Origin of the sequence: Thermanaerothrix daxensis, from assembly GCF_001306145.1 — a bacterium.
Lineage (GTDB): Bacteria > Chloroflexota > Anaerolineae > Anaerolineales > Anaerolineaceae > Thermanaerothrix > Thermanaerothrix daxensis.
Map to the genome: position 1 here is coordinate 746,199 of NZ_LGKO01000005.1, position 57,671 is coordinate 803,869.

53 protein-coding genes (2 of these 53 cut by a window edge) are annotated in these 57,671 nt (G+C 53.9%); 28 read left to right on the forward strand and 25 right to left on the reverse strand.

The window, feature by feature from the left end; translation table 11 throughout:
• The 3 genes in view from SE15_RS12020 to SE15_RS12030 are tightly spaced (at most 5 nt apart) and all read left to right on the forward strand, a layout consistent with a single transcriptional unit that may run on beyond the window.
• On the forward strand, nt 1-207 hold the 3' portion of the coding sequence (locus SE15_RS12020; protein ID WP_054522339.1) for a sigma-70 family RNA polymerase sigma factor. 360 nt of this gene lie to the left of the window's left edge; 207 of the gene's 567 nt are visible here — the last part of the coding sequence; its start codon lies beyond the left edge, outside the window; its stop codon occupies nt 205-207.
• A gap of 5 nt (nt 208-212) precedes the next feature.
• The gene (locus SE15_RS12025) at nt 213-1,067 is read left to right on the forward strand and encodes a DegV family protein (RefSeq protein ID WP_054522340.1); all 855 of its coding nucleotides are present in this window, start codon (nt 213-215) and stop codon (nt 1,065-1,067) included.
• Between the two features lie 4 nt (nt 1,068-1,071).
• Nucleotides 1,072-1,320: a hypothetical protein gene (locus SE15_RS12030; protein WP_054522341.1), complete on the forward strand. Its 249-nt coding sequence runs from the start codon at nt 1,072-1,074 to the stop codon at nt 1,318-1,320.
• A 10-nt stretch (nt 1,321-1,330) separates the two neighbouring features.
• Here SE15_RS12030 and SE15_RS12035 read toward each other — a convergent pair whose 3' ends face one another.
• Nucleotides 1,331-1,612: a glutaredoxin family protein gene (locus SE15_RS12035; RefSeq protein ID WP_054522342.1), complete on the reverse strand. Its 282-nt coding sequence runs from the start codon at nt 1,610-1,612 to the stop codon at nt 1,331-1,333.
• Nucleotides 1,593-1,961 (reverse strand): hypothetical protein, encoded by a 369-nt coding sequence (locus tag SE15_RS12040; RefSeq protein ID WP_054522343.1) that lies wholly within the window; start codon nt 1,959-1,961, stop codon nt 1,593-1,595. The genes SE15_RS12035 and SE15_RS12040 overlap by 20 nt, the downstream gene beginning before the upstream one ends.
• A gap of 97 nt (nt 1,962-2,058) precedes the next feature.
• Here SE15_RS12040 and SE15_RS12045 point away from each other — a divergent pair, with 97 nt between their 5' ends.
• From SE15_RS12045 to SE15_RS12055, 3 genes are read left to right on the forward strand one after another with little or no spacing between them, the layout of a single operon-like run.
• Entirely contained in the window at nt 2,059-2,523 is a 465-nt protein-coding gene (locus SE15_RS12045; protein WP_054522344.1) for a MarR family winged helix-turn-helix transcriptional regulator, read from the forward strand.
• A gap of 6 nt (nt 2,524-2,529) precedes the next feature.
• Nucleotides 2,530-4,512, forward strand: coding sequence for an ABC transporter ATP-binding protein (locus tag SE15_RS12050; RefSeq protein ID WP_083461913.1), 1,983 nt, complete (start codon nt 2,530-2,532; stop codon nt 4,510-4,512).
• A gap of 31 nt (nt 4,513-4,543) precedes the next feature.
• Entirely contained in the window at nt 4,544-6,604 is a 2,061-nt protein-coding gene (locus SE15_RS12055) for an ABC transporter ATP-binding protein (RefSeq protein WP_054522345.1), read from the forward strand.
• A gap of 69 nt (nt 6,605-6,673) precedes the next feature.
• On the opposite strand, the gene SE15_RS12060 is transcribed toward SE15_RS12055, so the two are convergent.
• The 4 genes from SE15_RS12060 to nuoF form a co-directional block, all read right to left on the reverse strand.
• The gene (locus tag SE15_RS12060) at nt 6,674-7,018 is read right to left on the reverse strand and encodes a DUF4870 domain-containing protein (RefSeq protein WP_054522346.1); all 345 of its coding nucleotides are present in this window, start codon (nt 7,016-7,018) and stop codon (nt 6,674-6,676) included.
• A 98-nt stretch (nt 7,019-7,116) separates the two neighbouring features.
• Nucleotides 7,117-9,282 carry a formate dehydrogenase subunit alpha gene (gene fdhF / locus SE15_RS12065; RefSeq protein ID WP_054522347.1) on the reverse strand — a complete coding sequence of 722 codons (2,166 nt, stop codon included), beginning with the start codon at nt 9,280-9,282 and terminating at the stop codon, nt 7,117-7,119.
• 14 nt (nt 9,283-9,296) lie between these two features.
• The gene (locus SE15_RS12070) at nt 9,297-10,016 is read right to left on the reverse strand and encodes a 2Fe-2S iron-sulfur cluster-binding protein (protein ID WP_054522348.1); all 720 of its coding nucleotides are present in this window, start codon (nt 10,014-10,016) and stop codon (nt 9,297-9,299) included.
• A 21-nt stretch (nt 10,017-10,037) separates the two neighbouring features.
• A complete protein-coding gene (nuoF, locus tag SE15_RS12075) occupies nt 10,038-11,765 on the reverse strand; it encodes an NADH-quinone oxidoreductase subunit NuoF (protein ID WP_054522349.1) in 1,728 nt (575 codons plus the stop codon).
• A gap of 87 nt (nt 11,766-11,852) precedes the next feature.
• Between nuoF and mobA the strand changes: the two genes are divergently transcribed.
• Nucleotides 11,853-12,458, forward strand: a complete 606-nt coding sequence (mobA, locus tag SE15_RS12080) for a molybdenum cofactor guanylyltransferase (RefSeq protein WP_054522350.1) — start codon at nt 11,853-11,855, stop codon at nt 12,456-12,458.
• Here mobA and fdhD read toward each other — a convergent pair.
• The 3 genes from fdhD to SE15_RS12095 form a co-directional block, all read right to left on the reverse strand.
• Entirely contained in the window at nt 12,446-13,270 is an 825-nt protein-coding gene (gene fdhD, locus SE15_RS12085) for a formate dehydrogenase accessory sulfurtransferase FdhD (protein ID WP_054522351.1), read from the reverse strand. The genes mobA and fdhD overlap by 13 nt on opposite strands.
• A 141-nt stretch (nt 13,271-13,411) precedes the next feature.
• Nucleotides 13,412-14,938: a YifB family Mg chelatase-like AAA ATPase gene (locus SE15_RS12090; RefSeq protein ID WP_054522352.1), complete on the reverse strand. Its 1,527-nt coding sequence runs from the start codon at nt 14,936-14,938 to the stop codon at nt 13,412-13,414.
• 64 nt (nt 14,939-15,002) lie between these two features.
• Nucleotides 15,003-16,160, reverse strand: coding sequence for a thiolase domain-containing protein (locus tag SE15_RS12095; RefSeq protein ID WP_054522353.1), 1,158 nt, complete (start codon nt 16,158-16,160; stop codon nt 15,003-15,005).
• Between the two features lie 365 nt (nt 16,161-16,525).
• On the opposite strand from SE15_RS12095, the gene SE15_RS12100 reads away from it, so the two are divergent.
• From SE15_RS12100 to SE15_RS12110, 3 genes are read left to right on the forward strand one after another with little or no spacing between them, the layout of a single operon-like run.
• The gene (locus SE15_RS12100; protein ID WP_054522354.1) at nt 16,526-17,995 is read left to right on the forward strand and encodes a CapA family protein; all 1,470 of its coding nucleotides are present in this window, start codon (nt 16,526-16,528) and stop codon (nt 17,993-17,995) included.
• Nucleotides 17,996-18,018: 23 nt separating this feature from the next.
• Complete coding sequence (locus tag SE15_RS12105; protein WP_054522355.1) at nt 18,019-19,701, forward strand: CapA family protein; 1,683 nt, start codon at nt 18,019-18,021, stop codon at nt 19,699-19,701.
• A 30-nt stretch (nt 19,702-19,731) separates the two neighbouring features.
• Complete coding sequence (locus SE15_RS12110) at nt 19,732-20,382, forward strand: cyclase family protein (protein ID WP_054522356.1); 651 nt, start codon at nt 19,732-19,734, stop codon at nt 20,380-20,382.
• On the opposite strand, the gene SE15_RS12115 is transcribed toward SE15_RS12110, so the two are convergent.
• Nucleotides 20,379-21,203, reverse strand: a complete 825-nt coding sequence (locus SE15_RS12115) for a LabA-like NYN domain-containing protein (RefSeq protein ID WP_054522357.1) — start codon at nt 21,201-21,203, stop codon at nt 20,379-20,381. The two genes, SE15_RS12110 and SE15_RS12115, sit on opposite strands and share 4 nt — an antisense overlap.
• Before the next feature lie 221 nt (nt 21,204-21,424).
• On the opposite strand from SE15_RS12115, the gene SE15_RS12120 reads away from it, so the two are divergent.
• Together SE15_RS12120 and SE15_RS12125 are read left to right on the forward strand one after the other, a co-directional pair.
• Nucleotides 21,425-22,348 carry an NBR1-Ig-like domain-containing protein gene (locus SE15_RS12120; RefSeq protein WP_054522358.1) on the forward strand — a complete coding sequence of 308 codons (924 nt, stop codon included), beginning with the start codon at nt 21,425-21,427 and terminating at the stop codon, nt 22,346-22,348.
• Between the two features lie 38 nt (nt 22,349-22,386).
• The gene (locus tag SE15_RS12125) at nt 22,387-23,442 is read left to right on the forward strand and encodes a bifunctional phosphoglucose/phosphomannose isomerase (RefSeq protein ID WP_054522359.1); all 1,056 of its coding nucleotides are present in this window, start codon (nt 22,387-22,389) and stop codon (nt 23,440-23,442) included.
• Between the two features lie 68 nt (nt 23,443-23,510).
• Here SE15_RS12125 and SE15_RS12130 read toward each other — a convergent pair whose 3' ends face one another.
• A complete protein-coding gene (locus SE15_RS12130) occupies nt 23,511-24,089 on the reverse strand; it encodes a biotin transporter BioY (protein WP_054522360.1) in 579 nt (192 codons plus the stop codon).
• A 103-nt stretch (nt 24,090-24,192) separates the two neighbouring features.
• Between SE15_RS12130 and cydD the strand changes: the two genes are divergently transcribed.
• Together cydD and cydC are read left to right on the forward strand one after the other, a co-directional pair.
• A complete protein-coding gene (cydD, locus tag SE15_RS12135) occupies nt 24,193-25,950 on the forward strand; it encodes a thiol reductant ABC exporter subunit CydD (RefSeq protein WP_054522361.1) in 1,758 nt (585 codons plus the stop codon).
• On the forward strand, nt 25,947-27,695 hold the full coding sequence (cydC, locus tag SE15_RS12140) for a thiol reductant ABC exporter subunit CydC (RefSeq protein WP_054522362.1): 1,749 nt from the start codon (nt 25,947-25,949) through the stop codon (nt 27,693-27,695). The genes cydD and cydC overlap by 4 nt, the downstream gene beginning before the upstream one ends.
• A 23-nt stretch (nt 27,696-27,718) precedes the next feature.
• Here cydC and SE15_RS12145 read toward each other — a convergent pair whose 3' ends face one another.
• From SE15_RS12145 to SE15_RS12155, 3 genes are all read right to left on the reverse strand, one after another.
• Nucleotides 27,719-29,074, reverse strand: coding sequence for a CpXC domain-containing protein (locus SE15_RS12145; protein ID WP_054522363.1), 1,356 nt, complete (start codon nt 29,072-29,074; stop codon nt 27,719-27,721).
• A gap of 79 nt (nt 29,075-29,153) precedes the next feature.
• On the reverse strand, nt 29,154-30,719 hold the full coding sequence (locus SE15_RS12150; protein WP_054522364.1) for a sensor histidine kinase: 1,566 nt from the start codon (nt 30,717-30,719) through the stop codon (nt 29,154-29,156).
• Nucleotides 30,716-32,074, reverse strand: coding sequence for an acetyl ornithine aminotransferase family protein (locus SE15_RS12155; RefSeq protein ID WP_054522365.1), 1,359 nt, complete (start codon nt 32,072-32,074; stop codon nt 30,716-30,718). The genes SE15_RS12150 and SE15_RS12155 overlap by 4 nt, the downstream gene beginning before the upstream one ends.
• Before the next feature lie 360 nt (nt 32,075-32,434).
• Here SE15_RS12155 and SE15_RS12160 point away from each other — a divergent pair, with 360 nt between their 5' ends.
• From SE15_RS12160 to nadD, 8 genes are all read left to right on the forward strand, one after another.
• On the forward strand, nt 32,435-33,826 hold the full coding sequence (locus tag SE15_RS12160) for a gluconeogenesis factor YvcK family protein (RefSeq protein ID WP_054522366.1): 1,392 nt from the start codon (nt 32,435-32,437) through the stop codon (nt 33,824-33,826).
• Between the two features lie 36 nt (nt 33,827-33,862).
• On the forward strand, nt 33,863-34,915 hold the full coding sequence (gene gap, locus SE15_RS12165; protein ID WP_054522367.1) for a type I glyceraldehyde-3-phosphate dehydrogenase: 1,053 nt from the start codon (nt 33,863-33,865) through the stop codon (nt 34,913-34,915).
• 91 nt (nt 34,916-35,006) lie between these two features.
• The gene (locus tag SE15_RS12170) at nt 35,007-36,182 is read left to right on the forward strand and encodes a phosphoglycerate kinase (protein WP_054522368.1); all 1,176 of its coding nucleotides are present in this window, start codon (nt 35,007-35,009) and stop codon (nt 36,180-36,182) included.
• A 166-nt stretch (nt 36,183-36,348) separates the two neighbouring features.
• Nucleotides 36,349-36,624 carry a 30S ribosomal protein S20 gene (gene rpsT, locus SE15_RS12175; RefSeq protein ID WP_054522369.1) on the forward strand — a complete coding sequence of 92 codons (276 nt, stop codon included), beginning with the start codon at nt 36,349-36,351 and terminating at the stop codon, nt 36,622-36,624.
• Nucleotides 36,625-36,806: 182 nt separating this feature from the next.
• Nucleotides 36,807-38,564, forward strand: coding sequence for an arginine--tRNA ligase (gene argS / locus SE15_RS12180; RefSeq protein ID WP_054522370.1), 1,758 nt, complete (start codon nt 36,807-36,809; stop codon nt 38,562-38,564).
• A 42-nt stretch (nt 38,565-38,606) separates the two neighbouring features.
• The gene (locus SE15_RS12185; RefSeq protein ID WP_054522371.1) at nt 38,607-39,923 is read left to right on the forward strand and encodes a cyclic 2,3-diphosphoglycerate synthase; all 1,317 of its coding nucleotides are present in this window, start codon (nt 38,607-38,609) and stop codon (nt 39,921-39,923) included.
• Nucleotides 39,924-39,990: 67 nt separating this feature from the next.
• Entirely contained in the window at nt 39,991-41,256 is a 1,266-nt protein-coding gene (gene obgE, locus SE15_RS12190) for a GTPase ObgE (protein ID WP_054522372.1), read from the forward strand.
• On the forward strand, nt 41,253-41,864 hold the full coding sequence (gene nadD / locus SE15_RS12195; RefSeq protein ID WP_054522373.1) for a nicotinate-nucleotide adenylyltransferase: 612 nt from the start codon (nt 41,253-41,255) through the stop codon (nt 41,862-41,864). The genes obgE and nadD overlap by 4 nt, the downstream gene beginning before the upstream one ends.
• Here the strand turns inward: nadD and SE15_RS12200 are convergent.
• The 6 genes from SE15_RS12200 to SE15_RS12225 all read right to left on the reverse strand — a co-directional run bounded on the left by SE15_RS12200 (nt 41,851) and on the right by SE15_RS12225 (nt 46,198).
• Nucleotides 41,851-42,735: a toast rack family protein gene (locus tag SE15_RS12200; protein ID WP_054522374.1), complete on the reverse strand. Its 885-nt coding sequence runs from the start codon at nt 42,733-42,735 to the stop codon at nt 41,851-41,853. The two genes, nadD and SE15_RS12200, sit on opposite strands and share 14 nt — an antisense overlap.
• On the reverse strand, nt 42,735-43,793 hold the full coding sequence (locus SE15_RS12205) for a hypothetical protein (RefSeq protein WP_054522375.1): 1,059 nt from the start codon (nt 43,791-43,793) through the stop codon (nt 42,735-42,737). Before SE15_RS12205 ends, SE15_RS12200 begins: the two co-directional genes overlap by 1 nt.
• On the reverse strand, nt 43,790-44,329 hold the full coding sequence (locus SE15_RS12210; RefSeq protein ID WP_054522376.1) for a hypothetical protein: 540 nt from the start codon (nt 44,327-44,329) through the stop codon (nt 43,790-43,792). Before SE15_RS12210 ends, SE15_RS12205 begins: the two co-directional genes overlap by 4 nt.
• The gene (locus SE15_RS12215) at nt 44,310-44,900 is read right to left on the reverse strand and encodes an RNA polymerase sigma factor (RefSeq protein WP_054522377.1); all 591 of its coding nucleotides are present in this window, start codon (nt 44,898-44,900) and stop codon (nt 44,310-44,312) included. Before SE15_RS12215 ends, SE15_RS12210 begins: the two co-directional genes overlap by 20 nt.
• Before the next feature lie 79 nt (nt 44,901-44,979).
• Nucleotides 44,980-45,900 (reverse strand): DMT family transporter, encoded by a 921-nt coding sequence (locus SE15_RS12220; RefSeq protein ID WP_054522378.1) that lies wholly within the window; start codon nt 45,898-45,900, stop codon nt 44,980-44,982.
• A 91-nt stretch (nt 45,901-45,991) separates the two neighbouring features.
• Nucleotides 45,992-46,198, reverse strand: a complete 207-nt coding sequence (locus SE15_RS12225; protein WP_054522379.1) for a dodecin — start codon at nt 46,196-46,198, stop codon at nt 45,992-45,994.
• 444 nt (nt 46,199-46,642) lie between these two features.
• Between SE15_RS12225 and SE15_RS12230 the strand changes: the two genes are divergently transcribed.
• The 5 genes from SE15_RS12230 (at nt 46,643) to SE15_RS12250 (ending at nt 51,697) form a co-directional block, all read left to right on the forward strand.
• Complete coding sequence (locus SE15_RS12230) at nt 46,643-47,176, forward strand: SET domain-containing protein (protein WP_054522380.1); 534 nt, start codon at nt 46,643-46,645, stop codon at nt 47,174-47,176.
• 115 nt (nt 47,177-47,291) lie between these two features.
• Entirely contained in the window at nt 47,292-48,086 is a 795-nt protein-coding gene (locus SE15_RS12235; RefSeq protein WP_083461920.1) for an SAM hydrolase/SAM-dependent halogenase family protein, read from the forward strand.
• A 25-nt stretch (nt 48,087-48,111) separates the two neighbouring features.
• Nucleotides 48,112-49,050 (forward strand): AAA family ATPase, encoded by a 939-nt coding sequence (locus SE15_RS12240; protein ID WP_054522382.1) that lies wholly within the window; start codon nt 48,112-48,114, stop codon nt 49,048-49,050.
• Nucleotides 49,047-50,252 (forward strand): DUF58 domain-containing protein, encoded by a 1,206-nt coding sequence (locus SE15_RS12245; RefSeq protein ID WP_054522383.1) that lies wholly within the window; start codon nt 49,047-49,049, stop codon nt 50,250-50,252. The genes SE15_RS12240 and SE15_RS12245 overlap by 4 nt, the downstream gene beginning before the upstream one ends.
• Complete coding sequence (locus SE15_RS12250) at nt 50,249-51,697, forward strand: DUF4129 domain-containing protein (RefSeq protein ID WP_054522384.1); 1,449 nt, start codon at nt 50,249-50,251, stop codon at nt 51,695-51,697. The genes SE15_RS12245 and SE15_RS12250 overlap by 4 nt, the downstream gene beginning before the upstream one ends.
• A gap of 18 nt (nt 51,698-51,715) precedes the next feature.
• Here the strand turns inward: SE15_RS12250 and SE15_RS12255 are convergent, their stop codons facing one another.
• From SE15_RS12255 to SE15_RS12275, 5 genes are read right to left on the reverse strand one after another with little or no spacing between them, the layout of a single operon-like run.
• A complete protein-coding gene (locus SE15_RS12255; protein WP_054522385.1) occupies nt 51,716-52,258 on the reverse strand; it encodes a VTT domain-containing protein in 543 nt (180 codons plus the stop codon).
• Complete coding sequence (udk, locus tag SE15_RS12260; RefSeq protein WP_054522506.1) at nt 52,255-52,920, reverse strand: uridine kinase; 666 nt, start codon at nt 52,918-52,920, stop codon at nt 52,255-52,257. Before udk ends, SE15_RS12255 begins: the two co-directional genes overlap by 4 nt.
• 43 nt (nt 52,921-52,963) lie before the next feature.
• On the reverse strand, nt 52,964-53,782 hold the full coding sequence (uppP, locus tag SE15_RS12265; RefSeq protein WP_054522386.1) for an undecaprenyl-diphosphatase UppP: 819 nt from the start codon (nt 53,780-53,782) through the stop codon (nt 52,964-52,966).
• Nucleotides 53,783-53,792: 10 nt separating this feature from the next.
• The gene (gene tgt / locus SE15_RS12270) at nt 53,793-54,911 is read right to left on the reverse strand and encodes a tRNA guanosine(34) transglycosylase Tgt (RefSeq protein WP_054522387.1); all 1,119 of its coding nucleotides are present in this window, start codon (nt 54,909-54,911) and stop codon (nt 53,793-53,795) included.
• 7 nt (nt 54,912-54,918) lie between these two features.
• Complete coding sequence (locus SE15_RS12275) at nt 54,919-56,715, reverse strand: SLC13 family permease (protein ID WP_054522388.1); 1,797 nt, start codon at nt 56,713-56,715, stop codon at nt 54,919-54,921.
• Nucleotides 56,716-56,902: 187 nt separating this feature from the next.
• Between SE15_RS12275 and hrcA the strand changes: the two genes are divergently transcribed.
• Nucleotides 56,903-57,671 carry the 5' portion of a heat-inducible transcriptional repressor HrcA gene (gene hrcA / locus SE15_RS12280; protein WP_054522389.1) on the forward strand. The gene runs 305 nt beyond the window's last position, so 769 of the gene's 1,074 nt are visible here — the first part of the coding sequence; its start codon is at nt 56,903-56,905; the stop codon falls past the right edge of the window.

The following is a 57,671-nucleotide window of genomic DNA, read 5'->3' on the forward strand; positions in this document are numbered from 1 at the left end:
GATCAGGAGATTGAGCGTTTGATTCGGGCAATTCAGAAACTTCCTCCTGAACGCCAGCATCTGATTGTGTTGAAATTTGTGGAGCAACTTTCCAATGAGGAAATTGCCAAGATCATGGGGCGGAGTGAGGGCGCAATTAAGAGTCTGTATCATCGCACCCTGATCAGTTTGAGAAATGAGTTGGGCTTGAACCTGGAAGAGGAGTAAGTGGAATGGCTCTAAAAATTGTTACGGATGGATCTGCAGATATTCCGCAGGCGTGGCAGGAGGAATACCAAATCCATGTCATCCCTTTAAGCGTGCGCTTTGGTGAGGAATCGTTCTTGCAGCGCGATTTGACATTTAATGACTTTTACGAGATGGTGCGCCAGAAACGCCTTTTACCAAAGACCTCACTGCCATCCCCTCAACAGATTGTGGAGTTTTATCGCCGCATTGCCAGCCGGGGTGATTCAATCCTCTCCGTTCACCTTTCCAGCAAATTGTCTGGCACTTTTGCTGCGGTTCAGATGGCGGCTCGGGAACTGGCGGGTGAATTAAACGTTTATCCCTTTGATTCCGGAGCGGGTTCGGCGGCGTTGGGCTTTATGTGCCGTGAGGCGCGCTTGCTTTCCTGGCGGGGCTGGGATATTGAACGCATTTTGCAGCGCCTGGCGCAAATTCGAGAGCAACTAATGGTGGTGTTCACTCTGGAGAATCTGGAATTTGCCCAGATGAGCGGTCGTATCAATGCATTACAAGGTGCCCTTTCCTCCCTTTTGAAGATCAATCCTATTATCAAGTTGCGAGAGGGATTGCTTTACGCGGCGGACAAGGTGCGCGGTCGTCAACGAGCTCTGGAACGGATTGTGGACGACCTCAAGCAGCAGATGAAAGGGCGTAAAATCAACCTGGCGGTAGTTCATGCGGCTGCCCCGGAATTGGCTCAAGATCTGGTGGCCAGGATCAAGAGCCTCTTGAGTTGCCAGGAGGTTATCATCACAGATCTTTCCATCCCGGTGGCAGCGCACCTTGGTCCCGGTACCATTGGGATTGTGGCCTATCCTGTTCTGGATGAGGAGGGATAGCACTTTGGCCGCTGAACAGGTAAACGATGAGGTTCTGCAACGCATTGAAGAGCGGTTGCGTTCCCAACTACATCCGGTAGATCCTGACCCTGAGTTTGTGCTGCGCCTTCAGCGACGGCTAGCTTCCACACCGCGAATTACCCTTGAGCGATCCGTTGGACTGATGCGGGCACTACTGAGCGTTGGGGTGGGGGTATTTGTGGGCGCGTTATTGCTTTGGTTTTTGCGTCGCCCGGTCCAGCAGGCTGAGTAGGGAGCGGGACTTACCTCAGGGTTTTGAAGCGCTCCAGGTGGGCGGTCAGGGTCTCAGAATCGGGCTCTACCAGAACGCTTCCGTCTGGGAATACGAGGGTCGGAACACTGCGAAATCCCTCGTTGATTGTTTCGACCACGCTACGTGCTTCCCGGTCCTGGTCAATGTCTATCCAACGGTAGGGGATGCCGTTCTGGTCGAGCAGGTCGCGCGCCTGACGCGAACCATAACACCAGGTTGTTCCATAAAGCGTGATGATCGTGGGGGGATTCTCAACCCGTTTGATTTTCATCGGTGGACTCCTTTTGTAAACGTTCAAGCTCGGTAATCAACCAGCGAGCCTCAGCCAAAAGATCTGCCTCTATGGGGAGGCGAAAATCTGGCGTGACTCGGATCAAGAAGTGATTGGCGGTGTGACGGAGTGTCTCGGGTAGGGTTGGGTCCTCGCACAAGCGTTCCAAAAGGGGAATGACGGAGGAGGACTGGGGCAAATCATCTTTGTCCCAGAAAGCACGCAATGCCAGGCCCACAGCCCTGCGGGCGCATACCCGTGCCCGGCCCTCATTGCCGGCTTGGCGTGCTTTTTCGGCCTGGGCAAGTTCTCGCTCAATCGCGGCTCGGGTGGAGGGGGTGAAAGCCATAACAAAATTTTAACCCAAATGCCCATTACGCGGGGTTGACAAAACTTTCACCTGGCGATATTGTTAAGTCCACTAAATAAATAAGAGTGCTAAAGTGATGGATGAGCGAGAGGAACTAATTCTGCGTTTGCGTGAGTGGATGGACGTATTTATGGTCCATAGCATGCATGAATTGTTCCGTTATGTTCGCGGAACGGGACTCTCCATGCCACAATTTAACGTCCTCATGGCGCTTTACTACAAGGAAAATTGCGCGGTTTCAGATTTGAGTGAACGCATGGAGATTACATTGGCGGCGGCCAGCCAGTTGGTGGATCGGTTGGTTCAAAGCGGGCTTCTCGAGCGAGTCGAAGATCCTCAGGATCGGCGCTCCAAGCGCCTGAGCCTTACCCCCAAAGGACGAGCCATGGTCGAAACAGGTATCAACCTGCGTTTTCGCTGGATGGATAATGTGGTGAAACATTTGGAGATAGAGGAAATTCAACAGATCAGTCAGGCCATCGAGCGGTTGTCGCAGGTGGCCCGTGCCATTGAACTACCGGAAGCCCATTTTAGAAGGTGATGACTTATGATCAATGCGGATTTGCGTCAAAATCGTGTTGCCCTACGTCCCTCATTGAACACTGCGCCTGCTCGTGGAGTTATGCAACGGGCGTTTCGTTACCTGAGCCGTTACCGGGCACAGGCTCTCTTGCCTTACGTGTTTCTGCTTATTGCCACCCTGGCTCAATTAGCCGTACCCCGTATGGTGCGAAACATGATTGATGCCGTTACACGGGGAGCGGTGGCTGACCAGGTGCTGAAGGCGCTCGATAAAATACCTTCTGCTTTTATCAATCAGGCGCTCCCTCGCATCTTGGAATTATTGAATTACCCCACTACCTGGGATTTGCAACAATTGCGTGATCGCCTGAGCCTGGATGTAAGTAATGCGCCTGGGGCTCTCATGCGTGCGGCTTTCTCTATCGTGATCTTTGCTGCCGTGCGGGGCCTGTTCGCCTTCTTGCAGTCCTATTGGGCAGAACGTAATTCTCAGGCAGTGGCTTTCGACCTGCGTAACGATCTCTATGCCAAGATCCAGCGGTTGTCTTTCTCTTATCATGACCGCCAGCAGACGGGTCAGTTGATGGTGCGCGCCACAGATGATGTGGAGAAATTACGCTTATTCCTGGGACAAGGTCTGTTGCAACTGGTGGGCGCCATCATTCTCCTCAGCGGAACGCTTATCCTACTTTTTACCACAAATGCGGGATTGGCTCTGACAACGTTGTGGATTCTGCCGGTTGCACTAGTGCTCTTCGTGGTTTTCAGTCGCATCAGTCGCCCCATGTTCACTCGTGTGCAGCAGCGCCTTTCGGAACTTAATACCATTTTGCAGGAGAATCTGGCCGGGATAAAGGTTATTAAGGCCTTTGTGCGTGAGCGCGAAGAGCAGGTCAAATTCCGCGCAGCGGCAGATCGGTTGATGAACCAACAAATTGCCATTGCGCGGTTATTTACTTTCCTTTTCCCATTTGCTTTTTTGATCGCCAATCTGGGTCAGGCGACCATTTTATATGCGGGCGGTCAGCGCATTATTCAGGGGATGCTCACACTGGGAGAGTGGCAGGAATTTAGCCTGTATTTGATCTTTCTGTTTCTCCCCATTGCGCAATTTGGTTTTATTATCAACCAATTCAGCCAGGCTTCGGCTTCAGCCGTGCGCATCTTTGAAATCCTGGATGCCCAATCGGATGTGATTGAAAAACCGGATGCCATCACGCTTCCTCCAATCCAAGGCCACGTAAAGTTTGAAAATGTGTCGTTCCGATATTTTGGCAGCGGGGAACCCGTCTTGAAAAATGTGTCATTTGAGGTTCAGCCGGGGCAAACCGTGGCATTGCTGGGCGCTACTGGATCGGGGAAAACGACCATTATCAATCTGATACCTCGTTTCTACGATCCGACAGAGGAACGGGTTTTGATTGATGGCTACGACATTCGAGATGTGACGCTCCAGTCATTGCGTTCGCAAATCGGCATTGTCCTTCAGGAAACTACCCTCTTTTCGGGCACGATTCGCGAAAACATTGCGTTCGGTAAACCGGAAGCAACCATGGATGAGATTATTGCTGCTGCTAAGGCCGCTGCGGCTCACGATTTTATCATGTCATTCCCCCAGGGTTATGACACGCCAGTAGGTGAGCGAGGGGCAACTCTGTCTGGCGGTCAAAAGCAGCGAATTGCACTGGCGCGGGCTTTGCTGCTCAATCCAGGCATTCTCATCCTGGACGAGGCCACCTCAAATGTCGATGTGGCAACAGAGGCCCAGATTCAGGCTGCGTTGCAACATTTGATGAAGGGACGTACATCCTTTGTGATTGCCCAGCGCATCAGCACCGTGATGAACGCGGATCTGATCCTGGTGCTGGATAAAGGGCAGATTGTGGCGCAGGGTCGGCATGAGGAGTTGTTGGAAGAAAGTGAGATTTATGCTGAGATTTACTCCTCGCAGTTACAGGGAGACGAATCCCAATTTGTTCCAGATGCTGTTATCCTGCCAGGCGATTGAACTTTCGATTTAGATAGGAGAGTGCGCAACAATGTTTCACGGTGGTCCACGCAATGTGTTGAATCGCGAAACTTCAAAACCCCAGAACGTCGCTCGAACCCTGGGACGGCTGGCGAGATACTTTGGGGCCTACTGGTTTGTGTTGCTTGGGGCTGCAGTCATGGTAATAATCTCCACCTGGACACAGGTTACTACTCCTGAGTTAACGGGCCAGTTGGTAGATTGTTATCTGGCTCCGGCGGCTTCAGGATCGTTTGGGTCGTCCTTTCCGGGGCTCTCTGAAATGGGTGGGGCGGCTCAGTCGAATTGCTGGCTGAGCGTTGCCAATGAGCCACACGGCTTTACTCAAACCCTGATACGTCGAGCGTTTCAGGTGGGTGGTTTTCCCCTTCCCCCGGCAGATCTCTCGCAGTTAAGCACAGGGGATCGTCTGGCAGGGTTGGGACGCTTTGTGGTGATCATTGTGATGCTATTTCTGTTGGGTGCTCTGCTAACCGGGCTGACATTTTTCGCCGTCTCTTGGGTGGGACAGCATGTCTTACGCGCTCTGCGTGTTAGCGTCTTTGAGCATCTGCACCGTTTGCCGCTTTCTTTCTATTCTGAAAACGAAGCCGGTGACCTGATGAGCCGGATCACTAACGATACCGAGGCTCTTCAGCAAGCCCTCTCGTTTGCGCTGGTCAACGTAGTCAGCGGGGTGCTGTTGCTGGGGTGGATCATTTACAACATGTTCACGAAAAACGTGGTGTTTGCCCTGCTGAGCGTCTCGGTAGCCCCCGTTATGTTATTGGCAACTTTGTGGTTTTCCTCGCAAGCGCGCAAGGCGTTTCGGCGGGCTCGTCAGGAATTGGGCTCTATCAACGCGGAATTGCAAGAGACCATTGCCGCTGTGCGTGAGGTACAGGCCTTCAACCGGGTGGAAGCCAATATTGAACAGTTTCGCCAGATCAATGCCGCGAATCGAGATGCCAACGTGCGGGCCGTGTCGTTTACAGCGGCGCTATCCCCCACTCTGGAGGCGCTGGGCTACCTGGCGCTGGCAATCGTGACGGTTGTGGGAGGTACCGCGCTTTTGAGTGGGGCCAGATTAGGGGGTGAGGTTGTCTCGCTGGGACTGGTGATCACTTTCCTGGGTTATGTTCAGCGCTTTAATCAGCCCATTCAGCAGATCGCAGTGTTGTGGACTAATATTCAGAATGGGATTGCCGGGGCCGAGCGCATTTTCAATCTGTTAGATGTGGAGCCGGCTATTCAGGATGCGCCTGATGCGATCGAGATGCCGCCTATACGAGGTGAAGTGGAATTCCGCAACGTCTCTGCGGAATATATCAAGGGCCAGCCGGTGCTTAAGAACGTTTCGTTTGTGGCGAAACCAGGTCAGACCATTGCCATTGTGGGGCCGACCGGGGCAGGGAAAACTACGATGATCAACCTGATTCCGCGCTTTTATGACGTGACCGAAGGCGCCGTGCTGATTGATGGTATTGATGTTCGGCGGGTGAAGGCCGAGTCACTGCGGCGGCAAATTGGCATTGTATTGCAGGACACGTTCCTCTTCAGTACTACCGTCATGGAAAACATCCGCATCGGGAATCCGAACGCAAGCGATGAAGAGGTCATTGAAGCCGCGCGGCTGGCTCATGCGGATACCTTTATTGAGCGCCTGCCCGCAAAGTATCAAACGGTGCTAGGCGAACGAGGGGCTGGCTTGAGCCAGGGCCAGCGCCAGTTGTTGGCCATTGCGCGGGCAATTCTGGCGAATCCGCGCATTTTGATCCTGGATGAGGCCACTTCAAGTGTAGATACGCGCACTGAGCGCTTGATCCAGAGCGCGTTGGAGCGTTTATTAGAGGGGCGGACTGCCTTTGTCATAGCCCATCGCTTGAGTACAATCCGCAATGCGGATCTGGTGCTGGTCGTTCACGAAGGTGAGATCATTGAGCGAGGACGGCATGAGGAATTGCTGGCTCAGCAGGGCTTTTATTATCGTTTCTACATGAGCCAATTCCGACGCGATCTGGTCAAAGCCGCGGCCGAAAACGGGCCCAAACAGACAATCCCCTCTCCCCTTTCAGTCTCCGGAGGAGCCTAGTTGGGTCGTCTGTACCTGGTTAAAAAGCCTCTGTCTCACAAGTTGAGGCAGAGGCTTTTTCTTAGAGTTCTAAGCCCAGCCCTGGTTTTTGACGAAGTTGGTAATTACCGGGATTTCGAAAACCTCGCCCCGGTTTGCCTTGATGCCGTAGAAGATGACCAGGATAATGGTGACAATTGGCCCAATACACCAGCCGACTACGGGGATGAAGCCCATCAGGATATTGAAAACAATCAAGACGACTCCCAAAATGAGGGCTTGCATTGTGTGGGCCTTGAGGAAGGGGCGGTTTTTCTTGTCCTCAAGCAGGAGGATGATTATAGGGACCAGTGGGGTCAATAAATAAGCCAGGAGGCCCCACAGGCGGTCATCACTGGTCACCTCTTCAGGGGAAATTGGGGTTTGTGCGCTCATCGCGACCTCCAAAAGCGGAATATAGAGAGGGTATCTCTCCAAAGTTTATTGTACAACAGATATCTGAATTGGTAATCCCCTATGGATCTTTTATGCCCTCAATACCTGCCTCTTGGCTGAGGTTCGGCGCGGGTTCCTAGCTCTTCAGGGCGGGCTTTGCTCACACGCACCACGGCGGCCTTATATTCCGGGATTTTGGCTTGAGGATCAATGATGTCGTGAGTGAGCAAGTTGGCGGCGGCCTCGTGGAAATGGAAGGGAATAAACACCACTCCCGGATTGGTTTTCGGCGTCACCCGAGCGCGCAGGACGATGGAAGCGCGCCGTGAGGTGACACGCACTGCATCGCCATTCTGTATGCCCAGTCGAGCGGCATCATCCGGATGAATATCTACGAGAGGCTCCGGGAAGAGGTCGTCGAGCCAGGAGTGGCGGGTGAGTGTACCCCCGTGCCAGTGTTCCAGGACACGCCCGGTACTCAAGACAAATGGATAATCATCATCGGGCATTTCGGCGTTTGGCGTGTAATCCAAAGGATGGAATTTCCCTCGTCCACGGGGGAAGGTTTCGGCGAAGAGAAAAGGTGTGCCGGGGTGTTGCTTATCCCATACCGGGGTTTGGAGCCCCCCTTCGCGTTCAAGGCGCTCGTAGGTCACCCCAGCGTATTCAGGGACGTAGCGCCCCATTTCTTCCAAGATTTCCGACGGATGGCGATAATCCCAGTAAGCCGTGGTGGGACGGCCTAAGCGCTTTTCAATGCGCTTGGCCAGATCACAGATGATTTCCCAATCTGGGCGGGATTGGCCGCGGGGTGGAATCACTTGACGCACACGCTGGACGCGGCGGTCGGTATTGGTAAACGTCCCTTCTTTTTCTGCCCAGGAAGCAGCGGGTAGGAACACGTCAGCGAAAGCACCGGACTCGTTGATAAAGAGGTCCTGCGCTACCAGGAATTCCAATTCCTGCATCTTTTGGCGAGTATGGTTGAGGTTGGGCTCTGACATCATGGGGTTTTCCCCCATGATGTAAAGGGCCCGCACGCCTCCTGGTCCTACGCTGCTGAGGATCTCGGTTGTGGTCAAGCCCAACTGCCGGCTGAGGCCACCCGGTTCAATATTCCAAGCCTGCTCCCAGCGGCGGGCGTTTTCTTCGATATCTACCCGTTGGTAGCCGGGGTAGTGCCACGGCATGGCTCCTGCATCAGAGGCACCCTGCACGTTGTTTTGACCGCGCAGGGGGTTCAGACCGGTGCCGCGCCGCCCGATATGACCGGTTAACAGGGCCAGGTTGATTAAACTGAGTGCGTTGGCCACACCATGACTGGATTCGGGAATGCCCAACGCCCAGTAAATGGCTGCGTTTTTTGCGGTGGCATAAAGCCGGGCGGCCTGAATGATCAGGTTACGATCAACCCCCGAGATGCTCTCGGCGTATTCGGGAGTGAATTTTTCCATCGAGGTCGCAAAGGCCTCAAAATTTTCGGTGCGCTCTTCAACGAATTGGCGATTGTAGAGCCCTTCCTTGAGAATGACGTGGGCCATGGCAGAAAAGACGGGCACATCGGTGCCGGGTTTGATCGGCAGGTAAAGTGTGGCGTAGTCTACCATCTCGATCCTTCGCGGATCCACCACGATTAGTTTGGCGCCATGTTTACGCACAGCCGCCTTCATTTGCAGGGCGATAATGGGGTGGTTCTCGGTAGGGTTGCTACCGGTCAGGATGAAGACGTCATTTTCAATCACTTCGGCCGCGGTGTTGCTCATTGCCGCAGAACCGATAGCCATTTGCAAGGCGACCACACTGGCGGCGTGACACAGACGAGTGCAGTGATCAACGTTGTTGGTGCGGAACAGGGCACGGTACATCTTTTGCAAGAGGTAGTTATCCTCGTTAGTGGCCTTGGCACAGCAGTAAACAGCCATGGCGTGGGGACCTTCGCGCTGATAGATATCTACCAGGCGATCTGCTACATAGTCTAACGCCTCGTCCCAAGAAATCTCGCGCCACTCAGAAAGATCAAAGGCCTGGGTGCGATCGCCAGGGCGTTGAGGTTTCTTGCGGATCAGAGGAACGGTAACGCGCTGAGGATGGTAAATAAAGTCGTGCCCAAAGCGCCCTTTAACACATAGGTTGCCATGATTAACAACCGAATTAAAGGATGAAGTAGCCTTGTAGATGAAGCCATCGCGCACGTGAAGTTCAAGATTGCAGCCCACCCCACAGAAGGGACACACGGTCGAAACAACACGTTCCGGTTGTATCATATCTGTAACTCCTTCTAATGCGATAAGCCTTCCCGGCGCTTCTTGCCGCGCCGTTCATTGCGGGTCAGCCCCATGATTGCCTCAGGGGTATAGCCTTTTTCCAGCAACCATTCGCGTTTCGGTTTTAGTGCTCCAGTCGGGCAGACCCCTACGCACTGTCCACAAAACACGCATGTTGTTTCCGGCATTGGGTGGTGGTAGAAGGTACTGATTTGGGTCTCGAATCCCCGGCCGCTGAAGTTGAGCGCATAGGTATATTGGGCGTCCTCGGCACATACCTGGACGCAACGCCAGCACAAGATGCATTTTGCGTAGTCGCGAATGTACATGGGGTTGTCGTCTATCAGGGGTGGCTCGCGGCGTTGAGCCCCAGGAAAACGCTGGCTATCAGCACCATAGACTAGCGCCAAAGTTTCAATCTCGGGTGCCTCCGAGAGATCTACACTGGAGTAGAGCATTTCTAGGATGGTACGTCGGGAACGCCGAACGCGTTCACTTTGGGTATGGATGATCATGCCATCCTGCACAGTGGCCACGCATGCCGGTACCAGCGTTCGCGCGCCGCTGACCTCGACTACACAAATGCGGCACAGGCCGTTAGCTGTGCAGTGATCGTGATAGCAAATGGTGGGAATCTCAATCCCTGCCTGTTGAGCCGCCTTGAGGATTGTGGAACCAGGTGCTGCTTGAACGGCAATGCCATCAATGGTTAGAGAAACAAGGGGGTGATTCATGGGGGTCTCTCACACAAGAATTTATGAAGATACGGGTTGGAACAGGTGAGGCCAATATTTTAAGGCGCTCAAGATGGCTGAGGCGGCGGTTTGACCCAGCCCACATAGAGAGGCATCGGTCATGGTCCAGCCAACATCTTGAAGTCGCTCTGCGTCTCCAGGGCGGGTTTGACCATTGAGAATGCGTTCCATTATTTCGTATTGGCGTTGGGTACCAATTTGACAGGGATAGCACTTGCCGCATGATTCGTCGGCAAAGAAGCGCGCCAGGCGGTATAACACATCTCGTAAATCTCGCTGGGCATCAAAGACGGTAATGACCCCTGATCCCAGGGTCAAACCTGCAGCCCGTAAGCCCTCAAAACTCAGCGGTGTATCCAGATGCTCGGGGGTGGCAAAGGTGCCCGCGGCACCTCCCACAAGGGCTGCCTGGAAGGGCGACTCACCACGCATTCCGCCTCCTAATTCGAAGATAAGGTGGCGCAGGGACACACCAAAAGGCACTTCATACAACCCTGGTCGTTGCACATCCCCAGAAAGGCAGAATAATTTGGGACCGGGGGACTTTTCGGTGCCTAATTTGCGGTACTCCTTTGCGCCCCACTGGATAATGAGAGGCACGTTGGCCAGCGTCTCCACATTGTTGATTACAGTGGGTTTACCGAAGAGCCCATGAGTAGTGGGAAAAGGCGGTTTGATGCGCGGAAAACCACGTTTGCCTTCGATGGATTCAAACAATGCCGTTTCCTCGCCGCATACGTAAGCCCCGGCACCGCGTCGGATTTCTATATCGAACGAAAAATTACTGCCCAGGATTTGAGAGCCCAGCAAGCCGGCTGTGCGCGCTTCTTCAAGGGCGTGAGAAATTGTGTGGTAGGCGTGCAGGTATTCACCGCGGATGTAAAAATAGCCCTTATTCGCCCCGATAGCATAAGCCGCAATGATCATTCCTTCCAGCACTTGGTGAGGGTCGTCCTCCATGAGGACACGATCTTTGAAGGTACCGGGTTCGGCTTCGTCTGCGTTGCACACAACATATTTTGGGGTTCCCTCAGCACGGGCAGCACTTTCCCATTTCAAACCGGTTGGAAAGGCGGCACCTCCGCGTCCGACCAATCCGGAGGCTTTGATTTCCTCAATCAGGGCTTCGGGCGTCATCGTCAGGGCTTTTCTGAGCGCCGAATAGCCGCCACTTGCCTGGTAGGCTTTCAGGGTGGTGGTATGGCCCTTTCCACATCGTGCAGTGAGCAAACGCAAGTCGCCGTCCACGTGCGTTTGCGGACGGCGACCCGTTTTAGTGGTCAGTTCCTGCCAGGTAATCTCAGGGGCAGAGGTGGCCGGGAAGTTTTGGACCAGCAGGGCCGGTGCATGGTCGCATAAGCCCAGGCAGGGGGACTGTTCCACGGTAACGCTTATGGGTTCACCAGTTTCCAGGGCGTATTCTGCGCGGCGGCTGAGTTGCTTGAAAACGGTATCTGCTCCTGCGAGTGCACATGCCGGATCGTTGCAAACGTGAATGATGACTTTTCCCACTGGATGTGTGTGAAACATGGCATAAAATTCAATGACTCCAAACACATCCGCTGCTGGAATTTGCAATGCCTGTGCAATTTCCAGGGCAACTGGCTCAGGGATGTAGCCGTAGAAATCCTGGGCGGCGTGCAGAGCGGGTAAAAGCGCTGATCGCCCCTGAGGGGCTATTTCTGAGAGAAAAGACCGAATTGGACTGAGGTCAAGGGAAGGTTCCATTTTCACTCACCTGGGAAAAGTGGCGTAAAATCGGGAAAGTGTTACCGCAGAATTCTTACTAATTCGCTTATAATTATACACAATCTTATGCTGAGTTTGTTTGTGCAAGCCGGTGGAAAATCGCAGCGCATGGGCTTCAATAAGGCGCTAGCGTCCTTCTTGGGTGAGCCCATGATTCGGCGGGTGATTCGGCGGGTTGAGGGATTAGCGGATGAAGTGATCATTGTCGCTAATGATCCCCAGCCTTATCTGGAATTGGGCTACCCGATAATCGCTGATCGCATTCCCGGAATGGGGGCTTTGGGCGGGCTTTATACGGCGCTGAGTTATGCTCGCTATCCCTATGTAGGTGTTGTGGCCTGTGATATGCCCTTTGTTAGCGCTGCTCTGCTAAGAGAAGCCCAAAATCGTCTACTTCAGGACGATCTGGATGCTGTAATTCCTCAATCCCCGGAAGGTTTGGAGCCCTTTCATGCGGTCTACCGTCGCGAGACTTGTCTGCCGGCCGTAGAACGAGCTCTGGCGAGGGGGGAGCGGCGTATGATTTCCTGGCTTTCTGAGGTACGATGGCAGCCCTTACGGTGGGACGAAGTTTGCCGTTTGGATCAGCGGGGGCTGGCGTTTTTAAACGTCAACACCCCTGACGAACTTGCCCTGGCAGAACGCCTGGCCCAAGAAACCTATTCAGAATGAGCGAAAGGCGTGGAGGCCGTGACAAGGCCTTCAGCCTGCCAGCCGATGATCCGTTCGGGATGGGTATAAATATTGAATTGGGAGCGCCGAGCATAACCGATCAAGGTGATTCCATATTGCTCAGCCAGGCGGATGGAAAGGGCAGTTGGAGAAGTGCGTGAAGCCAGCACCTGGGCTCCTAAACGGGCGGCTTTTTGAAGCATTTCGGAAGAAATGCGCCCGGTGGTGAAGAGGATACGGCGTTCGGGATGAATGCCGCGCAGGAGCATCTCGCCGGCAATTTTGTCCAGTGTATTGTGTCGCCCAATGTCCTCAACCTGGATCAGCAAACGCTCACCATCTCCTAATGCGCTCCCATGCACCCCCCGGGCAGACTGGTATAAATCCTGAGCCTGGTAAAGCAGACTCAACCCGTGTAATATCTGATGAGCCTCAAGAGTGATGAGGGGACCGCTCTCTTGAGCGATCTTCAAGGGGGGGGTCTCCTGGCTGGTAATACCACCGGTGCAGCCGGAGGTTCTGCGCCAGTGGCTGGGCTTTTGCACGGATTTGTTCAACCACACATCAATATTGCAACCATTTTCACACACACGCACAATGGCAACTTCATCTGCGGATTCCACGATGCCTTCATTGAACAAAAAGCCAACGGCCAGGGCTTCAAGGTGGGTGGGCGTACACATCAAGGTAACCCAGCGCTCGCCATTAACGCTTAAATCCACCGGTGTCTCTACAATGATTTCCCCCTGTTGATATGTCCATCGGCCATTCTCGAAATGCCAGTAAGAGATAGGATGAGTAGTCGGTTCCATAAAATTATACCCGCACAATAAAACACTAATTCAAATTCGTGGTTCAATTTTACCTTAATTACTCGGAATTTTTGTACAAAAGACAAGCAGGACCCGGTGCTGGGGCATGTGGGTATGATGTTGAAAACCCGGGCTTAGAGGCTAAAGCAACAACCCTTTGGGGCGATACTGCAAGGCTTCGGCAATATGGTGAGGCTGGATCTGATCGCAACCTGCCAGGTCGGCAATCGTGCGTGCTACCTTGAGGGTGCGGTGAAAAGCGCGGGCCGAGAGTTGATAACGAGTCATGGCAGTGCGCAGAAGTGCGTTGGATGTTTCATCTAACCCGCAGTGTTCCCGCACCTCTGCTGGGCGCATATCCGCGTTGCAGGTAACTCCGTGATTGGCACGAAAGCGCTGACGCTGACGTTCACGGGCCACTTCAACCCGCTCGCGGACGACGGCAGATGATTCACCCGGGTGGCGGTCGGCGATTTTTTCATAATCAACGCGCGGTACCTCGATATAGAGATCAATCCGATCCAGCAGAGGGCCGGAAACTCGCTTTTGGTACTTGGTCACCGTGCCCGCTGAGCAGGTGCAGGCCTTTTGTGGGTCCCCGTAGTTGCCACAGGGACATGGGTTCATGGCTGCAACCAATTGAAAATTGGCCGGGAAGGTTAATGAGCCGTTGGCACGGCTAATGGTGACAATCTTATCTTCTAAAGGCTGGCGTAAGACCTCTAGCACCCGCGGGCTAAACTCGGGAAGTTCGTCCAGGAAAAGGACCCCGCGATGTGCCAGAGAAATCTCGCCTGGATGAGGCCAGTGTCCTCCGCCAACCAGTCCCGCGTGGGAGATGGTGTGATGGGGCGCGCGAAAGGGCCGCGTACGTACCAAAGGGCTGCCCTCAGGAAGTTGGTCGGCCACCGAGTAAATACGGGTGATGTCCAGCGCTTCGTCCAGGGTCAGCGCCGGCAGAATGGCAGGCATGGCGCGTGCCAGCAAGGTCTTACCTGCTCCGGGTGGTCCGATCATTAAGACGTTATGCCCCCCGGCAGCGGCGATTTCCAGGGCACGTTTGGCGTGTTCCTGCCCTTTGATTTCTTGAAAATCGGTTTGGACGATGCCGGGCAGGTCATTGTTTAATGGGACGGGTGGGTGAGGCTGAAGGGATTGGCGGCCGAGCAAATGCCCAACTAGATCGTTCAGTGTGGCAACGGGATAGACTTCCAGGTCCGGGAGCAAGGCGGCTTCGGCGGCATCTACCTGCGGGGCAAAAACCCTCCGAAAGCCCTGCTGATGGGCAGTCGCAGCCATAGGTAAGACACCGCGAACATGGCGGACATTGCCATCCAGGGAGAGTTCCCCTACTACCAGCGCTCCGTCCAGCGCCTCAAGAGGGATTTGCTCGCTGGCCATAAGTACTCCCAGCGCAATTGGTAGATCGTAAGCAGGACCCTCCTTGCGCACTGAAGCCGGCGCAAGATTGACCGTCACCCGTTTGCGGGGGTAGGCCAGACCGGTGTTTTTAATAGCCGCCTGGACGCGTTCACGGCTTTCCTGGACAGCAGTGTCGGGTAGCCCCACAATGACCATTCCAGGTAAGCCGGGTGAGGCATCCACTTCAACCTCAACGATGACCCCATCCAGGCCGATGACAGCGCACGAGAAGACGCGGGCTAGCATGAAGTTAGTTTAGGTTTGCTGAGCGGTTTTGTCAACCGCTACGGCGAAGCATTCTCGGGGTCGTTTAGTCTACACGGAAAATGTGGGTAATAATGTTCGATCCACTCCCACCAATGTTCTGGGTCATGCCAATTTTGGCTCCCTCCACCTGGGTTTCCCCAGCCTCGCCACGTAGTTGTTGTACCACCTCCACAATTTGATACATGCCGGTAGCGCCAACTGGATGTCCGCGGGCCTTAAGACCGCCTCGCGTGCAGATGGGGATGCGTCCCCCAATCTGAATCTCCCCCTCCAGGGCCAGGCGCGGTCCTTGCCCGCGTTCAGCGAAGCCGCAGGCCTCTAAAGAAAGCGCGGACATAATGGTAAACGCATCATGGAGTTCAAACACGTCAATATCGTTTGGGCCGACTCCGGCCTGAGCGTAGGCCTGGCGGGCTGAGCGTTCGGCCGCACTCAGCCAGAGAGGATCGCGCCGGCTGGCTACGGCAATGGTATCTGTGGCTGCGGTGGAGGCCACAACTCGGACTTTGGGCTTGGGGGGGAAGCGGTGAAGGTGTTCAACAGGTACTAAAACGGCCGCCGCGGCTCCATCTCCCATTGGTGAGGCATCCATCAGGTTAATCGGCGGGGTTACCATTGGGGCTTTCAGGTACTCCTGAAGGCTTAGCGGTGAATGAAAGCGCGCATATGGGTTATGGAGCGCGTTCTGATGAGAATTGATTGAGAACAGAGCAAAGTGCTCATGCTGCCAGCCGTATTCGTGCATATAACGGCGCATGATGAGGGCATTGAGAGCCACAAAGGAGACCCCATATGCCGATTCCCAATCGGCATCGGCAGCAGTGGCCAGCTCTGCTGTGATCTCATCTCCTGGCGAATCGGACATTTTTTCCACCCCCACGACCAGGACCACGTCTAAAACCCCAGAGGCCACAGCCATCACGCCGGCTCGAAATGCCGCCGAGCCCGATGAGCAGGCGGTTTCGACATGAAGGGCGTTGGCATAGCGCAGACCCGCCCAATCTGCAATATAAGCACCCAGTTGCTGCTGGTGGTTGGCGGAGCCAGCCATCATGTTGCCCACGAAGACCCCATCTACCCGGCTGATCCCGGCATCTTGAAGGGCAGCCAGGGCTGCCTCGCCTGCCAAAACACGCAGGGATTTTTCCCAATGCTCTTCGATGGGGGTCTGTCCAATGCCCAGAACGGCGACTTCACGCATAAATTAACCCTCATGAAATGATTTCTGTCTGCATTATAGTCGTTGGAGCTTTCATTTTCTATCAAGTTCCTCTTGGCGTATAACCTGTGGTGGGTGAGTATAATTAGGGCGTGCGTCCCACCCTGTTTTCATCGGTGACTTTTTTGAAAGCATCTCAATGGTTGGGCCTCCTCTGTTTGCTGAGCCTAGGGATGAGCGCTTGCCAGGGAGCGTATGCGGCTCATGAGGTAAGGGCAACTCATACATCGGCCCCTGATGCTCTTGGAACCTCTTCTCCTCTGATCTCACAGTATGTATCTAAATATCCTGCAACCGATTCCTCTCCCTCATCGCGGGCAGAGGGCAGGCCTTCTGAAGGACTGTGGGTGGATGAAAAAAGCCTACCCGAGGGCTTGACTCGAGCTTTGCGTCAGGCTGGCTATAAGATTACCGAAGGGCAATCGCCTTCCGCGGTCAAAGTCCAACCCCTTAGGTCCGATTCCCTCGATCAGGTTCCGGTACTGGCCAAGTGGTTGTTCCTTCTGGTGGCGCCTTTCCCCACCCTTGCCGATGGAACTTCTTGGGATGAACTGCGGGCCACCTGGCTGGGTCAACGCGCCTGGTCGGATCCCGCAACTCCCTGGCAGGGGCGTCCTCTTGTCATGAGTCCCGCCACCTATGAGGCTATGCGGATGGTTTGGGGGCAACCGGCTTTTGAGAACGACACAGTCACACTTGCGCCAGATGAAGAGGTGCAGGAGGTGGCCTGGGCCGAACAGGCCTGGGCGGTTATCCCTTTTGAGATGCTGAATCCGCGCTGGAAGGTGCTCAGAATTGACAATCATAGTGGGTTGGAACCCGACGCTACGGGGTTCCCTTTGTGGGTTTCGTACGGTGCCACGGGGGTTGAGGGAGGGGTAGAGCCAGTACTCATAAATTACAACCCGGAGCACCTGGTCACGGTGATTTTGAGCGGTACCACCGCATTGGTGCGAATGACGGCGTTACGCATGGAGGAAAATGGGGTGGACTACCCTGGGCAGGTGATAGCCCCGCTCTTGCGCACGGCAGATGTACTTCATATCAGCAACGAGGTTTCTTTTGACCCGCAATGTCCGCCTGCCAAGCCCTTGCGTCGTGAGGCAAGGTTTTGCAGTGATCCACGTTATTGGGGGCTGTTGGAGAATATTGGCACTGACGTCATTGAACTGACCGGCAATCATTTGCTGGATTGGGGCGAAGAGCCTTTTCTTTACACTTTGGATTTATATCGGCAAGCCCATTTGCCCTTCTACGGTGGCGGTGCTAACCGGACTGAAGCCGAAGCGCCGTTAAAGGTGGAGATTAAAGGCACACGATTGGCCTTCCTTGGCTGCAATGCGGTAGGGCCCGAAACCGCGCTGGCTACTGAGGCCCGGGCAGGTGCGGCACCCTGTGATCTTGAGCGAATGAGCGAGCAGATCCACGCCTTGCGTCATGAGGGATATTTGCCTATTGTGACGTTTCAACATCTGGAAGTGGAGGATTTCAGACCTGCCAGTCAGGCACGTTACGACTTCCAAGCGGCAGCACAGGCAGGTGCAGTGATCGTTAGTGGCAGCCAGGCTCACTTTCCGCAAGGGTTTGCGTTCAATTCAGGGGCGCTGATTCATTATGGCTTGGGTAACCTTTTCTTTGACCAGATGTTTTACTGGAATCGGCGAGCCTTCTTAGATAGACACTTATTTTACGAGGGGCGCTACCTGGGTGTGGAACTGATTACCATTATTCTAGAAGACTATGCCCAGCCCCGCCTGATGACTGCTGCAGAGCGGACCGAGATGCTTCAAAATGTTTTTGCCGCCAGTGATTGGTAGATTTTTCCCTGAGGTGATCCGGCATGCGACGCGCAATGATCTTTCTTCTTCTTCTCACAATCTTTCTTTATGGGTGTATGAGTATAGAGCAACCCTCACCCTCCGAGACCCAGGGTGGTGTGCTGCCTCCTGACAGCACACCTACCCCTTTCCAGCCTTTGGTCATGCTGCAGGAAACTAGCAGTCCTCCAACCACGGAATCGCCAGTGCACCTCTGGGTACCAGATTTCGTGCCCCAGGGATTACGCCAGCAGATCCCTCTTGAAGCCTTGGACATGGTGGCTTCAAAAACTGAGGCTAGTGTCTGGATGACCCTGGGACAGGCTGGGCAGGGGGTGCCATGGGTGTATGTGCTGGTGGCACCCTTCCCAACGATAAGTGATGAGGTGGCCTTCCAGGCGGTTGAGCGCGCCTGGCGTGGGGAGGAGGGCGAATTTGAGGGGCCAATTTTTGTCTCGCCAGAGACCTTTGAGGTCATGCAACAACTCCTGGGACCAGCCAATTTGGAGCATGTTCAAGTCGTAGATGGTGCCGTACTCCTTGGTACCGTTTGGGCGCAACGACCGGCATTTGCAATTGTGCCTTTTGAAGCCCTGGAGCCACGGTGGAAGGTGCTAAAAATTGATGGGCAATCACCGATAGACAAGCACTTTGATCCTCAGGCTTATCCCCTTACAGCCTGGTTTACCTGGGAGGGAAGTGAAGCCGGGATTTCCGAGATCAAGGCGCGACTTGAGGCCATGGGCAGCGAATTAAAGTCCAATCGCGAGGCGGATAAATTAACGGTTTTGGTGATGACGGGCGTTACGGCACTGGTGCGGGCTACGGCGGCTAAGATGGAGGAAAAGGGAATGACTTACCCCGCTCAGGACGTAGGGGGGCTTTTACAGGATGCTGATTTGACCCATATTAGCAACGAGGTGTCTTTCAGTCCCAAATGCCCTCCGCCCAATCCCAATCAGACGACGTTGATCTTTTGCAGTGACCCGAGGTATATCGAACTGCTTGATTACGTGGGTACGGATATTCTTGAATTGACGGGGAATCATGGGGTTGACTGGGGACGAGATGCTTTGCTCTATTCGCTGGATCTCTACCGTCAGCGTGGATGGGCGTTCTACGCTGCGGGCGAGAATGAGGCACAAGCCAAAGCCGCAGTGACATTAGAGCACAACGGCAATCGGTTTGCCTTTATCGGATGCAACCCGGCGGGCCCGGCTTTTATCTGGGCAACGCCGGATCTTCCTGGTGTGGCCAATTGCGACTATCCCTGGATGGAGTCCGAAATTCGCCGCTTGGCGGCAGAGGGATATCTGGTCATTGCCACGTTTCAATACTTCGAATCTTATCGTCCGGATGTTTTGCCCTATGAACAGCAGGATTTCCGCCGGCTGGCGGAGGCCGGTGCTGTGATTGTGAGCGGTAGTCAGGCCCATCATCCAATGGCAATGGAATTCTACAATGGGAGTTTTATCCACTATGGGTTGGGCAACCTTTTCTTTGATCAGATGCATGTGTATGTCAATGATCGTTTGATCGAGGGGACGCGTAAGGGATTTATTGACCAACATGTGTTCTATAAGGGGCGTCATATTAGCACGGTCCTGATCACCACAATGCTGGAGGATTACGCACGTCCTCGTTTCATGACTCCAGAGGAGCGAGCGGCTTTTCTGACCCAGATGTTCTCGGTTTCGGGATGGTAGTTCTTAGATTTTTAGGAAAAGGAGGAGACCATGCGTAAGATCTATGATATTTCATTGACAATTGGGCCTGAACTTCCCACCTGGCCCGGCGATCCCAGTGTTCACATTGAGCGTGTCAGCAAGATTGAGGAAGGGGCCAATGCCAATGTCTCTAAGGTGGAGATGGGATTGCATACAGGCACCCATCTAGATGCGCCGTATCATTTTTTAGCGGATGGCGCTCGTCTGGAAAGTCTCTCATTGGACGTGCTGATTGGACCTGCTCAGGTGGTGGAAGTACCGGAAACGATTGGGGAGATAACCGCCGAAGTGCTCACACGCCTCCCTCTGGCGGACGGAGCAAGGCGCGTATTATTCAAAACGCGCAATTCGCGCTTTTGGGCCCAGGGCGAGCGCGAGTTTCGCACTGATTTTGTGGGCATTACTCAGGACGGGGCTGAGTACCTGGTTGAGCGGGGTGTGCGCCTGGTGGGCATTGACTATCTATCCGTCGCACCTTACAAGCGCTCCCGCCCTACACATGAAGTGCTATTACGGGCGGGGGTGGTCATCGTTGAGGGAGTGGACCTCTCGCAAGTGGCACCCGGGCTTTATCAATTCATCTGTTTGCCGGTAAAGTTCCAGGGCGTAGAGGGTGGGCCTGCCCGGGCCATCCTGATTGAAGAATCCCCAGAGGATTAGAGACGACTGATCAGTTCAATGTTGATGGCCTGGAGGTTCTCGGTGCGCTCCGAGCGCGCCAGTTCAAATTCGAAGATGTAGTTCCGGGTGGGTAACTGGCCGGGGCGCACCCCCTCCGGTAGGCTTGAATCATGAAAGAAAACCGAGCCGTAGGGCGAATTGGGATTGCGGGTGTCGGTGAGCCAAAGATTGGGAGCAATGGTTTTGAGGTAGCGCATAAAGCCGTACCCCTGATCGCTGTGCCAGTAGCACCAGCCACGGACCCGTGAGCCAATCTCACCCCAGGGTGCCAAGTCGTTACGGGGTGAGGCGGTGGGAACCAGGTTGGGAATGAGGTAACCGGAGATAAAGAAATCTGCCTCGTGGCGCAACTTGCTCGAAACATTATCTAGGGCCACAACCTCGACCCGACAGCCCTTGTCTTGCAGGGCACGTACAACCTGGACAAAGTCACCATCGCCAGAGACCAGAAGCACGCGATCAAGGTTGACGGACTGGAGCAAAGCATCAACCGCCAATTCTAAATCGGCGTTGGCCTTGCCATAACGAACACCGTTCTCGTCTACGAACCAACTAATCTCTTTGACGATTACTTTGTAACCAAGGTCGCGCAGAGCGGAGTGAAAATTTTGTGTGCCTTTGCGGTAGGTTTCGTCGCGCTCGGCGCGCTCACGGTCATAACTTACATAGGCGTTTAATCGAACCAGTTCAGCGTCATCCCGGCAAGCAAATTCGCGCAGCACATCATATTGCAGACGTTGCCCCCCATTGAGATAGATGTTGGAAACATCCACATAAACTCCCACTTTTGCAAACGACATACAGTCCCTCTCTAATTTGGACAAATTGATTATACGTGCTCATTTTAACTCAACCTCCTGTACTTTCGGCTCTTGCCTGAGGCATTGAAATTGATACACTAGATGGGTGGGTAAGGTAAAATCGTAGGCGTATGCGTTGGGTAAGGTTTTCGGTTTTTGGGAGCATTATCGCATTGGGCATGATACTTGGGGGCGGATGCCAGGCCTGGGGAGGAGGGGGGATGCCCTTATCGGGTGTGGAAACGCCAGCAGGTGTCAACTCGCTTCCAAAGGTGACTGCGGAGTTATCTCTGACGAGTATTCCGAAGACTTCAGAAGCATCTCATGATCTTCTCCCTCTGAGCGAGACGGTACAAGCCCCCATCCCTGCCTTTCCCTGTGAACTGGCAGGCGCGGGTATCCCATTAGATGTAACCATTCCAGATGACACTCCTGTTCTACCTGGTCAGCGTTTTGTCAAAACTTGGCGGCTAGTTAATCTTGGGACTTGCGTTTGGGATGGGGCTTACAGCGTGGTGTGGGTTTCGGGAGATAATCTGGCCCCTTTGACCTCCTATCCGCTATTTAGCCAAGTGCCGCCGGGTGAGGCGGTGGATATCAGTATCGAGATGGTTGCTCCCCCATGGCAAGGGCGCTACACTAGTTACTGGATGCTACGGTCCCCTTCTGGTAAGTTGTTTGGACTGGGACCGGCAGGAAACGCCCCATTCTGGGTGCGTATTCAGGTCCCTGCAATTGCCACTCCCACCATTTTGCCCAGCCCAACCCCTTCACCTACTCTCGTTGCACCCATGCAAGGAAAGGTGCGTTTGACCACCCAACAAGGGGTTGATCTGGAAAGTGCTTCGGTGCAGTCGGATTCCTCTGCGGTGGATTTCTGGATTGACCACTCTGACGAGGGCTTGGTCATGATTCCCATGAACGGGGCACAGTGGGCTATTTACCCCGCTGCGGAGGCTCCGTCCTTTGCCCGTTGTCTGGAATTGGCAAGGGAGAACTCCCCCATCCCTCTTGAAGGGGAGGCTTTCTTCCCTTCTCTGTGCGTGCGTACAGGGAGCGGTAATCCGGCTAATCTCCAAGTTGGCCGGGTGGACCGGGTACAAAGTCAGGTTGAGTTGACTTACCTTCTCTGGATCATGCCTTGATCAAATCAGTTTTTAAACCCTATGTTATGGAGTTGTTTATGAATCTGGATGATATGGCTAAAATCAATCAACTGGATCGCTACAATATGCGGGAGGCCATTGAGCATCTTCCGGATCAACTTGCTCAGGCTTGGGAACAGGGTTTAAGCCTGCCCTTGAGGGTGAAACCGCCGATCCGCCAGGTGGTAATCGCGGGCATGGGAGGCTCGGCGATTGGGGCTGATTTGTTTATTGCCTATGGCGAACCCCTGCTCACTGTGCCTGTGGTGACCTGTCGCGAGTATCAGTTGCCGGCCTGGGCGCGTGGAGCAGAAACCCTTGTGATTGGGTCCTCGCATTCAGGGAATACGGAGGAAACGCTCTCAGCAGTCAAGCAAGCTGGCGAACGTGGATGCCAGGTGGTGGCAATCACAACCGGAGGAGAGCTGGCTGCCCTGGCTAGCGAAGCCGGATGGGATGTATGGCAGTTTGAGCATCATGGCCAGCCTCGTGCGGCCGTAGGATTTTCATTTGGCTTTTTGCTGGCCTTGTTTACCCGATTAGGGCTCCTACCCGACCCAACCCGTGATCTTAATGCCGCTCTTCGGGCCGTGCGCGAGCAGCAAGTCTCCCTTGGGGTGAATGTTCCCGTGGTTCACAACCCCGCTAAGCGTCTGGCTGGTCAACTCATAGGGCGTTGGGTTGTTGTGCTGGGCTCGGACGTGGCGGCACCGGTTGCGCGGCGCTGGAAGGGCCAGGTGAACGAATTGGCCAAAGCCTGGGCGCAATTCGAGATCTTACCTGAAGCCGATCACAATACGTTGGCTGGGATCGAAAATCCAGAAGCGCTTTTCGAAAAGATGATGGTGCTTTTCTTACGTACCCCCTCAGACCATCCGCGGAATCGCCTGCGCAATGAATTGACTTTACAGGCCTTCCTAACCGCAGGGATAAATGTGGATTTTGTACAGGGGAGGGGAGAAGGGCGCATGGCCCATCAATGGACGCTTCTCCACTTTGGTGATTATCTGGCCTACTACCTGGCCATGGCTTACGAGGTAGATCCAACCCCCGTGCAGGCCATTGAAGGCTTGAAAGCAGCCATGAAACAATAACCTAAAGGCACCTTAGGAGTTATTAGGTACACGGGAGAGTGCTTAGCACCCTCCCGTGTACTTTGGCATCACAAGTGCGAGTCGGCCACCTTGCGGGCTGTGGGCAGGAGCAGGACGGCAAGGAGTGCCTTGAGGGCATCGCCGGGTAAAAAGGGCAAGACCCCGCCCAGCCAGGCGCGCTCAAGCCCGATAAAGCGAGCCAATACTAAACTGCCTAATCCTAAGATGATCGTTTCGCCCACAATAAACATCAAGGCCACCCTTCCCATTGAGCGATCCCAACCTCTTTCAGCCAGCCAACCGATCACGTAGGCAGCCACCACAAAACCCAACAGATACCCTCCAGTTGGTCCAAACAGGTGAACCGAGCCTGCAGCGCCGCCGGCAAACACTGGTAAACCCATACTCCCCTCAAGCAGGTACAGCCCAAGGCTGAGCGCAGCCCGATGGCTGCCTAAGGTTGCACCGACCAGAAAAACGCCCAGGGTCTGACCAGTAATAGGAACCGGGGTGAATGGCAGAGGGATGCGTACTTGTGCCAGTGCGGCAACTAGGAGACTGCCCCCAAAAATCAACAGGGCATCTTGCAACCCGCGCTGGCGAACGCCGAGGCGGGCAGTTAAGGAGAGAGCGAGAGGACGATTCATGATTGAACCTCACCGTTGAGATGTAGGAAGCTTTTCTCGAGTAAGTTAACCCGGTAAGGACTTTAAGGATGTGCTCAGGAGGTGGTTTTATAATCAACATGCCATGCGTGAATTCAAGCGATTGTTCAAATGGGCCCGTTCAGAGGGGTGGGGGATAGCCCTGGTGGTGAGTACGGGGATGGGGATTGGGCTCTTAACTGTGCTGCAGGCTTACCTGATCGCTCAGATCGTGAATGCAGCATTTATGCAGCATCAGGGTTGGGCGGATCTGGATCGTCCCATGGTACTCCTGCTTGGAGTTATGGGGGCTCGGGCGGGGGCAGTTTGGAGCAATGAAGTTGCTGCCCAGCGGGTGGCCGTGCGGATTAAGGCCCGCTTACGCCGTGCCTTGTTGGAGGCAATGCTGCGAGCTGGCCCTGCCTACTTGAAGACCAGACGCATAGGCGATTTGATTGCCGCAGCCATGCAGGGGGTGGAGTCACTGGAGCCTTTCTTTGCCCATTATGTGCCCCAGGCCGTGCTGGCGGCTGGAGTGCCGCTCCTTGTATTGGCAGTGGTTTTTCCCCTGGATTGGCTGACCGGATTGGTGTTTTTGGTGACGGCCCCCTTGATCCCGCTTTTCATGATGCTCATTGGGCGAATGGCAGAACGGTTGACCCGCCGTCAGTGGCAGGCACTGCAACGTCTGAGCGAATACATTCTGGATACTTTACAAGGGCTGGTCAGTTTGAAGGCAATGGGACGGGTCAGGGAGCGTGAAACACATTTGGGGCGGGTCGCTGATGCTTACTACACTACCACCCTCACAGTGTTGCGGATGACATTTCTTTCAGCCCTGGCAATGGAATTGATCAGTACCCTAAGTACGGCACTGGTTGCAGTAGAGATTGGATTGCGTTTGCTCTATGGGCGTCTGGACTTTCTCCACGGCTTTTTCATTCTGCTGATTGCTCCCGAATTCTACCTGCCTTTGCGTATGCTGGGCCAGCGTTTCCATGCGGCGATGTCTGGGGTGAGTGCTGCCCAGACGATCTTTACACTGCTGGATGAGGCTGAGACTGCTTCAGCGTGGTCGCGTGTCTCACTCATGGAGGAAAAACCGGTTCAGTCCATAGTCTCTTTGGCACCTCCCCTGAGGATTCGGTTCGAGGATGTGGCGTTTACCTACCCGGGACGCCCAGATATGACGTTGCAGGATATCACGTTTGAGATTCAAAGGGGGCAGAAGGTGGCATTAATCGGCCCGAGCGGGGCCGGAAAAACCACCCTGGCCTATCTGCTGTTAGGCTTTTTACAGCCCAGCGGCGGACGGATCTTGGTAAATGATCATCCCCTGGCACAGATCCCTTTTGAGGAATGGCGGAAATTTATTGCCTGGGTTCCCCAAAATCCTTATGTGTTTCATGCCAATCTGGCCTGGAATGTTCGTATGGCCTGTCCGGAGGCTCCGGAAGAAGCCCTGAGGGTCGCTGGGCGGCGAGCATTTCTGGATGAGGTGCTTGCACACCATCCCCGTGCTTGGGACATGGTCGTGGGAGAACAGGGGGGTGGGTTAAGCGGGGGTGAAGCACAGCGCGTAGCGCTGGCACGCGCATTTCTGAAAGATGCACCGCTTCTGGTCATGGATGAGCCCACGGCTCATCTTGATCCGGATTTAGAGGTCCGTTTGGAACGGGTGATTCGTACTTTGTTGGAAGGACGCACCAGTTTGATCATTGCGCATCGTTTGACTACGATTCAGAATGCCGATTGGGTGTTGGTGCTGGAAGATGGGCGCATTGTCGAACAAGGCCCGCCAGCAGATCTTCTTGCACGCAAGGGCGCCTTCTACACCCATCTGGCTCAATGGAGGGCATTGTGAAGTTGATCTGGCGATTGGTGCAATTCTTGAAGCCCTACTCTGCTCACGTCGTCATCTCGATTTTGCTGGGGGTTGCTGCCATTGCCAGTAGCATTGGCTTGCTCGGAACGGCGGCCTATCTCATTGCTCGGGCTGCCCTGCATCCCTCGATAGCCGATCTGCACATCGCCATTGTGGGGGTGCGCTTTTTGGGCCTGGCGCGTAGCGTTATTCGGTATCTGGAACGCTGGGTTTCCCATGGGGTTAACTTGCGTTTGCTAGGAGAGTTGCAGCGCTGGCTTTATCGCACGCTGGTGCCCTTGCTACCTGCTCGAAAAACTGAATTGCCCACCGGTGATCTTCTTAATCGGGCTCTTGTTGATCTGGAGAATCTGGAGAACTTCTACGTGCGTTTTATTTCCCCCATCATCGTGATGGCGCTGACCACATTAGGGCTGACGTGGTTTAGTGGTGCCATTTTTTCCGGGTTCTGGCCCTGGGTAGCCATTGGCTTGCTGGGTGCTGGTGGGGTGATACCTCTGATGACGTATCGAATGACGCGGAAACCTGCCTTGAAACAGGTGGAGGTGAACGCTGGGTTGAGTATTCGGTTAGTCGAGTTTGTTCAGGGCATGGAAGATTACCTGCTCTTCGGGCAGGAGAGATCTATGCTCAAACAAATTGAGGATCTGGAGACTACTTATCATCGCGTTCAAATGCATCGTGCCTTGCGCGGTGGACTGGGGAATGGATTGGCCTCGTTGTGGGTGTGGTTTACCGTTTGGGGGGTGCTGGGAGTGGGCCTTGACCCGGTAGCACGGGAGGAACTCAATGGTGTGCTATGGGTTGCGTTGGTAGTTGGTGTGCTTGCCAGCCATGAAGCGGTAAGCGCGGTCATGCTAGGAGCACAGAATCTTCCTCTGGCATTGCACTCAGCGCATCGCTTGTTATCTCTGGAAACGCTGAAGCGACGGCAGATAGCTCCAACGCATTTGCACCTCGGGAAGGACGATTATCAGCCGGATATTTTGATACGCAACCTCTCGTTTCGTTACGCTCCCGATACCCCTCCTGTGCTGAGGGACATTAACCTGGATATCCCTTTGGGTCGTCGGATAGGCATAGTAGGGCCCAGCGGTGCGGGTAAATCCACCCTGGTCAATCTTTTCTTACGCTTCTGGGACTACGACGAAGGCGAAATTTTCATTGGTGGAGTCCCGCTGAGACTTTGGGATGAAGCATCACTACACCGGGTTTTGGCGGTGCTTGAACAACGACCGCATATTTTTAGTGACACCCTGCGCGGGAATCTGCGCCTCGCGGCGCCGGAGGCAACAGAGGACCAATTGTGGTGGGCGCTGGAACAGGTTGAATTGGCAGACTGGGCTCGGCGTTTGCCGGAAGGACTGAATACCTGGGTGGGTAACCTGGGGGCTCGCATGAGCGGCGGTGAGCGCCAGCGATTGGCCCTGGCTCGTTTGTTTCTGAGCAAAGCCTCTGTGATTATCCTGGATGAGCCGGGTGTTCATCTGGATCGTGCTCAAGAAGCGCGCATTCTTAACCGCTTAATGGCCTGGGTGGGAGAGCGCACGTTGATCTGGATTGCGCACTCCCCTCAAGGGTTGGATCAGGTGGATGAGATTGTGGTGCTGAATCGAGGAGAAATTGTGGAACGCGGCACACCCCACGCATTACGAGAGGGGAATGGGTTCTTCGGCCGGATGGTCAAACTGTCCAGTCGTGCTGCTGGTGACGTGGTGATCTGAAGGAACTGCCAGAAGTTAAAGGGTCATTGATTCAGGTTGGCCATCATGGTCATGCGCAGGGCAATGCGATTGATCTCGCGCAGGGCGCTGAGCAGTTCGGGGGGCTGGTTTTGTTTTTCACCCTGGGCGATGAGCCCACTCACCAATTGCAAAAACTCTTCTGTGACCAATTCGACTTTTTCCTGCATTTTCTTCTGACGTTCCTCGTAGGATGGGAGGCTGAGCAACTCTTCCAGGAAGGCCACTTCGGGGGGCGGGGCACTCAACTTTTCGAGATGGGCACGCATGCGTTGCAGTCGGGAGATGCGCTCTAAATCCGCGTTTTTACGGGCCTGCTCCAGTTCCTCGTCCAAGGCTTTGAAGAAAAACTCGTCAATGGCCTCCAGGCTTTCCTCGATGGCTTGCTCGATATTTTGGGCAGAAGCGATTTGTTGTACCAGGCGACGGCTCTGCTCGTATCGGCGTTGGAGTTGCTCATCAATCTGCCGTGAATACTCCAGCAGTTTTGTGCGCAGGGCTTCAAGACGCTCTTTTTCGGTGTTGTCCTGGGCGGCATCAATGCGTTCTGTGAGAATTTGGAAGAATTCATAATCCAATCCGTTGCGCACTAACCCAACCAGTGCGGTCAGGGCCGCCTCGCTGCGAGCATCAAGCATCAAATCAAGCAATTTTTCTCGTGTCAGGCCTTGACGACTTGCCTGCTGAAGTTTCTGCAAAATCTCCTGAACTTCCTGAGTTTGATTTTTGATCTCTTGACCCGTTTTGGTGTTATTGAGCGCCTCTTGCTGCAGGGAGGCCAGCACGCGTGCTGTTCGTTCATCGCCCTGTGCCAGCATTGCCTCGGTGATTTGGGAAAGCATAAGGAAGAAATCAGCGTCGATTAGTCCTTCTTCCTGCTGCATCAGGGCTTTGCGCTCCTCTGGGCTGACAGTGCCCACAAGGCGTTGGATCAAATCAAAACGTTTTTGCTGCTTTTCCAGCACCTCGCGCGTAATACCATCTGCCTCCAGAATGCGCTCAATAAGCGTTTGGAAGGTCAACATGGTCTGAGGGCGGAGCAGGTAGGCTTTACGCTTCTCTAACGGCAGGCGGTTGGTAATCTGATTGATTAGCGGGCCGATCAGGCGCTCTTGATCGTTGACCGAAAGGCCCAGTTCAGGTGGAAAATAAGTGAGCAGGAGTTCTTTCTCCGGGTCGTGATAGACCAGGGGAGCGCTGACCATACCATTAAAACCGCACGTTGGGCAGTGGATGACATTGACTTGCCCACTCAATAGCCGTTGCTTGACGGAGGGATCTACCGAAACATCCAGAAGTTGCTCCAGGTCGGCAATCACCGGGGATTTGCAGCGCGGACAAGAGGTCTGAACTTTGGGCATAGGATATGGATTCGCTTTCTTTTAAGGAATCAACAGGGGCATTATACCATGCTCACAACAGGATGACACGAAGGCCCGCTTATTGTGATTGCCGGGGTAACGAGAAGCAGATCCGAGCTCCTTGTTCGGTCCCCGAGTCCACCCAAATCTTCCCACCGTGGGCTTCTATGATCGCGCGACTCAGATATAACCCCAGGCCGGCTCCTTTGGTCTGGCGCATAACTTCAGGGGAGCGGTAAAAGCGATCGAAGATATGGGGGCGGTCAGAGGGCGCGATACCCGGTCCCTGATCGCTCACACATACAATTACCACGTCGGGCTGGACTCGGCCAGAGATGCGGATCTCGCCTTGCGGTGCATATTTGATTGCGTTGGAGATCAGGTTCGTCAAAACCTGCTGCAAGCGGTCTTCGTCGGCGAGGATAACGGGAAAATCGGTTGGGAAATCCACTACGATGGTATGGCGGCTGGTCTGAGTAGCCATGCGCTGTGAAACTCGTGAAGCCAATTCGGGTAGCCACACGTCAGCGCGTTTGAGGGTGAGGCCGCCAGCCTGTAAGCGCGATGCATCCAGTAAATTTTCGATTAGTGCTCCCAGACGGTCGGCTTCCTCTTCAATGATCGCCAGGCTCTCCTGGACAATTTCCGGGTCCCATTGAGCGTCCTCGCGGCGCAAGGTGCTAACGTAGCCTTTAATCAACGCCAGAGGGGTCTTTAGTTCATGGCTAATGATTGATATGAAGGTGCTCTTAAGTTCATCGGCTTCGCGAAAGCGGGTGATATCGCGAACAATGGCGATGATATTGAGGAGCTTGCCCTCGCTTAAAAGCGGCGCGTAGGTAATACCCACCGGGACGGTATTGCGAGGCCCTTGGCACTTAAGGTCGCCTTCCACATAGAGGTAAGCGTTTGGCATGAGCGGCCAGCCTCCGGCAACCGCCTGCTCTAGTGTCATGTCTTTTGGGGGGGAAGCCCAATTGACCACGGCTTCGTGAGGGTTACCCTGAATCTTTTCACGAGGTATTCCCAGAAGGCGTGCAAAGGCGGGATTGCAGCGTTCAACCTTTAAGTCGGGATTGAGGATGAGCACGCCATCTGCAACAGCGTCCAGGAGACCATCCAGGCGTTGTTTACTGCGGGCTAGTTGGGTGTAGAGCTGCGCGTTAGAAACTGCGATGGCCGCCTGATCGGCAAAGGAGGTGAGCAGGGCGCGGTCATTGGCTGAAAAGGCGGCCGGGTAAGAGCGAAAAATGAAAATCACCCCCAGCACGCGGTTACGGGCCACCAACGGCAAAACCACACCGTGAAGTAAGCCAAAACTGGCGGTAAGGGCCAATTCCCGCAAGCGGTGGTCAATCTCCAAAAGTTCGAAGTAATCCGGATCAGGAGATTCAGTGATCTCGTTCAGATACGGAGCCAGAAACTTAACAAAAGCTTCGGGAATTCCCTGAGCGACTGCCACTTTCCACGAGCCATCTTCCTCTCGGAGGGCAATTAGGCCAGCCTGCCCCGCCAGCATTTCAATGGTAATGCGCAAAATGCGCCCAAGCAAGACATCCAGATCTAATTCTTGAGTCAGGGCGCGCGTAATTTCTAAAAGATAGTCACGCTGGCGAATTCGAAAGTCGGGGAGCATGAAGCTCATAGACGAGCGTCTCCGGGGTGGGTAACTGGGTGCAGGAAAAGTTCGTCCTCTGCCTGTCCGATGGCAGCCTCTAGGATTGCTAACCCCTCTTCCATTTCGCTATAGGTGATGCACAAGGGTGGTGAGATGCGGATAGTACTGGTGCTACACCCCAGCACAATTAGCCCCCTTTCAAAGCACAGGTCTACCACTCGATCTCGCAGTATCTCATGGGGCTCTTTGGTATCACGATCACGTACAAATTCAACACCAATCATCAGCCCCAGACCGCGTACATCGCCAATGGAAGGGTGGCGTTCCATCATGTCACGCAGCCGCTTGAGAGCAAATTGACCCATGGTGGCAGCGTTTTGCATGTAACCGTTTTCGATCAGGTTAAGCGTAGCCAGTGCGGCGGCGCATGAAAGCGGATTGCCGCCGTAGGTGTTACCATGACTGCCTTTAGGCCAGGTTACCAGATGTTTACGGGCGGCCATGACCCCCAAGGGCATGCCAGATGCAATGCCTTTGGCAATACAAATCATATCGGGTTCTACGCCAAAATGCTGTATCCCCCACCACTTGCCGGTGCGTCCTACCCCGCTTTGTACTTCATCTACAATTAGAAGGATGCCATAGCGATCACATAAATCCCTCAAGGCGGGGAAGAAGCCGGGTGCTGGTACAACATACCCCCCTTCTCCCAAAACCGGTTCCACAATGATCCCGGCTACCGAGTCGGGAGGAACCAATTTAGCGAAGATCTCTTGCTCCAGATACCGTACAACCGTTTGACCATAGGGCTCGTCGGGAAGGGACTGGAGCACTGGCCGGTAAGGATTCGGGTAAGGCACATGGGTCACGCCTGGCATCAGCGGGAGGAAACCGCGGTGGTAAGCGGACTTGCTGGCGGTAAATGCAAGAGAGCCCATCGTTCGCCCGTGAAATCCTCCCAGAAAACCGATGAACTCTGTGCGGCCAGTGTAATACCGGGCTAACTTAATGGCGGTTTCAACGGCCCCTGTGCCCGAATTGGTCATGAAACAAATGGCATCTTCATCAAAGGGAACAATGCGGTTGATATATTCCGCCAGTTCAATCCATTTGGGATGGTAAAAGTCAGAGGAGATGTGAATAAATTTTTCGGCCTGCTCCTGGATTGCTTTGACCACCTGGGGGTGGCTGTGGCCAGTTGAAACCACTGCAATTCCGGCCGCAAAATCCAGAAAACGATGCCCATCCACATCCCAAACTTCAACCCCGCGCCCGTGGTCCATTACAAAGGGATGGCTGCGTGGGTAAGAAGGGGAGATGACGGCTCTATCTCTGGCGATGTACTGCTGGGCTTTGGGGCCGGGTAAATGGGTTAACCGCATAAGTGTGCCTCCTGGAAAGTTGGATTGGGTTGAATAAGTCCTTAGAGAAGATTTTAGGGGAGAGAATGAGAATGGGGTGAGTTATTTGTGTATCCCATCTTTTCTTACTTTGCAAACGTCGAATGGGACGTTCATGTAATCCAGTTAACCGGTTCACTTCTTAAAGATCCCCTAATGTGGAAGGCTAATGCGATGGAATGGGAGATTTTACAATGCGCTTGCCTTTCTCATTATAGCATGGGAAGCTCTGGGGTAGCCCAAATATATTGTGATAAATATCACAAACTGTGGTATAATTTGTTTATGCAAATCAGTATCCGCGTTGACGCGCAGACAAAAGGCGGTTATAAATAAAGTGATATGGGCAAGTTAATCTCTCATTCCGGACAATCCTGGCAGCGCCGCCTACGGTTGGCGCTGCGATGGCTTACTCCGGGTATTGGGGTTAAACGCTGGTTGCTAGTACTGCTGATTGGGACGACTTTTTTGGGAACTGGGGTGACCCTTTCGCTCCTGGATATCTACCGGGAGGCACCGGATACACCGTGGTTGCCATTGCTTTCTATTTTAGCCTTGCGTTTTCTTACCCGCCCTTTACGCATTGCGATCTTTGCTGGCATTGGCATGGGGCTGATCCTGTGGGGGGGGTGGGGGTTGAGCCGCTCGCTTTTACGGCCCTTTTTACGACCCGGCAAGCCCATTGTAGATGCAGTAACCGACTATCGGCGACGTGAGCGAGGACCTCGCATTGTAGCAATAGGAGGGGGAACGGGGCTTTCCACCCTCCTGCGAGGCTTGAAGGCTCACACCCATAATCTGACCGCCATTGTAACCGTGGCGGACGATGGGGGTTCCTCGGGCGAACTACGCCGCCATATGGGAGTGTTACCCCCCGGCGATATTCGCAACTGTTTGGCGGCTCTTTCAGATGATGAAGAACTTATCACTCAATTATTTCGCTATCGCTTCCCAGCAGGCGCAGGGCTTAATGGTCATAATTTGGGCAACCTCCTGATCACGGCCCTGGCGGATATTACGGGTTCGTTTGAGGAAGCTATTGCCGAATCGGGGCGGGTTCTGGCGGTGCGAGGGCGAGTGCTTCCCTCCACACTTCACGACGTGCGTTTGGTGGCCGAAGTCAAGGCTCCAGAAAAAGGGCGCACCCTGCGTGTTAGAGGAGAGAGTAACATTCCTAAGGTGGGGGGGCAGGTTGAACGAGTATGGTTGGAACCCAGTGCACCATTGGGGTATCCGCCCGCAGTGCAGGCCATTCTGAATGCTGATTTGATTTTGATTGGGCCAGGCAGTCTTTTCACCAGCATTTTGCCAAATTTGCTGGTGCCCGACATTGCAGCTGCTCTAAGAACAAGCCGGGCTCTGAAGTTCTATATCTGCAATGTGGCGACTCAGCGCGGGGAAACCGATACATTTACCTGCGCCGATCATGTGAAGGCCATTGAACGTCACTTGGGAGGACCGATCTTTGACCTGGTGATTTGTAATAGCCGAGAACCTCGCAATCTCCCCGAGGGAATTCGGGCGGTTTTGCCTTCGCCTGAGTTGGAAGAGCATTGCGCTGTTTACTGCGCGGATTTGGTGGATGATGAGCAACCCTGGCGGCATCACGCTGTCCGGTTGGCTCAGGTGATTATGGACCTGTATTACGAACGAACGGGTCCGCTGTCTGGACGTGAGGATACCCTTCCCCGTGAAAGCACACTGAACGTGTACGCGGAAAAGGGAAGGAACTGAAACCCATTCTAACGATTTCATATACGGAGGTGCACAATGGTAGTCAAAGTTGGTATCAATGGTTTTGGTCGCATCGGCCGCCTAGTTCTCAAGGCTATCCTTGAGCGTTACCCCAATGATCTGGAAGTCGTGGCGGTCAATGACCTGTTTGATGCGAAGCAGAATGCGCATCTGTTCAAATTTGACTCCACCTATGGGATTTATCCCGGTAGTGTGGAGGTCGTAGATGGTGACATCGTCATTGACGGCCGCCGTATCAAGGTTTTTGCTGAGAAGGATCCGGGTAATCTGCCCTGGAAGGATCTGGGTGTAGATATTGTCATTGAATCCACTGGGGTATTCACGGATGCCCTGGGCGATCCGGCAAAGGGCAAGCCCGGAGCGCGGGTACACATCGAGAAAGGCGGTGCCAAGAAGGTCATCATCAGCGCGCCTGCAAAAAACGAAGATATCACTATTGTGTTGGGTGTGAATGAGAACATGTACGACCCAGCCAAGCATCATGTGGTTTCGAACGCTTCTTGCACCACCAACTGTCTGGCCCCTGCGGCGAAAGTTGTTCATGATCACTTCAAGATCTTGAATGCGGTCATGGTGACCATTCACTCCTACACCAACGATCAGGTCATCTTGGATCAGGGGCATAAGAAAGAGATGCGTCGCTCGCGCTCGGCGGGCCTGAATATTATCCCCACGACCACTGGGGCGGCCAAGGCTGTGGCGCTGGTCATCCCTGAGTTGAAGGGGAAGTTCGATGGGTATGCTTTGCGCGTGCCCACTCCTACGGTTTCTATCGTGGATTTTGTGGCGACGGTTGAGAAAACCACTACCAAGGAGGAATTGAACCAGGTCTTCATTGATGCGGCCAATGGTCCGCTTAAGGGCATTCTGGGTGTGACCAATGGCGGATACAACGAGCCGCTTGTTTCTATGGATTTCAAGGGCGACTCGCGCTCTTCCATCATTGATCTGCCCTCGAACATGGTCATGGGCGGAAACCTGGTGAAAGTGGTGGCCTGGTACGACAATGAGTGGGGGTATTCCTGCCGCACTGCCGACCTGGCTGCTTTGATGGCAAAGTCACTCTGATCAGCCAGCCTGGATAACTAGCCTGGTCATGTGCAGCCTCGGAAATTGCCCGGCTGTGCATGACCAGGCCCAAATAATTAGGGAGGGTCTCATGTTCAATAAGAAAACCGTCCGGGATATTGACGTAAAAGGCAAACGTGTCTTTGTGCGCGTGGATTTTAATGTACCGATCAAAGATGGCGTAGTTGCAGATGATACACGCATTCGGGCAGCGCTGCCCACCATTCAGTATCTGCTTGACCAGGGTGCCGCGGTAATTCTGGCTTCCCATCTAGGGCGTCCTAAAGGTGGTCCAGATCCCAAGTACTCGCTCAAGCCAGTGGCTGAGTATCTTGGCCAGTTGCTCGGTAAACCGGTCAAGTTTGCCGAGGATTGCATTGGCCCAGTCGCCGAAGAGGCGGCAAAGGCACTGAAACCCGGGGAAGTGCTGCTATTGGAGAACACCCGTTTTCATCCGGAAGAAGAAAAGAACGATCCTGAGATGGCTAAGGCGCTAGCCGCATTGGCGGAGGTGTATGTCAATGACGCTTTTGGTTCTGCCCATCGCGCCCATGCCTCAACCGAGGGAATTGCGCATTATTTGCCCGCCGTGGCTGGTTTCTTGATGGAAAAGGAAATCAAATATCTTGGCGAGGCCATTGAGAATCCCAAGCGCCCGTTTGTGGCAATTCTGGGTGGAGCGAAGATCAGCGATAAGATTGGGGTCATCCGCAACTTGCTTAAGAAAGCGGATGCCATTCTCATCGGCGGCGGTATGGCCAATACGTTCTTCAAGGCCAAAGGCATTCCGATGGGAGACTCGCTGGTTGAGGATGAGGCATTGGATACGGCTAAAGAACTTCTGAGCGAGGGCGGTGAGCGTTTGCATTTGCCCGTTGATGTGGTCATTGCGGATCGCTTTGATGCCGAAGCCGAGTCCAAGGTGATCCCGGTTGGTCCCGTACCCGAGGGCTGGCGTGTGCTGGATATTGGGCCGCAGACTGTGGAGGCGTACGCCAAGGTGATTGCAGGGGCAGGCACAGTGGTGTGGAACGGCCCTATGGGTGTGTTTGAGTTCCCGAAGTTCGCCCAAGGCACCTTTGGAATTGCCCGCGCGGTTGCCGAAAGCGGCGCGGTGAGCATCATTGGTGGGGGTGAATCGGTGCAGGCCATTAACCAATCTGGCCTGGCAGACAAAATCACGCACATCTCAACCGGCGGTGGGGCATCTCTGGAGATGCTGGAAGGGCTAGTACTGCCCGGTGTGGCCGCGCTATTGGATAAGTAGGATTATCGAAGGATCCCCGACCCCGGATCCCTGAAAGTCCGGGGTCGGCGCATTTATTAGGGCCAGAATCGGGGCCCTTTTGAGGCATTTTCACAAAATTCCTGGACGGATTGAGCATATTCTGGTAAAATCCGCTTCCGAAAGTTAAACAGATGGAGGATGGGCTTTGGCTAACATCAAGTCTCAAATCAAACGCAACCGGCAAAACGAGAAGCGACGACTGCGCAACCGGGTTTATCGCGGGGCAGCGCGTACCTTTATCCGCAAGGCGAACGCAGCGATTGAGAGCGGTAATCTCGATGAAGCCCGTGCGGCGGTTCTTCGTGCCCAAAAGGCCCTCGATAAAGCTGCCGAAAAGGGGATCATCCATAAAAATAACGCTGCGCGCCGCAAGAGCCGCTTGATGAAGCGCTTTGCCTCCTTGTTGAGCAAGGCCGCCTGATCGAGTATTCTTTACTTGGACCCTTCGCGTGAGCGGGAGAATTCTCTCCCGCTCACTTTGTGTTGTTTGTTCGTTGCCTCCAAGATGTCAAGGCGAGGCTCTATGTTATAATCGGTCTGCCCGTCATTGGGAACATGAATGATCATGAGAATCAATACCCTGCACTACGAGGGATAGGTTGCATGTTTGAGCGCGAACAGCAAATCGTAGAGGTAAAGATCCGCCAGTATTGTCAGCAAAATGGATTGCCCGAGCCGCAGATCCAGTGGAAATGGATTCCCTTTGCTGGTCATTGGGGGATTTCAACTTCATTTTTCCAACTGGCTGCCCAAGAGGCACGGCAGGGGAAGCCGATCAAAGTCAATCAACGAGCGCAGGAATTGGCTACCGAGGTGGCGCAGTTTTTAGGAGAGATTGAGGGCTTTGCGCGGATCGAAGCGGTTAATGGCTATCTCAACCTTTATTTCTCCCCGGAAAGCTATGCACAACGTGTCGTGGATACGGTGCTTACGCAACAACGCGGCTTTGGCCGGGCGGCTCCGCGGGGCGAGAAGGTCATGGTGGAATTTTCGCAGCCCAACACCCATAAGGCTTTTCATGTGGGGCATTTGCGAAACGTGATTCTGGGTGCTGCGATTTCGAATATCCTGGAATACGCCGGATATGAGGTGATCCGGGCGAATTACATCGGCGACATTGGTCTGCATGTGATTAAGTGGCTCTGGAATTATATGACCTATCATGCGGGCGAAGAACCAGGGGAGGATAAGACCCGTTGGATGGGGGATTTGTACGCTGAGGCCGATCGTCGCTTTGAAGAAGACCCTTCCGTGGAACCTCAGGTGCGGGCGCTTTTTGCTCGCTGGCATCAGCGCGACCCGGAAATCCTGGCTCTTTGGCAGCGGACGCGTCAGTGGTCACTGGAAGGATTTGATCAGATTTATGCCCTACTGGGGGTCCATTTTGACCGCGTTTATTTCGAGAGCGAGGTTGAAGAGCCAGGCATTCGTTTGGTTGAGGACTTGATCCGGCGTGGCATTGCTCGCGATGAGCGCCCGGAGGGGCCAGTGGTGGTGCCCTTGGATGAGATTCTGGGCACAAAAGATAAGTATCGTACGCTGGTTGTCCTGCGTTCGGATGGTACCTCGCTTTATGCGACCAAGGATCTGGCGTTGGCGATTCTAAAATTCCAGGAATATGATTTGGATCGCTCAATTTACGTCATTGATGTTCGTCAGAGCCTTTATTTACAACAGATTTTTAAGACCCTCGAATTAATGGGGTACGCTTGGGCCAGTAAGTGCTACCATCTAGCATATGAAATTGTTAATCTGCCAGGCAATGTGACCATGTCCTCACGTGAGGGCACAGTTGTGTTACTGGAGGACCTGGTGCGTGAAGCCACCCGTCGGGCTCTGGAAATCGTTCAAATGAAAAATCCGGAGTTGCCGCTTGAGAAACAACATGCTATTGCTCAGGCAGTTGCGCTTGGAGCAATCAAGTATTCTATGCTTTCACGCGACAACACAAAAATTGTGACCTTCGACTGGGAAAGTGCGCTCGATATCAATGGACAGGCAGCCCCTTATATTCAGTACGCCTACGTTCGGGCTGGGAGCATTCTGCGAAAGGTAGGTTTTGAACTTCCTGCCCCTGTGCTTCCCTCTCATGAGTTGACCACGCCGGAGATTGAATTGGTGGATCTGATCTCCCGGTTACCGGGTGAAATCCAGCGGGCAGCCACGGAATTCCGTCCTCTGCTGATTGCCAACCTTGTTTACGAAATGGCGCGCGTTTTCAATGACTTTTATACTCAGTGCCCGGTATTGCAGGCGGAGGCAGAAGTGCGCCAATTCCGGCTCAGGCTGGTGGCGGCTGCACGCCAGGCACTTGAGGTTGGTCTGGCTTTGCTTGGGATTAACGCCCCAGAGGCGATGTAATCCGGTTTTTAAAATCCAACACCCAGGAGGATTTAACAACCTATGGCCATTCGAACCATCATCATGGGCGCCGCAGGTCGTGATTTTCACAATTTCAACGTGTTTTTCCGCAACAACCCAGCGTACCAGGTCGTGGCGTTCACGGCAACCCAGATCCCCAATATCGAGGGACGGCGTTATCCTCCGCAACTGGCCGGTCCTTTGTACCCCGAAGGCATCCCAATTTATCCGGAGAGTGAGCTGGAGCACCTGATTAAGACCTTGGGCGTGGATCAGGTGGTGTTTGCATACAGCGATGTCTCGCATGAGTATGTGATGCATAAGGCTTCTCTGGTGATGGCCGCCGGGGCGGATTTTCGTCTGATGGGGCCAGGAAGCACACAGTTAAAATCCAGCAAGCCAGTGGTTGCTGTTTGTGCGGTGCGCACAGGCTCGGGGAAAAGCCAGACCAGTCGCCGTGTCGCCAAAATATTACGTGAGATGGGGCTGCGGGTAGCGGCAATTCGACACCCCATGCCCTATGGTGATCTGGTGCGTCAGGAAGCCCAGCGTTTTGCCAGTTATGAGGATCTGGACCGCTACGAGTGCACCATTGAAGAGCGGGAAGAGTATGAGCCGCACCTGGATAATGGGGTTATTGTTTATGCGGGGGTTGATTACGAGAAGATCTTGCGCCAGGCAGAAGCCGAGGTGGATGTCATCCTGTGGGATGGTGGTAATAATGATTTTTCGTTCTATCAGGAGGATCTGCGCATCGTGGTTGCCGATCCTCACCGCCCAGGTCATGAACAGCGCTACCACCCAGGTGAGACCAATGTGCGTCGGGCAGATGTGTTTGTGATCAACAAAGTAGATACGGCGAACCCCGAAGCCGTCTTACAAGTGCGCGAGAGCCTCCAAACGCTCAACCCGAATGCTGTCATTATTGAAGCAGCTTCGCCTATTTTTGTAGATGATCCGCGGGCAATTCGGGGTAAACGTGTGTTGGTTATCGAGGATGGTCCCACTCTAACCCACGGCGAAATGGCCTACGGGGCTGGCTGGGTGGCTGCCCGGCGCTTTGGTGCGGCTGAGATTGTGGATCCGCGCCCGTATGCGGTGGGTTCAATTGCCGAAACGTATCGAAAATATGCCCAGACGGGTCCTATTCTGCCAGCAATGGGCTATGGTGAGACCCAGATGCGAGAGTTGGAAGAGACCATTAATCGGGCAGAGGTGGACTTGGTCATCTCGGCCACACCTATTGATATTACCCGTGTGATCAAAATCAACAAGCCAGTGCAACGGGTGCGTTATGAGCTCCAAGAGATTGGCCAACCCACTCTGGAGGACATTCTGAAAGAAAAACTGGGAAAATAGATTGAGAAAGGTGAGGGGAGTGGGAAGGGACTTTGCTCCTTTCCCACTCCAGATGGGCGGATAGGGTATGTTTATTGATGAGGCCAGAATCTACGTTCGCTCGGGCAAAGGCGGGGATGGGATTGTCCACTTCCACCGGGAGAAGTACGTGGCCCGCGGTGGGCCCGATGGTGGAGATGGCGGACGCGGGGGTGATGTCATTCTTGAGGTTGTTCCCTCGCTGAATACCTTGGTGAAATTCCGCTACCAGCGCCGTTTCATTGCCCAGGATGGTGGTCGCGGAGGGCCGAACAACATGACTGGGCGCTCGGGTGAGGATTTGGTCATCCCTGTTCCGCCGGGTACCGTAGTTTATGACGATGACACAGGAGAGTTACTGGGTGACCTTGTGGAACCCGGACAGCGTTTGGTGGTGTGCCGGGGGGGTCGGGGGGGGCGTGGAAATGCTCGTTTTGCCACCCCGCGCAACCAGGCTCCGCGTATTGCCGAGAAAGGCGAGCCAGGCCAGGAGCGTAACTTACGCCTGGAACTAAAATTGATCGCTGATGTGGGCATTGTTGGGGTGCCGAATGCGGGAAAGTCCAGTTTTTTGGCGGCGGTGACCAACGCAAAACCGAAAATTGCAGATTATCCCTTCACCACTCTGGAACCTAACCTTGGAGTGGCTGATTTGGACGCCAATACGTCTCTGGTGCTGGCAGATATTCCGGGGTTGGTTGAGGGGGCACACCGCGGGGTAGGGCTGGGGGATGCCTTCCTACGGCATATCCAGCGCACCAAGGTGCTGATTCACCTGCTGGATGGACTTTCTCCCGATCCGGTGGCGGATTATGCCCAGATCAATAGTGAATTGGCTTTATTTGACCCCGAACTGACGCGAAAACCCATGATTGTTGCGCTCAACAAGATTGACCTGCCGGAAGTGCAGGAGCGCTGGCCCGAGATCGAACGTTCGCTTAAAGAACGGGGGGTAGAGCCAGTGGCCATCTCGGCATTGAAGAAGATTGGTTTGCAACCGATTTTGTGGCGTTGTGCGGAACTGGTCAAGCAGGCTCCGGAGGTTCTGAGCAGAGTTGAAATGCCTGTGTATCGCCCCTCTGCAGATCCCCGAGCCTTTCAGGTGCTTCGGCTTCCAGATGGGAGTTTCAAGGTGACTGGAGAGGCTGTAGAGCGAGCGGCGGCTATGACATACTGGGAGTATGAAGAGTCGGTACGCCGTTTCCAGAAGTTAATGGAGACCCTAGGGGTAGACGAGGCGTTGCGTCAGGCGGGTATTCAGAACGGTGATACCGTTTTCATTGGAGATCATTACGAACTTGAGTGGCAGGAATGAGGCGCATTGGAGTCTTTGGTGGCACTTTTGATCCGCCACATGTGGGACACTTGATTCTTGCCTCTGAAGCGGCGGATCAATTGGGACTGGAACGGGTGTTGTGGGTCCTAACCCCCGACCCACCCCACAAGCGTGGGCTACCCATTACGCCCTTATTGATCCGGCTTGAACTGGTGAAGGCTGCTATAGAGGGTGACCCCTTATTCGAACTCTCACGGGTTGAGATTGACCGTCCGGGTCCGCACTACGCAGTGGATACATTGCTAATCTTGCATGACCTTTATCCCGAGGATGCGCTGATTTATCTAATCGGAGGGGATTCATTACGCGATTTACCGACCTGGCATCAGCCCTTGAGGTTTCTAGAGGCTTGCGATGGGCTGGGGGTGATGCGGCGGCCTGGGGATGCCGTGGATCTTTCACACCTTGAGGCCACTTTGCCAGGTTTAAGACGCAAAGTGATGTTTGTGGATGCTCCTCTATTGGAGATCTCCTCGTCCCAGATCCGTCAGCGAGTGGCAGGAGGTAAGGCGTACCGTTACTACCTCCCACCCCGAGTCTATGAGCTGGTAGAGCGTTACCGCCTGTACCGCGCTATCGAGCCTTAAGTTCGAGGGAGCCAACCCCCATCTGAATCTCGATCAGGAGTCGGGGGCCGTTGCCGCTTTTCTCGTAAACACCATCCTGGATGTTCCAGACGCCCTGGGGGGAAACGTTGTTCAATCCACCAGTAATTTCCACCCGTGCGGGAACCTCAGGGGGAATGACCAAGACCACCTGGGAAACCCCGGATTTAATACGTATGTTCATGTCGTGCGACAAATTGCCAGAAAAATCCAGGGTATAGGCACCGGTACCTCCCTCAAAAATGATTTCATCGGCATTGGTATTTCCCAACCCGAGCAGTTCAACTTTGGAAGCGCCGGTGCGATAGCGCAGTTGATCCATGGGTAGGGGGTTGAGCGCATTGAAAACCACTCGTGCTTCGCTTGCCCCGTCATTGATTTGTAGCCGCGTTAGGGGGAGACCGCTTAAATCCAGTTCGCCTTTATAAGCGCCCGCATTAATGGTGAGGTCCAGGGGATAATTTCCCAATTTCAAGTCCCATTCATTGATCGTTTCCTTGGGAAGCGCCAGTTGCCCATCCGCCTGGCGCTGGGTCAGGACCAGACTCGCCGGGCCGCGCAGGATTTGAGGCTCCCATTCCGGAACATTGTAGCGAATGGTGCCTTGGATCAGACCTTGAACGCCCGGTTGAAGGGTTAGTTCTCCCATTCCCATTTCCAATCGCAGTTTGAGGGGCTCTGTACCATCTGTGGGGAGTGGTTCGTCAATGGTTTTGATGACCGGGGTTGTGGTTTGAAGGGTTGGCACACGGATATTAGGCAGGTTGACGGTAATTGAGCAAGCCAGTGAGGTTAGCAATAACAGGCTTAACAAAATCAGGCTACCTGGAATGGTTCTAGAGGGTTGATTCATTAGTTTTCTCCTTCTGCATTCTCCTCACGGGAGGGCGGGACCAGCGATGAGGTGATCTCAGGACCTCCCGCTGTGGGAGGAGTTGGTGGGATGGTACGAAAGACCTGGGTCCCAAAACGGCTTAACAGGACAGCACCCAGTCCCCAACACCCGATCAAGAAACTTAGTATCCCTCCCAGGCAAGGGATGTATCCTAGCAAGTACAGGACGAATCCCAGTATCAATGTGCCAATGCCAGCGGCCAGGGGAGGGCTCCAGATACTCTTGAAGAGATCAGCCATACGATTGCCGATCTCATAACCTACGGCAACCCATCCCAATAGTAACGCCAGGGCCAGAATCATCAACCCTGCCAGTGCAACCGGGATCAAAATTATAGTGATTAGCAGGATCACGATAACCGCTGGCATGACCAAAAGGGTTAGTAGCCCCAATCCACCGCTGAGGAAAGGCTCGTGGGTGAGGGTCTGGCTGATACGATCCAGGGGCACTGGCAGGATAAGGGCAATCAGCAGTGCCAGGATGGCAACCGCCACCGTGCGCAAAAGGTTGAGAAACGCACGCTGCAGGAAGTTAAAAGGTTCTGTTGGAATGGGTTGCCAGCGGAAAACCGGGGTTCGCCAAACGCCAATTGAAGGGCTAAATGTGTTAAGGCTGCCCATCAGGGTAGCCTTTTCTAATCCGGAAATCGAAGAGGCTACCGTGTGAATATCTCCGCGGATTAGAGCACCATCCTCGAATTCGATGGTTGCGCCGACGGCATTTATGCTGGCGACTATCTCGCCTGCAAGTTTCAAGGAGCCGCCCAGCAAGTCGACATCTCCGTTGACGGTAGCACCCTTCTGCACTTCCGCAGTACCACCTATAATTATCAGATCCCCTGCCAGGGTTTCGCCACTGTGCAAGGTAAATGTTTCTCCAATTACCAGACGATCACCACTATAGGTCTGTGAGATAAAAGAAACTGAGGGCTTGGCGATAGCAGGATGCCAAGATCCAAGCAGAAGAACCAGGCTGATAACGGAAATCAACCAGAAGGTAGTGTGTTTTGTTTTCATGGATTTTTTGCTCCTTGCAGGGCGAGTTTGGCCATGGCATAGCACCAGGTACTCAGGGGAAGAATGATCCAGGTGTAGAGCAGGAAGCCCATAGCAGGTAACCAATAAAGTGGGATCTCGTGCAGCCAAAAAGTGGCCGCATAGCGGATTTGGAGCCAGGTCGAGGGCAGTCGGGTAAGGAAGCGGATAAGGTGTGCAATCCCCTCAGCAACGAGGTTGGAGTCCCAAAAGAAGACCAGGAGAGCGATGCAACCAACCAACATTGTAAGTGTCAAGCCAACCATGACACCGACCCATTTCCAAAGGGTTTGGTGAGAACGCTGAACTTGGGCTTGGGCATAGGATTCCCAGCGGTTGACAAACGTGGGTGAAGGGGCCAGTAAGGGCAGGTGTTTGATTTCTTCTTCAACCTCCTGCCAGGCCAAGTAGGTTTTGCGGCAATGGGTGCAGGTTTCCAAATGGCGCTGCATGTCCTGGAATTGAACTTCTGAACATCCCATTTCACAGAACCAGGTTTCAATAGGCGGGTGCTTCATGGGCTGACTCCTTGGAGGTATAACGGCTTTGCTGTTCTTTCCATAATAGCGCCATCTTCTGGCGGGCACGGTGGAGGCGGCTCTTAACGGCACTGGTGGAAATTGAGAGCATTTCAGCCATTTCTAATTCACTCATCTCATACCAATAACGTAGGATCAGGACGGCACGTTCGTGGGGTTCCAGGCGCATAAGCAACTGCTGAATGCGTTGGCTTTCCTCCAATTGAGTATATTGAGTCTCTGGGTTGGGGGAAGAACCAGGGAGAATTTCATCCATCCATTCCTGGATGCTTTCCACAGGTGTGCGTCGCTTACGGAGTTGATCAATGCAGTAATGGGCTGCGATGGAGAGCAACCAGGTCAAGAACGAACGGGAGTGATCGTAGCGGTGAAGGGCTTGAAAAGCGCGCCAAAATGTTTCTTGAGCGGCATCTTCGGCTTCTTGAGGATCGCCCAGCATGCGGTAGCACAAGTTAAAGACAGGGGTTTGGTAGGCAGCTACGATCTGACTAAAGGCTTCTACATCTTGCGAGGCATGCTTTAAGAGGGCTGAGTCGGGCTCTGCTACCACTTTGCTTCACCGCCTTGGAATCTCTGCAATGATCTACGCAGAAAACGGGTCTGGGTTGCGGAGGGGAATGGAGAATAATTTAATCTGACGAGGAATCCGCCGATTGGGAGAAGGGCACGGGTGAGGTGGAGAAATTCGAAGCCAATAAGACGTGCCCTTGAGAGAGCAAAGTAGCAGCAAAGATTAAGGCCGCACCCAGCCATTGGGCCGGCTGCGGTCTTTCTCCCAGCAGGAGTGCTCCAAAAAGTGCGGCAAATACGGCTTCGGTGCTAAATAGAATTGCTGCATCTGTGGGTGGTGCATGTCGTTGTCCCATCACCTGCAAGGTGAAAGCCAGGCTAACGATGAACACCGCCGAGTAGGCGGTCGCCAGAAGGGTGGTTCCGCTCATGGTTAGCCAGTTTCCTTGAGGCCATCCCCACACGATGGCCAGGTTGAGCAAGCCGCAAATCAGCGCCTGGCCTGCGGCAAACTGCAAGCCGTTCATTTGATTGGCTGCCTTGCTTACGACAATTACATGAAGGGCCCATATGAGGGCTCCACCCAGGATAATGGTATCACCGGTGTTTAGCCGAATGCGTAAGGAACCGCTACTGAGGAGTAGTGTTCCCAGGACGGCCATTCCGGCGGCTACCCAGACGTACCAGCCTGGGCGTTGATGTGCGAAGATAAAGAGCAGGAGTGGTATGATCACGACATAAAGGCTGGTAATAAAGCCGGCATTGGCGGCCGTAGTGGTAGCAATGCCAATTTGTTGAAGTGTGCTCCCTCCAAAAAGTAAAGTGCCTCCCAGGAGAACCCAACGCCAATCTTTGGGATGAGTGATAAGTTTGAAGCGCAGTCCCAAAGCAAGTAAAAGCCCTCCAGTTGTGAAGCGCATTCCATTAAATATGAAACTGGTAATTTCAGCAGAGGCGATCTTCTGCGCCACAAACCCGCTTCCCCAGATAGCGGCAGCGAGGACCAACATCAGGTCGGATTTCAATCGGGAATCATTCATAGCCATATCTCATTGCCAGGAAAAGCACTTTGCTTTTCTCGTCACAGGATAAAAATTATAAAAAGCAAAGGCAGCGAAGGTGGTGTAGGGTTTAGTCTTCGAGGGTAAAACCAATCTTAATGGTAACTTGCCATTGCCCTACATGATCGCCTTCGATCCGCCCACGGATCTCGCTGACTTCAAACCACTGTAAATGTCGCACGGTCTGCGCAGCCCGTCCAATAGCGGTTTGAATGGCATCTTCAACACTTACATCCGAGGTGCCGGTAATTTCAATGATTTTATAAACCTTATTCATCGCCTGTCTCCTTTGGCATTCACGGGTGGTTTTCGTTCACTACTCGGCAGGATTGAGATAACCGAGGCTTCCAATGCTCTGATTTTAAAAGAAAATTGCCCAAAATGGGCATGGAAAACGAGGATCCTGGTATAATTTCACTTCGAAATAGGCTCTTGACCTTTGAAGATGGAGGTCAGTTGGAGACGCGAAGATCCTCGCTGTCCGTTCTTGTGCCTCCCCAAAAATCTTCTGATTGGGCACTTCTAAAATTTGAGTTTCTTTTTCACCCCTTAGCGGGTGATTTTTTCTTTTGGGTCTATTGATTACAGGGGAACCTGCATGGAGGAGGTGATTGAACGGGAGTGTGTGCTTAAAGATCATTTGATAGATTGGTCAGATGGCCCTTTAGACATTTACGTAAGTCTTTAATTTAGTTAGATAGTTAGATAGAAGAGAGGATGTATGCAGTTCAGTACGTATTCTTACTGCTCTCCGAAATTAGAATTACGTCCCTGCCCCGGGGAGAGAGGGCTGGGGCTTTTTGCTCGAGAACCCATTCATGCAGGGGAATTACTGGCTGTTTGGGGAGGCCAGGTATTAACGGGTGAGCAATTGCGCCTGTTACCCGTGGAACGTCGTGTTCACAGCATTCAGATCGAAGAAGATCTCTACATGGTACCCTTGACGTTTGGTGAGCCGGCGGACTATTTCAATCACTCCTGTGATCCTAACTGTGGCTTGAGTTCCCCAATTACTTTGGTTGCTATGCGAGATATTGCAGTGGGAGAAGAGGCTTGTTTTGACTACGCCATGAGCGATTCAAGTGACTATGACGAGTTTGAGTGTCACTGCGGTTCGCCCAATTGCCGTGGTATTGTCACTGGTCGCGATTGGATGCTGCCGTCGCTTCAGGAGCGCTATCGGGGTTATTTTTCTCCCTACTTGCAGCGGCGCATTGATAAGATGCGCCAGGGGGCACTAAGTACAATCCCTTAAAGGGCGCTTTGAGTAAGCAGTTCGTCGGCAGAGCAAGACCGGGGCAGAAAAGCTTCCCCGGTTATGGTATGATTTTTCTGAACATCCTACCAGGACCTCCATCCCGGAGAGAAGAATGACGCAAGTAATGGCCTTGCTGACAGATTTTGGATATCGCGATCATTATGTGGGTGTGATGAAAGGGGTGATCTGGGGAATTGCCCCTGACGTGCAAATTGCCGATATTTCCCACGCCGTGAGGCCTCAAAATGTGTTTGAAGGCGCCTTTCTTCTAGCCCAGGCTTATCCTTATTTTCCCCCTGAAACGATTTTTGTTGCGGTTGTAGATCCGGGGGTTGGTACCCGTCGGCGCCCACTGGCAGCCCAGATTGGCAATTATTATTTTGTGGTGCCCGATAATGGGCTGCTGACATTCGTGATTCGCGAAGCCAGAAAGCAAAAGTGGCCCATGCGTTTTGTCCATCTGACTCAAACAGCCTACTGGTTGCCCGCGATTAGCCGTTCTTTTCATGGGCGCGATATTTTTGCCCCAGTTGCTGCACACCTGGCCACTGGGGTAGCTTTGGAGGCTTTGGGCCCCACGGTGGAGGATCCAGTTCTAATTCCAATCCCCGAACCCTCACCAGAGCAGGAGGGCTGGCGGGGGGAGATCATCTACATTGATGGTTTTGGAAATCTGATTACCAATATCACCCCTCTACATCTTGGGGAAAGAGAGCAATGGAAAATTCGCTATAAAGACCATGAGGTCAGGGGAATTGTCAGTACGTTTGGTGATGGGCAACCAGGCGATCTGATCGCCATGTTTGATAGTACGGGGTTCTTGAGCCTATGCATTGTAAACGGGAACGCCGAGATGACCTTAAAGGCTCAGACCGGGGAGGTTCTATGGGTGTTGCCCCAAGTATGACCGACATCCTAAAAGGAGGTGAGCATTGCTAAAGTCCTTTGTTGACCGTGTGCTTGAGAACGTCCAAAAGGTGGTGGTGGGAAAGGATGACGCCATTCGTCTAATCCTGGCAGCCATTTTGTGTGAGGGACATGTCCTACTCGAGGATGTGCCTGGTACTGGAAAAACGACGCTGGCGCGTGCATTGGCCATTTCTTTGGGATGCACCTTTCGCCGTATTCAATTTACTCCTGACCTGCTGCCCTCGGACGTGACAGGGTTGATGTGGTTTAACCAGAAAACCCAAGATTTTGAATATCGGCCGGGACCAATCATGGCGAACATTGTGCTGGCCGATGAGATCAACCGAGCAACGCCGCGTACTCAATCGGCATTGTTGGAAGCCATGCAAGAGCGTCAGGTGACTGGGGATGGCGTCACTCGCCCCTTGCCTCGGCCGTTTATGGTGATTGCTACTCAAAACCCTGTGGAACTGGAGGGCACCTTTCCGCTGCCCGAAGCCCAAATTGACCGCTTTATGATCAAAATCGGGCTGGGATATCCCTCGCCTGAGGAAGAGGGCCAAATGCTGGAGCGCTTTCAAGCCATGGACCCGCTGGAAACGCTGGCGGCGGTCACCGATCCGGCAGGCGTTCGTGAGGCTCAAGCGGTGCGGCGGGGAGTACGTGTGGAGGCTTCGGTGCGGGATTATATGGTGCGCATTGCCCAGGCAACCCGCGAAAACCCCGAGATCCAGTTGGGTGCTAGCCCACGGGCCACACTGAATTTGTTTTATATGGCGCAAGCCTGGGCGGCCCTTGAGGGACGAGAGTTCGTCTTGCCCGATGATGTCAAGCACGTTGCCCCTTATGTATTGGGTCATCGCCTAATTGTTTCACCGCAGGCGATGCTGCGCGGACGTCGCCGTGAGGATTTGATCAGCGAGATCATTTCAGCAGTACCGGTACCGGTGGAGGTCGGGTGAAATTTCGTGCCTGGGCCACATTGATCGTTGGGGTCATTCTGGTGGGGACTCTGGTGCGAGTCCAATGGCTGGTTGGACTGGGATTGGCAACTGGGGTCATACTTGGGGTTGCCTATCTTTGGCAACGGCGGGCCCTGGAGCAGGTGGTTTATCGCCGTCATCTGATCTACACACGTGGTTTTCCCGGCGAGACCCTCCCATTGCGTCTCAGCATTGAGAATCGCAAGCGTCTGCCAGTTTCTTGGCTGAGGGTACGCGATTCCTGGCCGTTAAACCTCTCTCCTCAGAAGAGCGAGGCAATGGCCCCCTCACATGTGCCTGGGCGGGGGTATCTAACCAATATCTACCACCTTTGGGGGTATCGCCGAGTGGTCCGAGAATTTCGCTTGCGCCTGGGCGCTCGCGGCATATATATGTTAGGACCGCTCATTTTGGAATCCGGCGATCCTTTTGGGCTGATTGAACGTCATGAAGAACACGAATTGCCGGCCACTGTGACTGTTTTTCCGGAATTAGTGCCTCGCACTGCATTGGGATTGCTCTCCGAAGACCCTTATGGGGAACGGGGCATACGTAAGCGTTTATTTGAAGATCCCAACCTGACTATTGGGGTTCGCCCCTATATGCCCGAAGACACCTTTCGGCAGATTCACTGGCCAGCAACAGCCCGCACTGGTCAACTGCAAACGCGGGTTTATCAACCCATTGCCTCCCAGGTGATGATGTTGTGCGTTAATGTGGCCACATCGGAGCACCCCTGGCTGGGAACACTTCCCGAAGTCCTGGAGCAAATCATCCGTGTAGCGGCCTCGTTTTGTTACTATGGGATTGAGGATGGTTATGCTGTTGGTTTAGCCGTAAATGGTGGTGTGACCTCGGCTGATCAACTCATGCAAATTCAACCCGGTCGCACGATGGATCATCTGGCAATGCTTTTGCAGGCGTTGGCGGGAGTGACCCCGCTCATCACCCATCCGTTTGAGCGATTTCTTGTTCACACTGCCTCGCATGTCTCAATGGGGGCAACCCTGGTGATCCTGACCGCCTTAATTAATCCGCCATTGTTGGAAGCCCTAACCCTGATTCAGCGTTACCGTCATCATCTGATCCTGGTAGCGTTGAGTGAAACGCCACCGCCCTCGCTTTCAGGCGTCAAAGTCATTCATCTCCCTGGTGTCAACGAGGTTAGAGTCCAGCGATGACTCTTTTGCATTGGGCTGAGGTAGGAATCCTGTTTGAGGCTTTGGCCGAGGTGGTTTGGGCGACCCTGTGGTACTGTGCCCTGGTTCAGCCCACCCAAGGCCCGGGGTGGGTTGCACTCGCATTGCTAGCGGTCATCCTTGGCGCTGAGCGCCTGAGCCGTTGGTTGGACCGCCGACGGGAGCGTCTTGCCCCGTGGGGAGCAATCGTGGCGATGACGGGTTTTATTTTAGTCGCGGTGGGGATGACAGGATGGCTTTTCCTTAGGGAGTTTTCAGAGACTTTATTCGAATTGTTTTCTCCAGGCTCTGTTATTCACTTGAAAGGAGAGTGGGGGCGATGGGGGTGGCACGTGGCGGCGATGCTGCTATTAACCTGGCGGGGTGTACGTCTTGGGAAACTGCGCATAGATAGCGATGGGGCGGTAGCGTCCTTACGGTTGGGAATTCTCATGTTGCTCCTTTATGGGGTCTTTCAAGGAGTTCGGCCCACATTAACGGCAATGTGGCCGGCTTTTCTGCTCCTGGCGCTTAATCTGAGCAGCATTGGAATTTTGCGCATGGTGGATCTCTTTCAGAGTCGCGGGGGGGCTGTGCCGATAGCCGCCTTGCCCTGGTGGTTTTTCATAGTAGGAATGGGAGTTGCGCTGGCTTTGCTGGGGGTGGGGGTGGGGGCCTTCCTTGAGCGCCCGGCCGAATGGTTAAGTTGGGCGATCATGGCGCTGGTGGGAATTCCTCTTGTTGTAGTCGCTTTTGTCTTCGGTGCGGTTGTATTACTGCTGGTTTCCTGGCTGATCCCGTTGCTGACCGGGGGCACGGCCGTGCCTTTGCCCGACATTGTCGGGGGTGAAAAATTGCCAAAATTTGTGGAGCAATTGCTTCAGGGAGTAGAACCAACGTCTCAATGGCCGTTGATTGATCGGCTGCTGCCAGGGCTGGCTTTACTGGCTATTTTGGGCTTGTTGGCGTTGGTAATGATCGAACTGCGGTCGCCTGGGACGTTGTTGTTACCCCTGCGTGCTAAGGAGGGAATGGAGGAGCGTCTGCCGCTTTCACGCCTGGCACGAGGTTTGCGACGCTCTCGGGGACGTCGCACGCCTCTTAACCGGATGACCCGACAACATATTGCAAACCGGATTCGCGCCATTTACCAGCACCTTTTAGACCTGGCGGCGGCTTTGGAGCATCCTCGCCCCCCGGCGGTTACTCCGTTGGAGTTTTTGCCTGTGCTCAAGGCCATGTTCCCCGATCACCTGGATGCATTAGAGATGCTTACGTATGCTTACATCCAGGTGCGATACGGTGAAATCCCCGAAGATCCCAGAGTGTTGGAAAGAGTGGAACAGGCCTGGGAAAGCCTGGCCGAAGAGGGGGCCCGTCGCTTACAAGCCAAAGCCGCCGAGGGCTCAACCCCGAAGCGGGGGTCTCACGCTGCTCAGAAAGGCTGACCCAGGGCTTTCTTTAGGCTAGCTCGGAGAGGGGCTACCTAGGAGCAAGGCCCCGCTGTAGGCGAAGATCAGCATTTTTAATACTTTACCGAGCCAGCACCAGAATAAGAAAATGCGCAATGGCATCTTGAGGGCTCCGGCGATGATCCCTGCCACGTCGAAAGCGGGGTTAGGCACAAATGCCATGACCAGGATAGCCAATCCCCCATAACGGCGGATGTAGGGTTCAATGCGATCGTGCCACTGAGCGCGCTCAACGATCCCCTGACCACTGAATCCCACCAGATACCCGGAAAGCTCTCCTAAAGCCGCGCCACTTCCGGCGGCCAGTGCAACCCAAAAGGGGTTAAAAACCGCCCCCATTGCCGAGGTGATCAGCACGCCGGGTATGGGGAGAATCAGGGTAGCGTTGGTCAACAGCGAGACCAGGAAAATGCCCGCGTAACCGTAGCCTTGAAGATGTTGAACCCGATGGCGGTTGAGATAGAGAAAGAGGGTTAAGCCGACAGCAAACACGAGAGCCAGGATGCGCAGCCAGCGGGTGCGCTGTTCCTGGGTCATGGGCGGGTAACCTCTTGAGTCAGGGAATCTTCTTCCTGGAGAAGGGCTTGAATGCGTGAAATGACCATGTCCAGGGCCACGGTGTTCATTCCGCCCTCGGGGATGATGACATCGGCGTAGCGTTTAGAAGGTTCTACAAAATCCAAGTGCATTGGGCGCACCGTGCTGAGGTATTGCTTAATGACGGATTCGGTGGTGCGTCCGCGTTCGGTGATATCCCGTTGTAACCGGCGGATGAAGCGGATATCTGGATCGGTATCCACGAAAATCTTAACGTCAAATAGTGCACGTAAGGCCGGCTCGGCAAAAATGAGGATCCCTTCTACGATAATAACCCGTTTGGGTTCAACCCGAATGGTGCGCGAGGTCCGGGTATGCGTGGTGAAATCGTAAACCGGCAAATCAATGGGCTGCCACTGCTTCAGACGCTGAATATGCTCAATGAGGAGGCTGGTTTCCAGCGAATCAGGGTGGTCAAAGTTGATCTCAGCCCGCTGGTTGGGGGGTAGATCTGTCAGATCGCGGTAGTAGGCGTCATGGGGCAAATAAGCGATGCGATCCCGTCCAACGCGTTCTAGAATGACGTTGGCAACCGTGGTTTTGCCTGAGCCCGAGCCTCCTGCAATTCCGATGACCAGAGGAATCGGTCGTTTCTCGCTCATATTATGATTATACCGGATGGGAGTGGCATCGGCGAGAAGAATTTTACAGGAAGTAAATTCCAAGCGTTATCCCACCCGCGAGGAGGCAGTAAAGCGCGAAAATCAGTAAGGTATGGCGGGAGATGAAGCGCAGAAGCCAGTGAATGCTTAGATAACCCACGATGGCGGCGGTAAAGAATCCAACCGCCATAATCGGAAGGAACGCACTCAGGTTATTTACATGGCGTAAGTCCCACAGACTCATCCCACCTGCCGCCAGCATGATGGGAACTGCCATGAGAAAAGCGTAGCGGCCAGCAGCAGGGCGCTCCAGGTGACGCGTCATTCCTCCAGCAATTGTTGCTCCTGAGCGTGAAATTCCCGGGAAAAGCGCCAGAATTTGGGCGAAGCCAATCCAGAGGGCGTCCTTCCAGTTTAGCTCGGCGAGCGTGCGATTGCGCCGCCCATATCTTTCAGCGAGGACAAGCAACAGGGCAGTGCCGAAGAGAAAAAGTGCAGTCAGATCGGGGCGCAAGAAAGTGCTTTCGACCACATCTTTTAGCCAGATTCCACCTATTCCTGCGGGCAGCGTGGAGAGTAAGAGCAACCAGCCCAATCGTGATTCCGGATGGGCAAATGGAGTGCGTGCCAGCACATCCTTTACCCAAGTGGTGAGGATGTGCCAAAGCTCGGTCCAGAAGTAGAGAATTACAGCAACCAGTGTGCCAACCTGCACCAAGACATCAAAGGGAAAGACCTGATCAGCGGGCAAATTCCAGCCCAGCAGGTAAGGTACGATGACCAGATGGGCTGAACTGGAAATTGGTAGAAATTCGGTGATGCCTTGAATGATACCCAGGATAAACGCTTGTGTGATGGTCATTGATAGCACCTCAGGATGGGAGAGTTTCTTGGGCTGCGAAGAACTCCGCAGCGAACTGCTCAAATCTTCCTGCCAGAATCGCGCTGCGCGCTTCAGACACCAGGGTAATGAGTGTGGTGATGTTGTGGATGGAAAGGAGAGTGGCGGCAAGCATTTCACGGGCCACGATCAAGTGACGCAGATAAGCACGTGTGAAGTGACGGCAGGTGTAGCAGGTGCATTCGGGGTCAATTGGGCGGGAGTCGCGGGCGTAAGCCGCGTTCATCATGTTCAGACGCCCGGTACGTGTCATTGCAGCGTGGTGGCGGGCAAGGCGGGTTGGTAAAACGCAATCGAACATATCAACGCCACGCAAGATGCCGTTGATAATGTCCTGGGGGGTTCCCACACCCATCAGGTAGCGGGGCTTGTCTTCGGGCAGGAGCCCGTCCACCAGTTCAAGCACGGCGTGCATCTCGGCTTTTGTTTCGCCCACTGAAAGCCCACCAATGGCATAGCCCGGAAAACCTAGACCTGTCAGAAAGCGTGCGGATTGCTCGCGCAAGTCCAGGAAGATGCCACCCTGAACAATCCCAAAAAGGGCTTGATCGGAACGGGTTTTCGCTTTTAAACAGCGTTCTGCCCAACGGTGTGTTCGTTCTAAAGCCCGTTCGTTATAGGCACGATCATATGGGGGAGCACACTCATCAAATGCCATGATGATATCCGCTCCCAATTTTTCCTGAACTTCGATTGCAATTTCAGGGGTCAGTCGGTGGAGAGAGCCGTCAATGTGACTACGAAAAGTTACCCCCTCATCGTCCACGCGGCGATTCTCACTAAGAGAGAAAACTTGGAAGCCCCCTGAGTCGGTTAGAATGGGGTGGGGCCAGCTCATAAAGCGATGAAGTCCACCTAGCTCTGCTATCAATTCAGCCCCCGGGCGCAGGTAAAGGTGGTAGGTGTTTGAAAGCACCAGGGTCACTCCATGCTCTTCCAATTGAGCGGGGGTAACGGCTTTGACGGTGGCCTGGGTACCGACCGGTGCGAATATGGGGGTAAGAATGGGGCCGTGTGGGGTGTGGATAACTCCAGCGCGGGCCCGACCCTGGCGGGCGATGAGTTCAAAAGCAAAGGATGCAATAGTCATGATGATCTCATACTCCCCAGAATAGTTTCAATCCTGCTAGAATCACCAATATGATCAGCAGAGTAAGCGGTGTGCCAATTTTCAGATAATCCTTGAAAGTGTATCCCCCCGAACTCATTACCATGATATTGACCGGGTGCCCGAAAGGAGTGGGGAAACCCAGCGAACAGCCCAGGGCTACTGCCATCATCAACCCCCGCGCATCCAGACCGGTCTGGGCGGCTGTAGAAAGGGCAAGGGGTGCCAATACCAGGGCTGCTACTTGGCCTCCCAGCAGTTGGGTAAAGCCCAACGCCAGCAGAATCAGGGTGAGGGCAACCAGGGTGGAAGCGCTTTGACCAACCAGATCAATGATATGCCCGGCCACAAAATCAGAGAGACCCGAAGTGCGAATGGCAATACTCAGCGGCCACATCCCTGCAATTAGAAACAGGGCTTTCCATTCGATGTTACGGTAAGCCTCGTCCATGCTCAAACAGTGAGTTAGGAGCAACATTGTAGCCCCGGCCAGGACGACCTCTGCGACGGGGAGGATGCCGAGAGCGGCAATACCAAGAGTCAGGAATGTGATCCAGAATGCCAGAGGGTACTTTTGGGGCCTGAGCACGGCGTCAGGATCTTCTTCCAAGAGGATCAAGTCCGTGTCCTCGCGCAGCATACGAATGCGGCTGGCGGGTCCTTGCACTAGCAAGGCGTCACCCACCGCAAGAGGGGTGTTTCCCAGGTCTGCGTACAGAGGACGCCCTTCACGCCAAATGCTAATGACGTTCAAATGGTATTTCTCACGGAAATGGGTCGCCTTCAAGGTGTGTCCGATCAGAGAGGAGCGCGGCGTGATCACGACTTCGGCCAGGCGAACGCTTTCGTCAACCAGCATAGAGGCCGGCAGGGTGGTAGGGCTTTGACGCAAGCCAAGCACCTCTAGGGTGGTCGCATCGCAATGACCTTCTACCAACAGACGGTCACCCGGAGAAAGTATGTAGGATTTAGGCGGGGCAGGCTTTAACCCACCCTGGGAGAGTACTCCGACGATGGTAAGCCCGACGCGGTTTGCAAGGTCGCTTTCCACGATGGAGCGATTTGCCAGCGGAGAGTGGGGCAAGATTTCTAATATGTCCAGATGTTCATGCAAGTGGTAGAGATTAGCCAATTCGGTGCTTAATTGGGTGATGCTGCGTGGGGTAAGTGCAGACCCTTCCTGAGGCAACCAACGCCGTCCCACGAGGACCAGATAAAGGCTTCCTACCAGCACAATCGGTGCTCCAATGGGGAGAAAGTCAAGCAGACCGAAAGGCTGTAAGCCAACTTCACGCAGGGCCCCGCTGGCGATGATGTTCGATGTGGTGAGAAGGGTGGCCATCCCTCCCAGGATGGTGCCATAAGCCAAAGGGATGAGCAGTTTAGATGGAGAGATATTGGATTGGCGGGCTACGCCCATGACCGCCGGGAGTAAAACCCCGACCGCGGCGATATTGTTCATGAAAAGAGAAAGGCCAGCGGAGACCAGAGTTACCGCTAGCACCAGTCCAGCCTCTGAGCGATGCCCCAAGCGGCGTATAAACTGTCCAAGACGGAGGGTAACGCCAGTTTGTTGCAGGCCGGTAGAGATGATTGAAATACCCAAAATGGTGATTACCGCGGAAGAACTGAAACCGGAAAACACCTCACGGGAGGGCACCAATCCACTCAAGCCCAGAACAACCATGACCATCAATGCAATAAGGTCAGGACGCAAGCGCTCTGAGACTAATAACCCGCCAGCGATAAGGGTAATGCCAAGAACCACAAGGGAGTTTAAGGCCATATGTCTGACAGGATTATAGCCTAATCCCATGCAAATGGAAAAAGAGAGGAGTACGGGAGGTTTTGTTAGCGTTTTATAAGAATTTTGGGTTCGACTTGACGTTTCTTATTTAAGCATGGTATGATGAAACACAATAAAGAATTTAGCACTCTCGCGCTGAGAGTGCTAATTATAGGTGAAAACAGGGATGAACGATCTTACCGAGCGTCAGAAGTTTATTCTGACTCTTGTGATTCACGAATACATCCGGACGGCCACACCCGTGGGCTCACAGCATTTGGTGGCACGGTACAACCTGGATATGTCCTCGGCCACCGTGCGTAACGAATTGGCTGTGCTCACTGAGCGTGGGTATTTGCGTCAGCCGCATACCTCCGCCGGAAGAGTGCCTACGGAGGAGGGGTATCGCTATTTCGTCAGCCGCCTGATTCAGGCGACTGAACTACCCGATTCCACACGGCGCATGATCAGCCATCAGTTTTACCAAATGCGCCATGATGTTGAACAATGGATGCGTTTAGCGGCCTCTGTCCTGGCGCATCAATCTCGTGCAGCGTCGCTAGTAACTGCCCCTCATCCCGAGAAAGCGCGCCTAAAACACCTGGAATTGATTGCAACCCGTGGGCGTCAAGTGCTGATGGTGCTGGTCATGGTGGGTGGGGAAATCCATCAGCGTATCTTAATCTTGAGTGAGCCGGTTGGGCAGGAACGGCTTTCGCAAGTAGCCCATCACATTACCACACTGTATCACGGAAAAGATGCTGAGCAGATTCGCGCCTTGCGTTCGCTAGTAGAGGGTTTGGAAGCGGATATTTTGGAATGGGTCTTGGAAGAAATGGAGCATGTGGATTCGGTGGTGGCCGGTGAGATCTATCTAGATGGACTCACCAATGTCCTCTCCGAACCGGAGTTTACCGCTTCCGACGAGGCGCGTCGTGCGCTTAAGTTGCTTGAGG

Coding starts and splice junctions, on each gene's coding strand:
- SE15_RS12025 (WP_054522340.1), top strand. CDS start 213: ATGGCTCTAAAAATTGTTACGGATGGATCTGCAGATATTCCGCAGGCG.
- SE15_RS12035 (WP_054522342.1), bottom strand. CDS start 1,612: ATGAAAATCAAACGGGTTGAGAATCCCCCCACGATCATCACGCTTTAT.
- SE15_RS12040 (WP_054522343.1), bottom strand. CDS start 1,961: ATGGCTTTCACCCCCTCCACCCGAGCCGCGATTGAGCGAGAACTTGCC.
- SE15_RS12045 (WP_054522344.1), top strand. CDS start 2,059: ATGGATGAGCGAGAGGAACTAATTCTGCGTTTGCGTGAGTGGATGGAC.
- SE15_RS12050 (WP_083461913.1), top strand. CDS start 2,530: ATGATCAATGCGGATTTGCGTCAAAATCGTGTTGCCCTACGTCCCTCA.
- SE15_RS12055 (WP_054522345.1), top strand. CDS start 4,544: ATGTTTCACGGTGGTCCACGCAATGTGTTGAATCGCGAAACTTCAAAA.
- SE15_RS12060 (WP_054522346.1), bottom strand. CDS start 7,018: ATGAGCGCACAAACCCCAATTTCCCCTGAAGAGGTGACCAGTGATGAC.
- fdhF (WP_054522347.1), bottom strand. CDS start 9,282: ATGATACAACCGGAACGTGTTGTTTCGACCGTGTGTCCCTTCTGTGGG.
- SE15_RS12070 (WP_054522348.1), bottom strand. CDS start 10,016: ATGAATCACCCCCTTGTTTCTCTAACCATTGATGGCATTGCCGTTCAA.
- nuoF (WP_054522349.1), bottom strand. CDS start 11,765: ATGGAACCTTCCCTTGACCTCAGTCCAATTCGGTCTTTTCTCTCAGAA.
- mobA (WP_054522350.1), top strand. CDS start 11,853: ATGCTGAGTTTGTTTGTGCAAGCCGGTGGAAAATCGCAGCGCATGGGC.
- fdhD (WP_054522351.1), bottom strand. CDS start 13,270: ATGGAACCGACTACTCATCCTATCTCTTACTGGCATTTCGAGAATGGC.
- SE15_RS12090 (WP_054522352.1), bottom strand. CDS start 14,938: ATGCTAGCCCGCGTCTTCTCGTGCGCTGTCATCGGCCTGGATGGGGTC.
- SE15_RS12095 (WP_054522353.1), bottom strand. CDS start 16,160: ATGCGTGAAGTCGCCGTTCTGGGCATTGGACAGACCCCCATCGAAGAG.
- SE15_RS12105 (WP_054522355.1), top strand. CDS start 18,019: ATGCGACGCGCAATGATCTTTCTTCTTCTTCTCACAATCTTTCTTTAT.
- SE15_RS12110 (WP_054522356.1), top strand. CDS start 19,732: ATGCGTAAGATCTATGATATTTCATTGACAATTGGGCCTGAACTTCCC.
- SE15_RS12115 (WP_054522357.1), bottom strand. CDS start 21,203: ATGTCGTTTGCAAAAGTGGGAGTTTATGTGGATGTTTCCAACATCTAT.
- SE15_RS12120 (WP_054522358.1), top strand. CDS start 21,425: ATGCCCTTATCGGGTGTGGAAACGCCAGCAGGTGTCAACTCGCTTCCA.
- SE15_RS12125 (WP_054522359.1), top strand. CDS start 22,387: ATGAATCTGGATGATATGGCTAAAATCAATCAACTGGATCGCTACAAT.
- SE15_RS12130 (WP_054522360.1), bottom strand. CDS start 24,089: ATGAATCGTCCTCTCGCTCTCTCCTTAACTGCCCGCCTCGGCGTTCGC.
- cydD (WP_054522361.1), top strand. CDS start 24,193: ATGCGTGAATTCAAGCGATTGTTCAAATGGGCCCGTTCAGAGGGGTGG.
- SE15_RS12145 (WP_054522363.1), bottom strand. CDS start 29,074: ATGCCCAAAGTTCAGACCTCTTGTCCGCGCTGCAAATCCCCGGTGATT.
- SE15_RS12150 (WP_054522364.1), bottom strand. CDS start 30,719: ATGAGCTTCATGCTCCCCGACTTTCGAATTCGCCAGCGTGACTATCTT.
- SE15_RS12155 (WP_054522365.1), bottom strand. CDS start 32,074: ATGCGGTTAACCCATTTACCCGGCCCCAAAGCCCAGCAGTACATCGCC.
- SE15_RS12160 (WP_054522366.1), top strand. CDS start 32,435: ATGGGCAAGTTAATCTCTCATTCCGGACAATCCTGGCAGCGCCGCCTA.
- gap (WP_054522367.1), top strand. CDS start 33,863: ATGGTAGTCAAAGTTGGTATCAATGGTTTTGGTCGCATCGGCCGCCTA.
- SE15_RS12170 (WP_054522368.1), top strand. CDS start 35,007: ATGTTCAATAAGAAAACCGTCCGGGATATTGACGTAAAAGGCAAACGT.
- argS (WP_054522370.1), top strand. CDS start 36,807: ATGTTTGAGCGCGAACAGCAAATCGTAGAGGTAAAGATCCGCCAGTAT.
- SE15_RS12185 (WP_054522371.1), top strand. CDS start 38,607: ATGGCCATTCGAACCATCATCATGGGCGCCGCAGGTCGTGATTTTCAC.
- obgE (WP_054522372.1), top strand. CDS start 39,991: ATGTTTATTGATGAGGCCAGAATCTACGTTCGCTCGGGCAAAGGCGGG.
- nadD (WP_054522373.1), top strand. CDS start 41,253: ATGAGGCGCATTGGAGTCTTTGGTGGCACTTTTGATCCGCCACATGTG.
- SE15_RS12200 (WP_054522374.1), bottom strand. CDS start 42,735: ATGAATCAACCCTCTAGAACCATTCCAGGTAGCCTGATTTTGTTAAGC.
- SE15_RS12205 (WP_054522375.1), bottom strand. CDS start 43,793: ATGAAAACAAAACACACTACCTTCTGGTTGATTTCCGTTATCAGCCTG.
- SE15_RS12210 (WP_054522376.1), bottom strand. CDS start 44,329: ATGAAGCACCCGCCTATTGAAACCTGGTTCTGTGAAATGGGATGTTCA.
- SE15_RS12220 (WP_054522378.1), bottom strand. CDS start 45,900: ATGAATGATTCCCGATTGAAATCCGACCTGATGTTGGTCCTCGCTGCC.
- SE15_RS12225 (WP_054522379.1), bottom strand. CDS start 46,198: ATGAATAAGGTTTATAAAATCATTGAAATTACCGGCACCTCGGATGTA.
- SE15_RS12230 (WP_054522380.1), top strand. CDS start 46,643: ATGCAGTTCAGTACGTATTCTTACTGCTCTCCGAAATTAGAATTACGT.
- SE15_RS12235 (WP_083461920.1), top strand. CDS start 47,292: ATGACGCAAGTAATGGCCTTGCTGACAGATTTTGGATATCGCGATCAT.
- SE15_RS12250 (WP_054522384.1), top strand. CDS start 50,249: ATGACTCTTTTGCATTGGGCTGAGGTAGGAATCCTGTTTGAGGCTTTG.
- SE15_RS12255 (WP_054522385.1), bottom strand. CDS start 52,258: ATGACCCAGGAACAGCGCACCCGCTGGCTGCGCATCCTGGCTCTCGTG.
- udk (WP_054522506.1), bottom strand. CDS start 52,920: ATGAGCGAGAAACGACCGATTCCTCTGGTCATCGGAATTGCAGGAGGC.
- uppP (WP_054522386.1), bottom strand. CDS start 53,782: ATGACCATCACACAAGCGTTTATCCTGGGTATCATTCAAGGCATCACC.
- tgt (WP_054522387.1), bottom strand. CDS start 54,911: ATGACTATTGCATCCTTTGCTTTTGAACTCATCGCCCGCCAGGGTCGG.
- SE15_RS12275 (WP_054522388.1), bottom strand. CDS start 56,715: ATGGCCTTAAACTCCCTTGTGGTTCTTGGCATTACCCTTATCGCTGGC.